The sequence below is a fragment of the Streptomyces spirodelae genome (assembly GCF_017676385.1).
GTDB lineage: Bacteria > Actinomycetota > Actinomycetes > Streptomycetales > Streptomycetaceae > Streptomyces > Streptomyces spirodelae.
The window spans coordinates 229,635-285,304 of record NZ_JAFFZN010000001.1 but is presented as its reverse complement, the minus strand read 5'-3'; the positions used below and the strand labels follow the sequence as shown (position 1 = coordinate 285,304).

The 55,670-nt window shown below is 70.6% G+C and carries 53 protein-coding genes and 4 pseudogenes (1 of these 57 only partly in view); 27 read left to right on the top strand and 30 right to left on the bottom strand.

What is annotated here, in order from left to right; all coding sequences use genetic code 11:
• Together JW592_RS01270 and JW592_RS01265 are read right to left on the bottom strand one after the other, a co-directional pair.
• A protein-coding gene (locus tag JW592_RS01270) for a hypothetical protein (protein WP_209262925.1) crosses the window boundary here: on the bottom strand, positions 1–100 show its beginning. It extends 272 nt beyond the left edge of the window; 100 of the gene's 372 nt are visible here — the first part of the coding sequence; the start codon lies at positions 98–100; its stop codon lies off the left edge, out of view.
• 141 nt (positions 101–241) lie between these two features.
• Positions 242–820: an NAD(P)H-dependent oxidoreductase gene (locus JW592_RS01265; protein WP_209262924.1), complete on the bottom strand. Its 579-nt coding sequence runs from the start codon at positions 818–820 to the stop codon at positions 242–244.
• Between the two features lie 419 nt (positions 821–1,239).
• Here JW592_RS01265 and JW592_RS01260 point away from each other — a divergent pair.
• From JW592_RS01260 to JW592_RS01240, 5 genes and pseudogenes are all read left to right on the top strand, one after another.
• Positions 1,240–1,444, top strand: a pseudogene (locus tag JW592_RS01260) (IS5/IS1182 family transposase); the annotation flags it as partial.
• Between the two features lie 482 nt (positions 1,445–1,926).
• On the top strand, positions 1,927–3,087 hold the full coding sequence (locus JW592_RS01255) for an ATP-grasp domain-containing protein (protein ID WP_209262923.1): 1,161 nt from the start codon (positions 1,927–1,929) through the stop codon (positions 3,085–3,087).
• A gap of 225 nt (positions 3,088–3,312) precedes the next feature.
• Positions 3,313–6,048, top strand: a complete 2,736-nt coding sequence (locus JW592_RS01250) for an alpha/beta fold hydrolase (RefSeq protein ID WP_209262922.1) — start codon at positions 3,313–3,315, stop codon at positions 6,046–6,048.
• Positions 6,049–6,083: 35 nt separating this feature from the next.
• Positions 6,084–7,040, top strand: coding sequence for an NAD-dependent epimerase/dehydratase family protein (locus JW592_RS01245; RefSeq protein ID WP_209262921.1), 957 nt, complete (start codon positions 6,084–6,086; stop codon positions 7,038–7,040).
• 22 nt (positions 7,041–7,062) lie between these two features.
• Positions 7,063–9,081, top strand: coding sequence for an aminotransferase class I/II-fold pyridoxal phosphate-dependent enzyme (locus JW592_RS01240; RefSeq protein ID WP_209262920.1), 2,019 nt, complete (start codon positions 7,063–7,065; stop codon positions 9,079–9,081).
• A gap of 96 nt (positions 9,082–9,177) precedes the next feature.
• On the opposite strand, the gene JW592_RS01235 is transcribed toward JW592_RS01240, so the two are convergent.
• The 3 genes from JW592_RS01235 to JW592_RS01225 form a co-directional block, all read right to left on the bottom strand.
• Positions 9,178–9,618, bottom strand: a complete 441-nt coding sequence (locus tag JW592_RS01235) for a cupin domain-containing protein (RefSeq protein WP_209262919.1) — start codon at positions 9,616–9,618, stop codon at positions 9,178–9,180.
• Positions 9,619–9,770: 152 nt separating this feature from the next.
• Positions 9,771–10,760: an AraC family transcriptional regulator gene (locus JW592_RS01230; protein WP_229374975.1), complete on the bottom strand. Its 990-nt coding sequence runs from the start codon at positions 10,758–10,760 to the stop codon at positions 9,771–9,773.
• A 297-nt stretch (positions 10,761–11,057) separates the two neighbouring features.
• Positions 11,058–11,900, bottom strand: coding sequence for an alpha/beta fold hydrolase (locus JW592_RS01225; protein WP_209262918.1), 843 nt, complete (start codon positions 11,898–11,900; stop codon positions 11,058–11,060).
• 353 nt (positions 11,901–12,253) lie between these two features.
• Between JW592_RS01225 and JW592_RS32405 the strand changes: the two are divergent.
• Positions 12,254–12,376: pseudogene (locus JW592_RS32405) on the top strand (class I SAM-dependent methyltransferase); the annotation flags it as partial.
• A gap of 265 nt (positions 12,377–12,641) precedes the next feature.
• Here the strand turns inward: JW592_RS32405 and JW592_RS01215 are convergent.
• From JW592_RS01215 to JW592_RS01205, 3 genes are all read right to left on the bottom strand, one after another.
• Positions 12,642–13,523 carry a potassium channel family protein gene (locus tag JW592_RS01215; protein ID WP_307805250.1) on the bottom strand — a complete coding sequence of 294 codons (882 nt, stop codon included), beginning with the start codon at positions 13,521–13,523 and terminating at the stop codon, positions 12,642–12,644.
• Between the two features lie 196 nt (positions 13,524–13,719).
• Positions 13,720–14,481, bottom strand: a complete 762-nt coding sequence (locus tag JW592_RS01210) for an LmeA family phospholipid-binding protein (protein WP_209262915.1) — start codon at positions 14,479–14,481, stop codon at positions 13,720–13,722.
• 418 nt (positions 14,482–14,899) lie between these two features.
• Positions 14,900–16,000 carry a winged helix DNA-binding domain-containing protein gene (locus tag JW592_RS01205; protein ID WP_209262914.1) on the bottom strand — a complete coding sequence of 367 codons (1,101 nt, stop codon included), beginning with the start codon at positions 15,998–16,000 and terminating at the stop codon, positions 14,900–14,902.
• Positions 16,001–16,271: 271 nt separating this feature from the next.
• Between JW592_RS01205 and JW592_RS01200 the strand changes: the two are divergent.
• Positions 16,272–17,312: pseudogene (locus JW592_RS01200) on the top strand (helix-turn-helix transcriptional regulator).
• A gap of 67 nt (positions 17,313–17,379) precedes the next feature.
• On the opposite strand, the gene leuE reads toward JW592_RS01200, so the two are convergent.
• From leuE to JW592_RS01185, 3 genes are all read right to left on the bottom strand, one after another.
• Positions 17,380–18,030, bottom strand: coding sequence for a leucine efflux protein LeuE (gene leuE, locus JW592_RS01195; protein WP_209262913.1), 651 nt, complete (start codon positions 18,028–18,030; stop codon positions 17,380–17,382).
• 299 nt (positions 18,031–18,329) lie between these two features.
• Positions 18,330–18,992: a DUF4360 domain-containing protein gene (locus tag JW592_RS01190; RefSeq protein ID WP_209262912.1), complete on the bottom strand. Its 663-nt coding sequence runs from the start codon at positions 18,990–18,992 to the stop codon at positions 18,330–18,332.
• Between the two features lie 206 nt (positions 18,993–19,198).
• Positions 19,199–20,026 (bottom strand): AraC family transcriptional regulator, encoded by an 828-nt coding sequence (locus JW592_RS01185; protein ID WP_209262911.1) that lies wholly within the window; start codon positions 20,024–20,026, stop codon positions 19,199–19,201.
• A gap of 49 nt (positions 20,027–20,075) precedes the next feature.
• Here JW592_RS01185 and JW592_RS01180 point away from each other — a divergent pair, with 49 nt between their 5' ends.
• Positions 20,076–20,555 carry a DUF2000 domain-containing protein gene (locus JW592_RS01180; protein WP_229374974.1) on the top strand — a complete coding sequence of 160 codons (480 nt, stop codon included), beginning with the start codon at positions 20,076–20,078 and terminating at the stop codon, positions 20,553–20,555.
• 56 nt (positions 20,556–20,611) lie between these two features.
• On the opposite strand, the gene JW592_RS01175 is transcribed toward JW592_RS01180, so the two are convergent.
• Positions 20,612–21,973, bottom strand: a complete 1,362-nt coding sequence (locus JW592_RS01175) for a dihydrolipoyl dehydrogenase family protein (RefSeq protein WP_209262909.1) — start codon at positions 21,971–21,973, stop codon at positions 20,612–20,614.
• Between the two features lie 250 nt (positions 21,974–22,223).
• Here JW592_RS01175 and JW592_RS01170 point away from each other — a divergent pair, with 250 nt between their 5' ends.
• Positions 22,224–22,685, top strand: a complete 462-nt coding sequence (locus JW592_RS01170) for a GNAT family N-acetyltransferase (protein ID WP_209263127.1) — start codon at positions 22,224–22,226, stop codon at positions 22,683–22,685.
• Positions 22,686–22,703: 18 nt separating this feature from the next.
• On the opposite strand, the gene JW592_RS01165 is transcribed toward JW592_RS01170, so the two are convergent.
• The 5 genes and pseudogenes from JW592_RS01165 to JW592_RS01145 all read right to left on the bottom strand — a co-directional run bounded on the left by JW592_RS01165 (position 22,704) and on the right by JW592_RS01145 (position 27,165).
• Positions 22,704–23,567 (bottom strand): SMI1/KNR4 family protein, encoded by an 864-nt coding sequence (locus tag JW592_RS01165; RefSeq protein WP_209262908.1) that lies wholly within the window; start codon positions 23,565–23,567, stop codon positions 22,704–22,706.
• Between the two features lie 151 nt (positions 23,568–23,718).
• Positions 23,719–24,309 carry a TetR/AcrR family transcriptional regulator gene (locus JW592_RS01160; protein ID WP_209262907.1) on the bottom strand — a complete coding sequence of 197 codons (591 nt, stop codon included), beginning with the start codon at positions 24,307–24,309 and terminating at the stop codon, positions 23,719–23,721.
• A gap of 206 nt (positions 24,310–24,515) precedes the next feature.
• Positions 24,516–25,139, bottom strand: coding sequence for a DUF1266 domain-containing protein (locus JW592_RS01155; RefSeq protein ID WP_209262906.1), 624 nt, complete (start codon positions 25,137–25,139; stop codon positions 24,516–24,518).
• An 11-nt stretch (positions 25,140–25,150) separates the two neighbouring features.
• Positions 25,151–25,345 (bottom strand): annotated as a pseudogene (locus JW592_RS01150) (PaaI family thioesterase); the annotation flags it as partial.
• A 185-nt stretch (positions 25,346–25,530) separates the two neighbouring features.
• Positions 25,531–27,165 carry a BCCT family transporter gene (locus tag JW592_RS01145; RefSeq protein WP_229374973.1) on the bottom strand — a complete coding sequence of 545 codons (1,635 nt, stop codon included), beginning with the start codon at positions 27,163–27,165 and terminating at the stop codon, positions 25,531–25,533.
• A 537-nt stretch (positions 27,166–27,702) separates the two neighbouring features.
• Between JW592_RS01145 and JW592_RS01140 the strand changes: the two genes are divergently transcribed.
• Positions 27,703–28,485, top strand: a complete 783-nt coding sequence (locus JW592_RS01140; protein WP_307805249.1) for a DUF8017 domain-containing protein — start codon at positions 27,703–27,705, stop codon at positions 28,483–28,485.
• 219 nt (positions 28,486–28,704) lie between these two features.
• On the opposite strand, the gene JW592_RS01135 is transcribed toward JW592_RS01140, so the two are convergent.
• Positions 28,705–29,565 (bottom strand): LysR family transcriptional regulator, encoded by an 861-nt coding sequence (locus JW592_RS01135; protein ID WP_209262905.1) that lies wholly within the window; start codon positions 29,563–29,565, stop codon positions 28,705–28,707.
• 68 nt (positions 29,566–29,633) lie between these two features.
• On the opposite strand from JW592_RS01135, the gene JW592_RS01130 reads away from it, so the two are divergent.
• Complete coding sequence (locus tag JW592_RS01130) at positions 29,634–30,593, top strand: EamA family transporter (protein WP_209262904.1); 960 nt, start codon at positions 29,634–29,636, stop codon at positions 30,591–30,593.
• A 161-nt stretch (positions 30,594–30,754) separates the two neighbouring features.
• Here JW592_RS01130 and JW592_RS01125 read toward each other — a convergent pair whose 3' ends face one another.
• The gene (locus JW592_RS01125; protein WP_209262903.1) at positions 30,755–31,564 is read right to left on the bottom strand and encodes a TioE family transcriptional regulator; all 810 of its coding nucleotides are present in this window, start codon (positions 31,562–31,564) and stop codon (positions 30,755–30,757) included.
• Between the two features lie 68 nt (positions 31,565–31,632).
• Here JW592_RS01125 and JW592_RS01120 point away from each other — a divergent pair, with 68 nt between their 5' ends.
• From JW592_RS01120 to JW592_RS01110, 3 genes are all read left to right on the top strand, one after another.
• Positions 31,633–32,844, top strand: coding sequence for an erythromycin esterase family protein (locus JW592_RS01120; protein ID WP_209262902.1), 1,212 nt, complete (start codon positions 31,633–31,635; stop codon positions 32,842–32,844).
• Between the two features lie 75 nt (positions 32,845–32,919).
• Positions 32,920–34,203 (top strand): hypothetical protein, encoded by a 1,284-nt coding sequence (locus JW592_RS01115; RefSeq protein WP_209262901.1) that lies wholly within the window; start codon positions 32,920–32,922, stop codon positions 34,201–34,203.
• Positions 34,204–34,300: 97 nt separating this feature from the next.
• Positions 34,301–34,516 (top strand): hypothetical protein, encoded by a 216-nt coding sequence (locus tag JW592_RS01110; protein WP_209262900.1) that lies wholly within the window; start codon positions 34,301–34,303, stop codon positions 34,514–34,516.
• 42 nt (positions 34,517–34,558) lie between these two features.
• Here the strand turns inward: JW592_RS01110 and JW592_RS01105 are convergent, their stop codons facing one another.
• The 3 genes from JW592_RS01105 to JW592_RS01095 all read right to left on the bottom strand — a co-directional run bounded on the left by JW592_RS01105 (position 34,559) and on the right by JW592_RS01095 (position 38,142).
• Positions 34,559–35,518: an alpha/beta hydrolase family protein gene (locus JW592_RS01105; RefSeq protein ID WP_209262899.1), complete on the bottom strand. Its 960-nt coding sequence runs from the start codon at positions 35,516–35,518 to the stop codon at positions 34,559–34,561.
• A 262-nt stretch (positions 35,519–35,780) separates the two neighbouring features.
• On the bottom strand, positions 35,781–36,710 hold the full coding sequence (locus JW592_RS01100; RefSeq protein ID WP_209262898.1) for a D-alanyl-D-alanine carboxypeptidase family protein: 930 nt from the start codon (positions 36,708–36,710) through the stop codon (positions 35,781–35,783).
• Positions 36,711–37,170: 460 nt separating this feature from the next.
• Positions 37,171–38,142 carry a helix-turn-helix transcriptional regulator gene (locus tag JW592_RS01095; RefSeq protein ID WP_209262897.1) on the bottom strand — a complete coding sequence of 324 codons (972 nt, stop codon included), beginning with the start codon at positions 38,140–38,142 and terminating at the stop codon, positions 37,171–37,173.
• A 127-nt stretch (positions 38,143–38,269) separates the two neighbouring features.
• Here JW592_RS01095 and JW592_RS01090 point away from each other — a divergent pair, with 127 nt between their 5' ends.
• Entirely contained in the window at positions 38,270–38,671 is a 402-nt protein-coding gene (locus tag JW592_RS01090) for a RidA family protein (protein WP_229374972.1), read from the top strand.
• 40 nt (positions 38,672–38,711) lie between these two features.
• Here the strand turns inward: JW592_RS01090 and JW592_RS01085 are convergent, their stop codons facing one another.
• Entirely contained in the window at positions 38,712–39,197 is a 486-nt protein-coding gene (locus tag JW592_RS01085; protein WP_209262896.1) for a MarR family winged helix-turn-helix transcriptional regulator, read from the bottom strand.
• Positions 39,198–39,273: 76 nt separating this feature from the next.
• Between JW592_RS01085 and JW592_RS01080 the strand changes: the two genes are divergently transcribed.
• Entirely contained in the window at positions 39,274–39,723 is a 450-nt protein-coding gene (locus tag JW592_RS01080) for a MarR family winged helix-turn-helix transcriptional regulator (protein ID WP_209262895.1), read from the top strand.
• Between the two features lie 30 nt (positions 39,724–39,753).
• On the opposite strand, the gene JW592_RS01075 is transcribed toward JW592_RS01080, so the two are convergent.
• Positions 39,754–40,524: a haloacid dehalogenase type II gene (locus JW592_RS01075; protein ID WP_209262894.1), complete on the bottom strand. Its 771-nt coding sequence runs from the start codon at positions 40,522–40,524 to the stop codon at positions 39,754–39,756.
• Between the two features lie 84 nt (positions 40,525–40,608).
• Here JW592_RS01075 and JW592_RS01070 point away from each other — a divergent pair, with 84 nt between their 5' ends.
• Together JW592_RS01070 and JW592_RS01065 are read left to right on the top strand one after the other, a co-directional pair.
• Positions 40,609–41,166: a CGNR zinc finger domain-containing protein gene (locus tag JW592_RS01070; protein WP_209262893.1), complete on the top strand. Its 558-nt coding sequence runs from the start codon at positions 40,609–40,611 to the stop codon at positions 41,164–41,166.
• Positions 41,167–41,785: 619 nt separating this feature from the next.
• On the top strand, positions 41,786–43,117 hold the full coding sequence (locus tag JW592_RS01065) for a glucarate dehydratase family protein (protein ID WP_209262892.1): 1,332 nt from the start codon (positions 41,786–41,788) through the stop codon (positions 43,115–43,117).
• 115 nt (positions 43,118–43,232) lie between these two features.
• On the opposite strand, the gene JW592_RS01060 is transcribed toward JW592_RS01065, so the two are convergent.
• Entirely contained in the window at positions 43,233–43,631 is a 399-nt protein-coding gene (locus tag JW592_RS01060) for a winged helix-turn-helix transcriptional regulator (RefSeq protein WP_209262891.1), read from the bottom strand.
• 166 nt (positions 43,632–43,797) lie between these two features.
• Between JW592_RS01060 and JW592_RS01055 the strand changes: the two genes are divergently transcribed.
• From JW592_RS01055 to JW592_RS33500, 3 genes are all read left to right on the top strand, one after another.
• Positions 43,798–44,526: an alpha/beta fold hydrolase gene (locus JW592_RS01055; protein ID WP_209262890.1), complete on the top strand. Its 729-nt coding sequence runs from the start codon at positions 43,798–43,800 to the stop codon at positions 44,524–44,526.
• A gap of 59 nt (positions 44,527–44,585) precedes the next feature.
• Positions 44,586–44,978 carry a VOC family protein gene (locus tag JW592_RS01050; RefSeq protein ID WP_209262889.1) on the top strand — a complete coding sequence of 131 codons (393 nt, stop codon included), beginning with the start codon at positions 44,586–44,588 and terminating at the stop codon, positions 44,976–44,978.
• An 89-nt stretch (positions 44,979–45,067) separates the two neighbouring features.
• Positions 45,068–45,370 carry a hypothetical protein gene (locus tag JW592_RS33500; protein WP_209262888.1) on the top strand — a complete coding sequence of 101 codons (303 nt, stop codon included), beginning with the start codon at positions 45,068–45,070 and terminating at the stop codon, positions 45,368–45,370.
• A gap of 205 nt (positions 45,371–45,575) precedes the next feature.
• Here the strand turns inward: JW592_RS33500 and JW592_RS33115 are convergent, their stop codons facing one another.
• The gene (locus JW592_RS33115) at positions 45,576–45,704 is read right to left on the bottom strand and encodes a hypothetical protein (RefSeq protein ID WP_267877943.1); all 129 of its coding nucleotides are present in this window, start codon (positions 45,702–45,704) and stop codon (positions 45,576–45,578) included.
• Between the two features lie 158 nt (positions 45,705–45,862).
• Positions 45,863–46,117: a hypothetical protein gene (locus JW592_RS01040; protein ID WP_209262887.1), complete on the bottom strand. Its 255-nt coding sequence runs from the start codon at positions 46,115–46,117 to the stop codon at positions 45,863–45,865.
• A 68-nt stretch (positions 46,118–46,185) separates the two neighbouring features.
• Here JW592_RS01040 and JW592_RS01035 point away from each other — a divergent pair, with 68 nt between their 5' ends.
• From JW592_RS01035 to JW592_RS01010, 6 genes are all read left to right on the top strand, one after another.
• Positions 46,186–46,812 (top strand): bifunctional 4-hydroxy-2-oxoglutarate aldolase/2-dehydro-3-deoxy-phosphogluconate aldolase, encoded by a 627-nt coding sequence (locus JW592_RS01035; protein WP_209262886.1) that lies wholly within the window; start codon positions 46,186–46,188, stop codon positions 46,810–46,812.
• Positions 46,813–47,016: 204 nt separating this feature from the next.
• Positions 47,017–47,436, top strand: a complete 420-nt coding sequence (locus JW592_RS01030; protein WP_209262885.1) for an acyl-CoA thioesterase — start codon at positions 47,017–47,019, stop codon at positions 47,434–47,436.
• Positions 47,437–47,675: 239 nt separating this feature from the next.
• The gene (locus tag JW592_RS01025; protein WP_307805248.1) at positions 47,676–49,187 is read left to right on the top strand and encodes a GntP family permease; all 1,512 of its coding nucleotides are present in this window, start codon (positions 47,676–47,678) and stop codon (positions 49,185–49,187) included.
• The gene (locus JW592_RS01020; RefSeq protein WP_307805247.1) at positions 49,184–50,596 is read left to right on the top strand and encodes a four-carbon acid sugar kinase family protein; all 1,413 of its coding nucleotides are present in this window, start codon (positions 49,184–49,186) and stop codon (positions 50,594–50,596) included. Before JW592_RS01025 ends, JW592_RS01020 begins: the two co-directional genes overlap by 4 nt.
• Positions 50,597–50,750: 154 nt before the next feature.
• Positions 50,751–51,788, top strand: coding sequence for a 4-hydroxythreonine-4-phosphate dehydrogenase PdxA (gene pdxA, locus JW592_RS01015; protein ID WP_209262884.1), 1,038 nt, complete (start codon positions 50,751–50,753; stop codon positions 51,786–51,788).
• Positions 51,781–52,578, top strand: coding sequence for a DeoR/GlpR family DNA-binding transcription regulator (locus JW592_RS01010; RefSeq protein ID WP_209262883.1), 798 nt, complete (start codon positions 51,781–51,783; stop codon positions 52,576–52,578). The genes pdxA and JW592_RS01010 overlap by 8 nt, the downstream gene beginning before the upstream one ends.
• A gap of 38 nt (positions 52,579–52,616) precedes the next feature.
• Here JW592_RS01010 and JW592_RS01005 read toward each other — a convergent pair whose 3' ends face one another.
• The 3 genes from JW592_RS01005 to JW592_RS00995 all read right to left on the bottom strand — a co-directional run bounded on the left by JW592_RS01005 (position 52,617) and on the right by JW592_RS00995 (position 55,459).
• Complete coding sequence (locus JW592_RS01005) at positions 52,617–53,207, bottom strand: PH domain-containing protein (protein ID WP_209262882.1); 591 nt, start codon at positions 53,205–53,207, stop codon at positions 52,617–52,619.
• Between the two features lie 132 nt (positions 53,208–53,339).
• Complete coding sequence (locus JW592_RS01000) at positions 53,340–54,047, bottom strand: flavin reductase family protein (RefSeq protein ID WP_209262881.1); 708 nt, start codon at positions 54,045–54,047, stop codon at positions 53,340–53,342.
• Positions 54,048–54,151: 104 nt separating this feature from the next.
• Positions 54,152–55,459: a hypothetical protein gene (locus JW592_RS00995; protein ID WP_209262880.1), complete on the bottom strand. Its 1,308-nt coding sequence runs from the start codon at positions 55,457–55,459 to the stop codon at positions 54,152–54,154.
• Between the last annotated feature and the right edge of the window lie 211 nt (positions 55,460–55,670).

Genomic DNA, 55,670 nt, shown 5'->3' with positions numbered 1-55,670 from the left:
ACTCCCCGTAGCCCGCGACGACGCCCCTGGTCGGGATCGCGTGCGAGACACCCCACAGCAGGACCAGTCCGGCGGCGACATATGCGAGAACCTCTGCCATACCGCCAGGGTTCGCCCGCGGCGCGGGCCGTGCAACTGCAATGAGGACAAAGGCGGGTCGACGGGCGCTGCACGGCCGCCCCGGTACACCTGTCCGCCCGGTCGGGCGGCCGGGTGCCGGCACGGGGAACCGGGCCGCCGGCTACGCCCCTTCGAGCCCCAAGCAGCGGACCTCTCGCAGCCACCGTTCACGTTGCTCCTGCGTCGCCGACCGCATATTGGCGAGCAGGGTGCGCCGGACCGGACGGAACCCGCAGTGGCGGAGAAAGGCCCTGCGCATGTTCCGCCAGAACAGATCCTCCCGTGCCAGGAACGCCACCAGCTGTGGGGAGTTCTGCGTGTAGATCACCCGCGCCGAGCGTCCTTTCAGGAGTTTGCGGATGTAGGGCGGCCACTTCAGGTAGTCCACCCCGACGCCTGGCAGGAAGAGCCGATCGATGAATCCCTTCAGCAGCGCCGGAACGTGCCACCACCAGCAGGGGGTCACGATCACGAGATGCTCGCACCAGCGGACGGCGGCCCGCGCCTCGACGAGATCCGGTTCCAACGGCTGGGGGTCGGTGAAACCGCCGTGGAGAATCGGATCGAACCGCATCTCTCTCACGGTCAGACGGCGGACCTCGTGGCCGCCCGCCGTGGCGCCGTCCCCGTAGGCGAGCGCCAGCGCGGCGCAGTAACTTCCGGCGTCTGGATGGCCGTCGATGACAAGAATGCGTCGCACTCGTGCTCCCGGTGAATGGACAGGTCACATGTACGGGTGTCTACCCGGGCGCCGACTCGCCGCCCGGGTTGACAGGCCAGATTCCCCCGTACAGTGGCACCACGGGCCCACACCTCCCTGAGAGCGGCGAGGTCCCGACTGGGGCGGCGGACGGTCGGCACATCGAGCCGTGCGGCGGTCGGCAGCGCGTTGCCCGGTCGCCGTTTCTCCGTCTGCTGCCGCCTGGGGGTCGTTTCCGGCGGGGCGGCGGTGACCGGCGTTCCGGGGGCTCGCCGTGCCCGGTCGGGGCGGCGTCGCTTAGTCCTCCAGTGAGTCTTTTCCAACCTGGTTCCGACGTCGGGCAGTTGGACTGAGAACGTGGTGAAGCCCCTGGTAGATGGGTTTTCGACCAAGAGAACCGTCTCCACCAGAGGCTTCACGTGCTCATCCCGTGCCGGGGACGGTGGGAGACCCTCTCCGCCAACAAGCGGTCAACCGATCCCACGCGAAGATCCGGGCCCTCGTCGAGAAGGCCGTCGCCACCCTCAAATCCTGGCGACTCCTCCTCAACTGCGATGCTCGACCACCCGGGTCACCAGCCCCGTCCAGGCCGTCCTCACCCTTCATCTGGCCAGCTCAGGGTGAGGATGGAAAGAGCTCACTGTCCCGCTTCCCCGTTCCCCCGGGGGCCTCCGACGGCCTCCATGGGTTTGCCGCACCGGTGCATTTGCAGTACACGCATCTGCTGTGACTATTTGTGCTCCGCGCTTCACGATCGGTTATCCGCTTATGGTCGGCGTGGTGGACGTTGCTCCGAGCGATACCTTGCGCGCAAATCCATGCACCTTTACTGCAAACATTCTCTGTGATCTATGTCACGTCGAATTCGCCAAAAGATCATGTACACGCATATCCACATCCTGGGATGCCGTGTGACACGATGTGACGGTGTCGGCCTTGAACGGGGATTACTGGTCGCCAGACATTCGACGGGGGTTCTGGGTGTGCGGAAACAATCTCTCAGGGAGTCACTTGTCCAGTGTGCGGGGCGCACGTCTGCGATCCGGGTGGCAGTGCGCCAAGTGACTTCCTGAAAGCTGTGACCGGCTGCAATACGGGGAGACGGAATGCCGACAATGATCGTCATCGGATACCGGCCTGATCTCGACCGGGCAATCCGGCGCAGAGACCTGGATCCGTACTACATCGTGCCGACGCCTGTGAGCGCGCTGGAAAAGCGGAGCTTCAGCTGCGTCGGTGATATGGAGAACGCTCAGGAAGTGTTACGGGCAGTGCTGGCCGCAGAACTGAAAGACGTGGCAGGGGCGCTCTCCGTTCACGAGATGGGCGTTTTCGGGGCTGCCTTTCTGCGGCAGCAGCTGAACCTTCCCGGGCATGCAGACCCAAGAAGGGTCCTCTCCTTCCGGGACAAGTACCTCCAAAAGAGCGGCCTTCCGCCGCAGGTAGAGCGAGCACGCTGCCGCTATGCGACGAAGGACACCGTCTACGCGGACCTCGTCGACGATCTGGGCGACGTCTTCGTCGTCAAGCCGGCGGCCGGGGCAGGCTCCCTGCGCACCAATATCGTCCGCTCACCCGAAGCGTACGCAAAGGCCCTGGACCAGCTCCCCGGGCAGTCGGATGTCGCAATCGTCGCCGAGTCCTTCGTGGCAGCGCCTGAGGTCTACCTGGACGGCATCTGGGCCGACGGCGGCCTTCAGTGGTCTTCCGTGTCCCGCTACCACGCCTCACCGGTCAGCGCCGCACAGGGCGGCATTCTGGCAGCGCACCTCGTGGACAAGAAGCGGCATGCCGCACTCTCCCAGCAGCTGGAGACCCTCGCCGGGCAGGTACTGGGACATCTGGAAGCGCCCGATTGCGTGTTCCACCTGGAAGCCTTCAGGGAGGAAACCGGCCTGACTTTCGGCGAGTGCGCGATCCGTCTTCCCGGCGGGCTCTCCCCGCAGGCCAATGAGCTGACCTACGGGGTGGACCTCTTCGATGTCGAAATCGGCCTTGCGCTCGGTGAGAAACCGGTCGGCCCGCTGGGTACGGCCTCCCCGGACCGCTACTACGGGTATGCGCTGCTGCGCCCGTCGAGTAGCGGGAGACTGACGCAAGAGGACTTCGAACAGCGCTTCTCGCTCGACGACATCAAATACGACGGATCGCCCGGCGCGCATCCCGGGCCGTACGGCAGCGTCGGTCATGCGCTCGTCTCCGACCAGGACGATCTCAAGCTCCAGAAGACCATCGAAGAAATCGTGCGCTTCAACGAGGACGGCTGAGGGCGACCGGGGGAACCGGGGCGGCAAAGTCCAGGGTCACACTCAGCACATCCGGCCGCCCACAGGAATCCGGAAGGCGTTCGCTTTCCCTCCGAACCATCCATGCCCAGGGGCAGCCCTGTGGAGTTCCAACCCTTCTGCGCTCTTCACCGGCGTGCGCGCTGTCCGACCGGACAGCTGTCCGCCACTGCTATCCGTCGTGCTCCGATCGGAGGTATTCGACTTATGCAGGACAAAAATTCCGCTCCGACACTCCCGCAGCTTCTGGAGAGCGTGGCCCATGACAGATCTCGTGGCGTCACATTCGTCGGCGGTTCCTTTCTGTCGTACGCGGATCTGTGGGAATCCGCGTGCCGGATCGCGCAAGGACTGCGCGGCTACGGCGCCGCTCCGGGCGACCGGGCGCTGCTCGCCGCCAACGATCCGGAGAGCTTCGTCCGTGCCTTCTGGGGCTGTGTGCTGAGCGGTGTCGTGCCGTGCCCGTTCACACCGCCGGCCGACTCTTCCCGGGCCTACGAACAGCTGGACCATTTGCGCACCCTGCTGGGGGAGCCGCTGGTGGTCGCCCCGAAGGCGGTCGGGGGAGAGCTGCCCGATGTCGGGCTGCGGACCGTGACCACGGAAGAACTGTCCCAGACCGCGGCCGAGCACGAGCAGCACCACAGGCCCGCGCCGGACGATCTGGCCCTGCTGATGCTCACCTCCGGGTCCACCGGGTCGAGCAAGGCGGTCAGGCTCACCCATGCCAACCTGCTGGCCGCCCAGGCGGGGAAAGCGGGAGCGCTGGATTTGGGGCCGGACGACACGACGATGAACTGGATCTCGGCCGATCACATCGCCGCGATCGAGGCGCACCTGCTGCCGATGGTCAACGGCGCGGACCAGGTGGTGGCAACGCCGGCGACGGTGCTGGCCGACCCGCTGGAATTCCTCCGCCTGCTGACGGCACATCGGGTGAGGCTGACCTTCACCCCCAACTTCCTCTTCGGGCAGATCAACCAAACCCTCGCCAAGGCACCGGCGCCGCACCGGGAGGTGGACCTCTCCCAGGTGCGGTACATCATCTCCGGCGGCGAGGCCACGGTGACCGCAACCGTGTGGGTCTTCCTGGACGCGCTCGCCCGCTACGGGCTGCGCGCCGACGTGATCGTGCCCGCGTTCGGGATGACCGAGACGTGCGCGGGAAGCGTCTTCAACCGCGAGTTCGCCGCCCGCGACATGGACACCGAGTTCCCCCCGCTCGGCCGCCCGGTGCGGGGCCTGCGCATCCGGATCGTCGACGGCGGCGGCAAGGTGCTCTCCTCCACCGACGAGCCCGGTGCGACCGACCCGGGGGAGGTGCAGCTGCGCGGCACGATGGTCACCGACGGGTACTTCGGCAACGACCGGGCCACCGCCGAGGCGTTCACCTCCGACGGGTGGTTCCGAACCGGCGATCTGGGCCGTCTCGACAGCGAAGGGCGGCTGTCGCTGGTAGGCCGCACCAAGGACTCCATCATCGTCAACGGGGTCAACTACTACAGCCACGATCTGGAAGCGGTCCTGGACGGGCTGGACGAGGTGCGGCGCGGGCAGGTCGCGGCCTTCCCGATCCGGCCGGACGGGGCCGATTCGGAGCAGCTCGCCATCGCCTTCACCCCGGCGGGAGACCTGGCCGACGACGTGACCGTCTACCGGGCGATCGTGGCGATCCGCAGCTCGACGGTGATGCACTGGGGCTTCCGTCCCCAGCTGATTCTCCCGCTTGCCGCGGAAGAGATCCCGCGCGGCAACCTCGGCAAGGTCCAGCGCTCCCGGCTGCGCGCGGCCGTCGAGGACGGCGGCCTGGGCGCCGCCGCGCGCAGGGCCGACGAGGTCAGCGCCCGGTTCCTCGGAGCCCATGTGGCGCCGGAGGGGGACGCCGAGACGACGCTGGCCGCCATCTACGCCCGCGTACTGAACGTCAGCAGGGTTCCCGCGACGGCCAGCTTCTTCGACCTGGGCGGAACGTCGCTGGACGTGCTGCGGCTCAAGTCGCAGATCCAGGCCGGGTTCGGCATGGACGACGTGCCCATGTCCACGCTTCTGCAGGCCCCCACCGTGCGGGCGCTGGCCGTTCGGCTGACCGCCGGGCGCGCCGAGGGGGACAGCGCCTACGACCCGCTGGTGCCGCTCCAGGTGACCGGGGAGGGAACGCCGCTGTTCTGCGTCCACCCGGGCCTGGGGGAGGTGCTGGTCTTCGTCAACCTCGCCAAATACTTCACCGGCGAGCGGCCGTTCTACGCGCTGCGGGCACGAGGCTTCGGACAGGGCGAGACCCACTTCGAGTCGTTCGCCGACATGGTCTCCACCTATGTGGCTGCGATCCGGCGGGCACAGCCGGAGGGGCCGTACGCGGTGGCCGGATACTCCTACGGCGGTGCGGTCGCGTTCGAGATCGCCAAGCGGCTGGAGGCCGAGGGCGACAGGGTCGATTTCGTCGGCGTCTTCAATCTGCCGCCGCGCATCTCCGACCGTATGAACGAGATCACCTTCACCGACGGCGCGATCAACCTCGCGCTGTTCCTGGAGCTGATCAACCACGCCGACATCGAGGAACTCACCGGCACGCTCCGCCCGCTGCCCGAGGCCGACCAGCTGGCGTACCTGATCGACCACGCCCCCGAACGGCGACTGACCGAGCTGGACCTCACCCTCGAGCGGTTCACCAACTGGGTGCACCTGGCGCAGAACATGGTGCATCTGGGCCGGACCTATGAACCTTCCGGATCGGTCGGACAGGTCCGGGTCTTCTACTGCACCCCGCTGCGCGGTTCGAAACAGGAGTGGCTCGACAACCAACTGCGCCACTGGGACGAGTTCACCCGGCACCCCAACGCCTATATCGAAGTCGACGGCGAGCACTACACCCTGATGAGCCCGCAGCACGTACAGACCTTCCAGGCGACACTGCGGCGCGAGCTGGCCCGCGCACTCGGCTGACCGGAAACCCGCCGACCTGATCAGGAGCCGCTGACATGCGAGGCAAGAAGATTCTCATCACGGGGGGAACCGGGCAGGTCGCCAGGCCCGTGGCCGAGGCGCTCACCGCTGGAAACGAGGTGTGGTGCCTGGGCCGGTTCGGCGACCTGCCAGCCCGCAAGGCCCTTGATGAACTGGGTGCCCACACCGTCACCTGGGACATGGCGACCGACGAACTCGACGGCGTGCCCGACGACTTCACGCACGTACTGCACTCCGCGGTGCACCGGGGCGACGGGACGGACTTCGAGGAGACCGCGCGCGGCAACGCCGTGGGCACGGCGCGGCTGATGACGCACTGCGCCAGAGCCGAATCGTTCCTGTACGTCTCGTCAGGGGTGGTCTACAACAGGGCCGACAGCACCCACCGCTACCGGGAGAGCGACCCGCTGGGCGGGGCCGCGCCCTGGCTGCCCACCTACCCCGTCGCCAAGATCACCGCGGAAGGGGTGGTGCGTGGCCTGTCCGAAGCCCTCGCGCTGCCCGCGGTGATCGCGCGGCTCAACATCGCCTACGGACCGTACGGTCATGGCGGCGTACCGGTGATCCTGTTCAACCAGCTGCGCGCCGGAGAGCCCTGCGCGGTGCCGCGCGAAGGGCAGAACTACTGCAACCTGCTGCACACCGACGATGTCGTGCGCCAGGTGCCGTTGCTGTGGCAGGCGGCGCAGTCGCCCGCCCGGGTCGTGAACTGGGGCGGTGACGAAGAGGTCGGGATCACCGACCTGCTGGAGTACATGTCCGCGCTCACCGGGGTTCCGGTCCACCTCGACCGAGGCGACCACAGCAGGGAGACGGCGATCTTCGACCACAGCAGCCGCCGCCGTCTCATCGGCGACTGCTCCGTCGGCTGGAAGGCCGGCATCGCCCGCACTCTGGCCGAACTGTTCGAGGAGTACCGCGACCGCATCGACGCGTACCTCGACGCGCACCCGGCTGGGACACCCAAGTGACGACGAGAAGTGGAGATCGAGCATGCGCAGGTCCGCAGATGTCGACGCACTTCAGCACGTGCTGTGCGCTGCCCTCCGGTCCCGCGCGCCGGTGTGCTCCATGGCCCGGCTGGGCCACAGCGTGGGAATCCGGCTGGACCGGGGCGACGGCGCAGGACCGGTCCGGGGCGCCGAGGCGTGGGAAGCCCTGGAACCGGCAGCACTTGAGCGTCCCACTCTGATCGGCGGTGGGGCCCCGTACGCGCCGACCAGCCCGGCCCCCAGCCCGGACGCCGTGGACGAGCTGGTCCGCCGTGCCGAAGCGCTGGACGTGCCGCAGATCCTGGTGCCTCGCGTACGCCGCAGCGACGACACCGGCGCGCTGCGGGCAGCCGGCTTCGTATCCGTCGCGGCCGGCAGCGAATGCGTCGTCCGGCTTCCCGGAGAGGTCGACGACGTCCTGCGGAACCGTGTCGGCGCGGGGCAGCTGCGCGACCTGCGCCGCCGCCATCGTGCGGTCTCCCGCGACCTCACCTGGGAGCGGATACCGCTCGGCGAGCTCGCTGGGAAGGCGTGGGCGCGAGACGCCTTCGTCAAGCTCCACCAGAGCCACGTCGAGCGCCAAGGTGGCTCTCACAGCCCGTACAACGCCGAAGCCCTCGACGCGCTGGCACACAGCGTGCCGGGGCGGCGCACCGAGATGTTCGTACGCCGCAGAGAGAACACCGTGGTGCAGGCCGGGCTCCTCACCACGTCCCACAACGGGCGGGGGATCTACCACCTCACTCAGGCGACCGATCACAACGACCCGGCCGCCCGGCGCAATCTGCACCTGGCGTCCCTGTACCAGCTCTACCTCCACGCCCGGCGCTCGGGGCTGGAATGGGTCCACCTCGGCAGCGGGGACGCCCCGCGCGCGCGGCGCCTCGGAGCCGATCTGTTCGTCCCCCTCGACCACTGGCTGCGCGCACCCGGCCTCGCGCATCCGGCGGAAGAGGGAGATGAGGAGCGCGAACTCTCGCCATTCGCGGCGCCTTCCGTGGCGACGGTGCCGATTCCCGGACCGGCCCGCTTCCGCCACCGGCCGCGGTTCGACCTTGTCGACCTGTCGGGCAACACCAACCCGTTCCTCGCCCCTGAGAGCCACTATCCCGAACTCGACACGGCAGAGCTCGCCAGGACCTGTCTCGCCACCCTCTCCGCGCTGCCCGGACACGACGGTCTCGATGCGCTCAGTCCGGACCATCTGCTGTTCACCAGCGGGGCGGTCGACGGCGTCATGCTGCTGCTGGCAGCCCTGGCCTCGCCCGGCGAGCGGGTCTGTGTCACCCCGCCCACCTTCGAGCTCTACGCGCACTTCGCACGCGTCCTGCGCCTGCCGGTCGTCGAGGTGCCGCTGCGCGGTGACGACCTGAACGAGCTCGACGCGGAACGGATACTGGCCGCCGACGCGCGGGTCACGGTGCTGTGCGACCCGAACAACCCCGTCGGGACGAGACTCGACCCCGAGCGGGTGCGCGACCTGGTGGCGCGCAGCAGCGGGCTGGTGGTGATCGACGAGGCTTACGTCGAGTTCAGTGAGAAGCCCTCGTACGCACCCTTGGTGGCCCGGCACGACAACCTCATCGTCCTCAGGACGCTTTCCAAGGCGTGGGGGCTCGCCGGTGCACGCTGCGGGATCGCGCTGGCCGACCCCGGCCTCATCGACGCGCTGCGGCGGGTCCAGGTGCCCTTCGGCTTCACCAACGCGTCACAGCACGCCGTGCGGGACCGGCTGACCAACACGCGTCGGCCGCTCGCCAGTATTCGGCTCATCCGGGCCGAACGGGACCGGATGGCCGCGGCTCTGGCCGCTCACCCCGCGGTGGAGCGGGTGTTCCCCTCGGACGCCAACTTCCTGCTGGTCCGCCTGCGCGAGCACCAGCGCGTCGTCGAGCGACTTCGCGGTGCGGGCATCCTCGTCGCCGACACCGGGCACCTGGTTCCCGCGACCTGCCGTATCTCCATCGGGAACCGGCGCGCGAACGCTGCGCTGCTCGAAGCACTCTCCGCTGCTTCGTGAGCGCTGCTTCGTGAGCGCTGCTCTGTGCGCTCTTCGATTTTCGCGACGGCGTCTCCGGCCGGGGTTCTGCCCGGCCGGAGACCGACGTGAATTCCGTTACCCGAGCCGGACGGGTTCGTTTTCTCCGTCCTTGGTCTCGACGACGAGAAATGACAGGACCTCGTCGCCGATGTTTCTCATGTCGTGCAGGTGGTGGCGGCCCTCGGAGATGTGGAAATGCTGGGTCTGTCCGCGAGTGTAGGAGATTTCCCGGGTGGTGCCGTCGCCGAAATGCTGGCGGACCCGGCCACCGGTGCGGGCTATCCAGAAGTAGTCCAGCACATGGCGGTGTACCGGAACGCGCTCGCCCGGCTGGAGTCGGGTCTCCCAGATCCGCAGCGAGTCGGTCTCTTTCAGCAGCTGCTGGCCGATCCGGCCGTTGTGCTCGTTGCTCTCGAACTCCTTCCGCAGTTCGGGGCTCCAGCGAGCGAATTCCTCGGCGACGACGGTGCCGACCAGAGGGGCATCGGAGTGCGCACCACTACCCACGAACCGCATCCTTTCGGTTTCGGCGTGCTTCGGAGTGCTTACGCGCGCTTACGCGTGCTCGGCGTTGCTTCGATGCGCCTCAGGTTATATTCGGCTGAATTGGAACGGCAAGTATCGCGCGGGTTCTCCATTCCGGCGCATACCGGCTGCCCGGTCATCGTTCACATCCGCAGGGTGAGGGAGGGCGCGTGCCCGTAGCGCCGGCGGTACCAGGTCGCGAAGCGGCCCAGGTTGGAGAACCCCCAGCGGAAAGCGATCTCTGCGACGGTGACCGGCCCGTCGGCGTCGGCCGCGACCAGGTCGTGGTGGGCCCGCTCCAGCCGCACCTCGCGGAGATAGGCCAGCGGCGTTCGGCCGCAGTACCGCTTGAACGCCTCCTGCAGCGCCCGGGGGCTGAGCCTCGCTGCCGCGGCGAGGTCGGAGAGGGTCAGGGGCTGGTCGCTGCTTTCCTCGATGAGCTGGATGGCCCTGCGGACGGCGGGGTGCGCCACACCGCCGATGCGCCGCACCGGCTCCGAGTCCGGCAGCAGCCGGTGGGTGGCCATCAGCGCCGCGGCGGCCGTCTGGGTCAGCTGCGCTGCGACCAGGGGGCTGGTGTGGGCGACGCCGCCGACCATCACCTCCCGGTGAATCGCCGCTGAGATCCCCGACCAGCTCTCCGCCGCTGCCGCCGAGACCGCACCGCCCAGGGCGAACCGCGCCCGCACCGGCTCCTCGCGCCCCAGCGCCTCGCCCGCCGCCCGGTCCACCACCTCACGGGAGAGCCGCAGCGTCGTCATCCGGGCCCCGGCGCTCCAGAAGACCTTGAACCGCCGGTGCGGATCGAGCACATAGGTGTCCCCGGTGTCGACGAACTGTTCCTCGCGCCCGGGCGACTCGACCCGCACCCGTCCCCGGTGGACCTGGCAGACCAGTAGATACGTGGTCAGCGGCTGGGGCGCCACCAGTGTCTCCGTGCCGTAGCTCAGCGCGGAGAGGGTGACTCCGGGGAAGCCGCCCTCGGCGTACCACGCGGAGAAGTCCTGGGGTCTGCTCAGCGCACGCAACTCGTAGGGGCTGTAGGCGGTACTGATCAGCTCTCGCGTCTCATCCAGATCGTCGCTGCGGACCAGCGTCCGCATCCGGCTCTCATCGGCAGCGGACGCGTCCATCGAAGCTTCCTCACTCACCGTCGCGTTATGCGGCCAGGGACCGCGTTCCGCGGCTAGCCTGCTTTTTCCACAGTGAGTAACGTTCTGAATCCCAGGAGTCAAATGCCGTTCGGCGCCACGGAGTTCACATGGGCCAGTATCGGCCAAGTCCTGGAGCCGTACCGCGCTCGGGGGTCGGGGGACCCCAGCGCTGTACGGCAGGGCCCCGAGCCGGATCTCCGGCTCGGGGCCCTGCTGCTGTATCGCTCTTGTGACCGTTGCTGCTGTACACGTTCGGGCCTGTACCCGTTCGGGGCGTCAGTCGCTGTCGGCGGTGTCGGCGGTGTCGGCGCTGTCGGCTGTGGCGGGTGAGGACGGACGGGATGCGGCCAGACGCCGGAGTATGGACCGCAGCAGCGCGTTGAACTCGGCGGGCTGTTCCACATGCGGCATGTGGCCCGACTCCCGCATGATGTGCGCCTCGCCGTGGGGGGCGAGCCCCGCCAGCGTCTCGGACACCTCGGCGGGGATCTCGGCGTCGAGCTTCCCGTGCACGAAGACAGCGGGGACGGCGAGTTCCCCGATGGTCTCGCGCGGGTTGTTGCGCACCGCGTCGGTGAGTATCTCGTCGATGCAGTCCGAGGACTCCAGGATCTGCTGGGCCGTCCACTCCGGCAGTGACGGGTCGGCCAGCGGCCCGTACCAGTCCACGACCCACTGCCGGACCGTCACAGCGCGGTCGGTGCGCAGCGCCTGCCGCAGCTCGACGAGCCGCTCCGCCTTCCGCTCGGCGGGCCAGTAGCCGGGCCCGTCCACGGCGACCACCGCTCGGACGGACTCGGGTGCCCGCTTGGCCGCTTCCAGGACGATCGCGGCCCCGGCCGAGCATCCGACGAGCACCGGCCCCTCCAGCCCGAGTGTCTTCGCGAGTGCCAGGACGTCCTCCGCGTTCTCGGCGATCGTGGTGCCGCCCGTCGGCCGTGCTGAGCGGCCGCACCCCCGCCAGTCCGGCGTGACGACCCGGTGGTCGCGGGTGAACTCCGCCTGCTGCGCGCTCCAGACCTGACCGCATGTGCCCCAGCCGTGCAGCAGGATCAGCGGCTGCCCGGCCCCGTGATCCTCGTAGTACAACTCGATCCCGTTGACGGTCGCGTAGGGCACTGATCCTCCTTGCGTGCGGCACAGGGCACGGAGCGGACACGTACAAGCAGGGCCCCGAGCCGGAGTGTCGGCTCGGGGCCTCGCCGCCCGGCGCTGGGATCCCCCGAATCCCCAGCCACGTGGCGGCCCCAGGCTGCCGCCGCCGACCGCTCCGCGCGCATCCCACCCGGTGAGAACTACACGGCACCGCACGGCTTCTGACGCCTGGTACCCGGAACGCTACTCACGGTGGGAAGGACGGGCTAGCCGAACAGCGCGGTCTTTGGCCGGATAACGCGGCCCTCCTCCGTTCGCTCTGCCGCGTCACGGACACGGACTCGCCGGCCACTGCTCGAAGGACAGTTCCGGCGACCATGGACCCGCACGCCACCGCATTGTTCCGGGCGGCCATCGTGGCCCGCGCCCGCCTCATCGAGGATCTGGTCACCGAGCAGGCCGACGGCGGCCTCACCCAGTACGCCATCCTGGGAGCCGGGCCCCGACTGGCTGTACCTGGTGCCGGTGGGGACGGGCGCGGTCTGGTCGGGGCCGCTGGTGCGCTGTCTTCCGGAGGGGTCGGCCCCGCCGTGCGGGCACCAGGTGCACCATCGGCCCCTCGCTCCACTGGCTGCGGAGGAGCAAGAATCGGCCCTTGGCGAATCCGGCGGTGCCGACGTCGCCGAAGAAGAGAGGACTTGACGATCAGACCCCATCAAGAGGGAACGTGACCTCCGACTGGCCAAAGCGGCGCTCCCCGTGGCGTCACCCGAGGCCGGGCCCGCTGGGGCCATGATCGTCCAGGAAAGCGCGGAAGACATCCGGCTCCGTCCGGCCGGTGCGGAGAAAGCGGCGGTCGAGGATGTCCGCAAGATCTTCAAGGGCTCTGGAGAGCACCGCGGCCGTCATTCTGACGTCGGGGTGCCGGGCGCGCCTTCCCTGGTCGGCGAGTTCGGCCGCGTGGTGAATGTTGACGGCGAGTGAGGTGCGGTCGTTGCCGTCGTGGAAGTAGTAGGACTCGGCGTACTGCGCGAAGTCCACGGAGACCCGTGACACATCGGCGGCCAGGCTCTCCAGCAGGGCCGCACCGGCGGCGCCTTCGAACTGCTGCGCGGAGATGCCGGACCTCCTCAGCTGCGAGAGCCGCAGCGCCAAGGCGCGTCGGCGGGTGAGCGCCGGGTAGATGCCGAGAATCCAGGAGACGGTCGCTGTCAGAAGAGCGAAACCCACCAGCGACTCGGCGGGACCGACGATGCGGAGCCAGCCGGCGCTCGGCGCGATGTCACCGAGGCCGAGCGTGGCCACGGTGACCATCGAAACGTAGAGGGCGTCCAGCAGCCCGGAATGCTTCTCGGGCTTCAGCCCGGCCGCGAACGAGAACGCCTCCGGCAAATGGGGCCAGTAGATCAGCGCCCACCCCAGGATGATGGTGAAGGCCCAGGTGCCCACCACTGTCACCATGGCCAGCGGCCCCACGATCCCGGCCGCCCGCCGATGCGATCCGAGCCGCGCGGAGAGCTCCCACAGCCCCCTCATGACGTATCTGCTCAGGCCCGCGTGCCGGGTGGGATGCCACAAGGTGTGGAAGACATCCCGCAGGGTGACGAGCACCATCAATGCCCCCGCAGACGTGACAAGCCACTGCACCCGGCGCCTCCCTACCGCTCGCACGCCTCTCAGCATGCAAGCACGACGAACTCCGACATGCGGGTCGCCCGGCCGGACGCCTTGATTCCCTTCTTGTCGCCCGGATTGCTCACCCGAACGGCGTCAGGCCCTTCCGCTCTCCGCCACCGCAGCGCGTTCACACCACGCACCGAGGTCCTCAGCGGACGCGAACGCCTCAGGCGTTGCCGCTCTCGGCCTCCCCGTTCTCACAGCCGGAGGAGGTGTCCGAGGTGTCGGAGTCGGACGAGCTCAGGAGGTCGGGGGAGAACTGGAAGCTGAGGGCGAGCCCCTTGTCCGTGGCCTTGGCGCCGGTGGTCCGTACCCCCTCGGGGAGCTGTCCGAGGCCGACGTTGCGGGGACCGAGCTGGTCGGCGAAGCGGTCCATGCCGGGCAGCGATGTCAGTGTGCTGAGCTTCACCTGCTGGCCCAGGACGCGGACGCTGTCGGGGGCGATGGTCAGCCCGTCGGGGTTCGCCGAGACCGTGTTCAGTACGGTCACGGGGATGCCGGTGCCGGCCACGGGGCCGGACAGCGTCAGATGCTCACCGTCCGTACCCGGCTTCATCCCCCGCACCTGCTTGGGAAGCCGCTTGGCGATCTCGTCGTAGCCCACCGTGACGGTGGCCGAGCCCGAGTCGGCGGTGCCGTCGGTGGACACCCCGTGCAGGGCGGCGTCGACGGCGAAAGTCGTTCCCTCGTGCTCGACCTTGTCCGCGCTGAGGTGCAGTGTGCCGACCCGGCCGGTGAGGGTCTTCAACCCGGCCAGCGGGTCCGTGAGCTCCGCCTCGACTCCGTCGGCCGAGCCCAGGCGGCACTGGACCTCCTCGGCCGCGCGTGCCTCGGCCTTGTGCTCGATCAGGGCGTTGGCGCCACCACCGGCCGCGACGACGGCAGCGAGCGCGGAGGTGGAGACGAGGACGGTACGGCGGGTGTTCATCGGGTGGTACTCCATGGGGGAGGGGGCGCCGGGCCATGGCGTCAGGGCATCGGCCCGGTCGGGGCAGGACCGCGGCGGTCGTGCGGATGGGCGCGGAAGTCGACGGAGCGGGAGATCAACTTGACGGACCGACTTCGGCGTCGGTGTCGGCATCCGGCGTCATGGGCGGAAACCGTCGCCGGGCGAGCCTGCGGCGTGCCCGGCGGGGTGCCGGAGCGCCGCGCCCACCGGGCCGACGCTGCACCTGTGCGCCGGCTTCCGGTCCCGAGCTGGTGACTCCCGGGCGGAAAGGGCGCTTTTTTGGAGTATGCCACGACACTCCGCCCGCACTCTGCGCGTTGTGTCACATGCCGCCCGGCGTTCCGGTGCGCCACTGACCGGCCACAGCACGTGGCGCCTGCCGGGCGGCCTGCGCCGGTCAGTGGGGTTCTGCGGCGATCCGCACCCGATGGGCGGTGTTGTCGGAGAGGAACAGCGCCAGCGCCTCCCCTTCCTCGGCGACGGCGGCGCGGTCGGCTCGGGACAGGCCGCGCAGCGGGGTGACCACCACGGTGCCGGCCTCGTCGGTCCAGGTGGCGGAGACCCGTCCGTCGACCAGGACGACACATGCGCCGGCGACCGAGAGGCCGCGGTCGGCGTCATCGATGATCCGGCCGCGGTCGTGGTAGCCGAGGAGCGCGTTGTCGAACGCCGGGAGGAACCGCACAGGCGCGGGTGTGCCGGGGTCGGGCCGGGGCGCGTCAGGAAGGTCCAGCAGCTCCCTGCCCCGCTCGTCGCGGAAGGCGACCAACTCCTCGCGTACCGCCGCGACCGCGGCCGGGAGCCCGGCGAGTCCGCACCAGGCGCGCAGGTCGGCCGATGCGGCGGGGCCGAAAGCAGCCAGGTAGCGGCGTACCAGGGCCGCACCGGCCGGATCGGAGCCGTCGCGGGCCGGTGGGTCGATCTCCCGCCCCAGCCAGGAGGTGAGCAGGGCGTTGCGCACTCCGCCCTTGGCGCGCCACAGGCCGCGCGGCGGCGTCTGCACCGCCGGAAGCAGAGCGGGGATCAGCATTTCGCCCAGTGCCCGTTTCCTGGGAGCCGGCCAGCGTTCGGCCAGTACGCGCACGAGCTCCGACGTCGTACGAGGCTCGCCGTCCGCCATCACCTGCCGCCCCGCCGCGGCGAGCTCGTCGAGATCCACTCCTTCGAAGTCGCGGCGGTACACCCCGAGCACCCGCTGACGCAGCATGGCGTCGTGACGGGCGCGCCAGGCCAGCGCGTCGTCGGCGGTGAGGAGGTGAACGGTGCGGCGCATCATATGGGTGCGCACCACGCGCCGCCGGACGAGCGAGTCCGAGAGGACCGACGGGTCGAAGCCGCGCAGTCGCGACCAGAGTCCGGTGAACGGCTCCTGGGGTTCCTGCGCCTGCAGCCCGCCGAGGTGTGCGACGGCGTCGGCTACAGGCATGTCGGCGCGGTCGAGGAGCAGTTGCCGGGCGAGAGTCGCGCGGTTGAGCGCCCGGTTGTCCAGCACAGTCACCACCTCACCGCCACGTGCTCGTCGACCGGCCGGAGGGGCGGTGCGGACGACCGACCGCCGTAACCGGTGTCCGCTCCGGGTGTGCCGATCGGTACGTACCTGGTCGGCAGCTCGCCCTCTCCTCGTCCGGGGTGGGGGATGAGTTCTCGCACAGTGTCGGGTTTCCGTTCGTCGGTCGGATGCCGGGGCGCCGGGTTTCGCCCCGCTCGGTGAGCACGGTGGCAGGAGAAGCGGTCAGCTTCTGACCGCTTCCCGGGGCAGGATGAGGCACATGCAGAAGACCTCAGCGCGCCTGCTGTCGTTGCTCTCGCTGCTGCAGGCACGCCGGGACTGGCCCGGTGCGCTGCTGGCCGAGCGGCTCCGGGTCAGTCCGCGCACCGTCCGGCGTGACGTCGACCGCCTGCGCGAGTTGGGCTACCCCATCGTGGCGACCAAGGGCCCCGACGGCGGCTACCGGCTCGACGCCGGGCGCGAACTGCCCCCGTTGCTGTTCGACGACGAATAGGCCGTGGCCCTCGCACTCGCACTGCAGAGCGCCGCGGCCGCGACGGGGGCCGGCGTCGAGGAGGCCGCGGCGCGCGCGTTGACGACCGTCCGGCAGGTCATGCCCGCCCGGTTGCGCCGCCGGATCGACACCTTTCGGGTGACCGCCGTCGAGCGCCCCGCGGCCGGGCGGGACCCACAGGTCCACAGCAGTGTGCTCATCGCCCTCAGCGCCGCTGTCCACGCCCGCGAAGTGCTGCGCTTCGACTACACCTCCGCACATCCGGGAGGGACAGGGCCGGACGGGAGCGGCGCTGAGACCACGCTGCGGCGGGCGGAGCCCCATCACCTCGTCACCTCGGGCGGGCGCTGGTATCTCCTCGCCTGGGACCTCGACCGCCAGGACTGGCGCACCTTCCGTGCGGACCGGATCGCGCCACGCACCCCCACGGGGCCCCGCTTCACGCCGCGCGAACTCCCAGGAGGAGGTGAGGTGGCCGCCTTCGTCGCCGGAAGGTTCCGGGGTGCGGACGGCCCCGGGGACTGGCCCTGCCGAGGCGAGGTGATCCTCGACCTGCCAGCGGCCGATGTGTCCCGCTACGCCCGTGACGGACTCGTCGAGGAGCTCGCCCCCGGCCGCTGCCGGCTCGTCCTGGGTTCGTGGTCGTGGCCCGGACTGGCCGCCACCATCGCCAGGTTCGACGCCGGCATCGAGGTCGTCGGGCCGCCCGAACTCAAGGACGCCTTCGCGCGGTTGGCCCGCCGCTGCGCCGAGGCCGCGTCCGGTACCACCACCACGGCCTCCCCGACGCGTGAGCAAACCGCATGAGCAGGCCGCGGGAGCCGGCTCGCGTGGGCAGACCACCTCGGCCTTCGGCGCGCGGTCCCGCGCTGTCTCAGCCCCCGGCCGTGGCGAGCTTCGCCGCGAAGCCGAAGAACAGGGCGCCCGCACCGGTGGTGAGGCCGGCCGACAGTCGCTTGCGCCGCCTGAACTGCGCGGACAAGTAGGTACCACCGAGGATCAGGGCCGTGATGTAGCAGACGCTGATCGACTGGTAGACCACCGCCAGCACCGCGAAGGACAACGCCGGATACGGGTAGGCAGGGTCCACGAACTGCACGAAGAAGGAGATGAAGAAGAGAATCGCCTTCGGGTTGAGCAACGTGATCAGTACGGACCGGCGGAACGGGCGCTCGACCGCCGGCTCCTCCGGGGTCTGCGGGCCGTCGGCGGGCTCCTTCCTGGTGCGCCACGTCTTCCAGGCCGCGCGGAGCATACCGAGGGCGATCCACCCGAGGTAACCGGCTCCCGCGTACCGCACCACGGCGAACGCCACCGGATTGGCCTGCAGCAGCGAGGCCACGCCCGCCGCCGCCAGCAGCATCAGAACCATCTCACCGAGGAAGACGCCCGCCCCGGCGCGGTAGCCCGTACGCACCCCGCGCCGTGCCGCCACCGACAGGGTGTAGAGCGAGCTCGGCCCCGGCAGCACAATAATCAGCAGAGTCCCCAGTGCGTAGGCGGGCAGGTTCGCCACTCCCAGCATCGGTATCCTCCGCTCCCCGGCGCTGTGGGTCCGGCCGCCGGCACCGCTGATCGCGTCAGAATACGATCTTCCGATTCGCCGCGCCTCCCGATTTCCAGCAGCCTTCCGCCCTGTTCGTCCAACGCCCGGCCGGGGCCGTTGCGCTCGCCCCTCGGTGAGCGATCGCGTCGACGGGTGCGCCTCAAGACGGTCCAGGGACCCGACCTCACGGGTACGTTCGGCCAACCGCGCTCGCATGGGCCCTGCCGCGGGCCTGCTCCGCGGTCAGCCGCGGAGCAGGCAGCATCGCCACTCGGACGTCAGGAAGTCGGGCAGGTCTTCCAGGCGAAGTGGTAGGTCGTCTTGATGTCCCCGTCGGTGGAGTCCATGGTCATGAAGCTCGTCTTGGCCGGGTCCGAGGTGCCGGAGTCGACCCGGATCTCCGTGTTGACGTTGAAGTTGCGCTGCTCGCCGCACGGCTTCCACACCAGCTGACCCCAGTCCGTGGAGTCGGTGGCCTGCCAGTTGCCGTCCCGCGGTCCGTTGAACGGGTGGCTCGTCGCCGCGGTGTCCGAGGACCCCTGGAAGTAGTACGAGGCTTTCTGCAGGCCGCTGGCCCCGGGCTGCAGGTATGCGTAGCCGCGGTAGTCCGCGCTGACGATCGCGTACGTGAACCCCTGCGGTACGTGCACGATGAGGTTGAGCTGGCAGTTCTTCCGGCGGTCGGTGGGCTTCGAGTTCGGCCCCACTTGGGCCAGGTAGTCGCTGTAGGTGACCGTGAAGGCCGTGTTGTCCTCGGCGACAGCGACCTTGGCGGTTCCCTCGGGGCAGCCGGAGCCGTTGACCGTGGCGACATCGATGACGATCTTGTCCGGCGGCGGGTCCGTGATCATGCTGGGCGCGCCCTGAGCGGGTTGGGCGGAGAACGCGGCGGCGAACAGCGTTGCCGTCACCACCGTGGCCTTGAGGGATCTTCGAGCCATGACTGTCTCCTTCGAGCGGGGGTGTCCAGTCCGCGTACGAGGGCCAGGGGGCCGCGGCCCGAGCGCTGGTGCCCGGCGCGCTGATGCCGCTCCTGGGACCCATTTGGTATGTACCTGGCAGGTCCGCCGCTGGAAAGGCCGGTTTTCGGACGCGCTCACCGGCAGCCGCCGCAGGGAAGTGGGAGAGACGCCGGGAAGAAGAGGCGTCAGTGTCGGCGCGCGCCGCCCGGCCGAGGCGCTCCCGTACGGGCGTAGCGGCCGGGCGCGACACCCAGGACGCGCTTGAAATGCCTGGTGAGATGGGACTGGTCGTAGAAGCCGGCCGCGGTCGCCACCTCGCTCGGCGGCTGTCCTTCGAGGAGCAGCCGACGGGCCAGATCGACGCGGCGTGAGGTCACATACTGGTGGGGCGCGATGCCGAACGTGGCGCTGAAGGCCCGTACGAGGTGGGCGGGGTGGGCGTGGAGCACGCGTGCGGCCTCTTCCAGCGTGGTGCCCTCGCGGAGCCGCTCGTCGAGGAGGTCGCGCAGCCCCTGGGCGACGCCACGGTCGGGCACCGGGCTGCCGGTAACGGCCAGCCTGGGACGCAGGAGCTCGTGCAGGCGCCGGCTGATGAGGGCCAGTCGGCTCTCCGCCTCGAGTTCGTCGCCCGGGCCGGCGAGGGCGGTGTGCAGCTGTCCGATACGTCTGCGCAGGACGGGGTCGGTGAAGTCGGGACCGTCGACGGCCGGGCCGATGAGACTCTCGTCAAGCTGCGAGGTGTCCAGGTACAGCACACGCTTGCGGAAGCCTTGGGAAGTGGCAGGCGAGCCGTTGTGCGGAACCTGCGGAGGCAACAGGCTGACGGTGTCGTTCGGGGTGCCTCGCTCATGGCGGTCCAGGTTGTAGCGGACCGCACCGTCGTCGACGATCAGCAGTGTCCAGGCGTCGTGGACGTGCATGGGGTAGGAGTGCTCGGTGTAGTGGGCGTGGAAGACCTCACTGACGCCCGGGACCGTCGGGCGCCAGGCGGAGATCTCCTGCCGGTGCGCCATGCAAAGAACGTACAAGACGGCGCCCGGGTACGGCCTGCAGTCTCACAGCATGAGAACGAGCAATGAGACCGGGGTCGGAGTTACGGCCGGTCCCGTCGCGGGAGCCGGGAACGCGCCAGTCCGTTTCGACACGAAGATCGCCGTACTGCTGCGCGACGACCTCGAGCCCTGGCAGCGGCTGAATGTGGCCTCCTTTCTCGTCAGCGGGTTCGGCACGGTGTCGCCCGAGGTGATCGGCGAGCCGTACGAGGACGCCGACGGCGTCGCCTATCTGCCGATGTTCCGCCAGCCCGTGCTGGTCTTCGAGGCCACGAAGGAGATGCTCACCACGGCACACGGCCGTGCGCTGTCCCGGGCGCTGCCGAGAGCCGTCTTCACCTCCGATCTGTTCGGCACGGGCAACGACCGGGACAACCGGGCGGCCGTACGGGCGGTGGGCACCGACCAGCTCGACCTGGTGGGCGTGGCCGTCCACGGCCCTCGCAACGCGGTGGACAAGGTCGTCAAGGGAGCGCGGATGCACCCCTGAGCGGAGTCGCGGAGGGGCGCCCCTGAGCGGCACCGGTGCGGCTCAGGGGACCGTCCTCACTCCCGGATGTCGGCGAGGGCGCTCTCCACCGCGCGGTGGAAGGTGGGATAGGCGTACATCATGTGGCGCAGCCGGTCGACGGGGACCTCCGCTTGGACCGCGACCTGGAGGCCGTAGAGCACCTCGCCACCGGCGGGACCGACGGAGGTGGCCCCGACCAGGACCCCGCGGTCGACGTCCTCGACCAGTTTGATCAGCCCCTCGTTGCCCGTCTTGTGGATCCAGCCCCGCGAGGAGGAGGGCACCTGCGCGGTGCCGGTACGGACCCGTAGGCCGCTCTCCCGGGCCTGCGCCTCGGTCATCCCCACCCCGCCGACCTCCGGGTCGGTGAACGTGACCCGGGGAACGGCCCGGTAGTCGGCGCCCGGCCCGGGCTCCCCCAGGATCGCCCGCGCGGCGATCTCGGCCTGGTACATGGCGACATGCGTGAACAGCGCCCGGCCGGTGACATCCCCGACTCCCCAGAGCCCGGGGCCGGCCCGCAGTTGCTCGTCCACCTCCAGCGTCCGGGCCTCCGGGTCGACCCCTACCGTCTCCAGGCCGAGACCCGACAGGTTGGCCCGTCGGCCGGTGGCCATCAGCAGCTGTTCGGCATGGAGTGTCTCGCCGCCGTCGAGAGTCAGCGCGAAGCCGTCCGGGCCGTGGCGGGCTTCGGTGGCCCGCGCCCCTGTGCGCACGGTGACGCCGGCACGGCCGAGCACGTCGGCGAGCAGCGCTCCGGCTTCCGGCTCTTCCTTCGACAGCAGCCGGTCCGACGCTTCGACGACGGTCACCCGGCTGCCGAACCGGGTGAAGACCTGGGCCAGCTCCAGCCCGACGGCGCCGCCGCCCAGCACCAGCAGCGAGGCGGGCGGCCGGGTCGCGGAGATCGCGTCGCGGTTGGTCCAGTACGGCACCTGGTCAAGACCCGGCACCGGCGCGGCCTGCGGACGGCTTCCGGTGGCCAGTACCACGCCACGCCGGGCGGTGAATCCCTGCCCGTCCACCTCGACCTTCCCCGGCCCGGCCAGCCGGGCGCGGCCGCGCACGAAGCGGCCGCCCTTACCGGTGTAGCGGTCCACGGCGATCTTGTCGTCCCAGTCCGAGGTGGCCTCGTCCCTGATCCGGTCGGCCACCGGCGCGAAGTCCGGGGCGACCTGTGTGTCCCCGGCCATACCGGGCACGCGCCGGGCCTCGGCCAGCAGATCTCCGGCCCTGATCATCATTTTGCTGGGGATGCACGCCCAGTACGGGCACTCGCCGCCGACCAGCTCCGCCTCGGCGGCGACCACCTCCAGGCCCGCTTCCGCCAGTCGGCCGGCGACGTGCTCACCTCCCACGCCCATGCCGATCACCACCACATCGACGTCCTGCGCCATCCTGCGGCCCTCCGTCCTTGTGTGCCCGATGTGCCGCGTGTGCCGGAAAACCCGGCCCGCGGCCCAAGGCTTCCATGCACGGGCCGGGCCGGGTGGGGGAGTCCGGTGCTGGCGCGTCGTCGTCAGCCGGGTACCGGGTGCCTAAGCTGCCTCCGTGGACGAGAGGGACGAGACGAACGAGACAGCCGGGACGCCGGCCGGCATACGGATCAGACCCGGCAGTCCGGCCGACGCACCGGCCATCCTGGACATGCTCGACTCCGCTGTCGCCTGGATGAACGAGCGCGGCAACACCGAGCAGTGGGGCACGACACCGTATTCGCACAAGTCCGGCGGAGTGGCACGGGTCCAGCGATACACCACCGAACTCTCGCCGTACATCGCGGAGTTGAGCGGCACCGCTGTCGGAGCGCTCGTACTCGACAGCGGCCCCAGCCCGCGGATGCCGATCCCGCCGGCCGCGGAACCCGAGCGGTACGTCAGGCTGCTGGTTTCCCACCGGCGCTACGCGGGGCGGGGCGTCGGCGCCGCGCTGCTGGTCCATGCCGCCGAGGAGACCCGGCGGGCAGGCGTGGAGCTGCTGCGAGTGGACTGCTGGGCGGGTGGCGGAGGAGAGTTGGTCGCCTTCTACGAGCGCAACGGCTTCGCGCCCACCGACCGCTTCATGGTCGGGTCCTGGCCCGGGCAGGTGCTGGCCAGGCGGCTCGGGTGACGGCGCGCGCGGCCCGGGTCAGGGCCGGACTTCCGAGCCCGGCTCCCAGGACGAGGTGCCGTGGACGGTGGAGACGGACTCCACCGGGCACCCCATGAGGCCGACGGCGGCCATGACCGCCTCACGGGCCGCCTCGCTGTCGGCGGGCGGGAAAGCCACGCGGAGTTGATGCCCGTAAGCCGTCTCATACGTCAGTTGCCAGCCGGTTCCGGTGACGGCGAAGTGGTCTTGGCGGTTGCCCTGGTACGCGTAGCTGCCGCGGTCCGAGGTCGGCGCGAGGGCGTCACGCAGGATTCGCAGGCGCTCGGGGTAGGGGAGGGGGCCCTCGCCGAGGCGGACGTAGACGTGGTCGCGGTCGATCGCCGCGTCGAACCAGGGGGCGAGACCGTCCTCGCGAGGCAGGAGCTCCGAGGTGATACGGCCGCTGACCCACCGGTCCAGGAACGCGGCGGCTGAGCAGTCGTACCGTTCGTAGTCGTTGTCGCGCGACCAGATCACCACCGGCCAGGACTCGGGAGCCCCCTCGGTCAGCCAGCACAACTGCGCCGCGCTCTCGGTCACCGCCCAGGTCAGCAGCCCGCCCGGTTCCGGGAAGAGCGGGTAGGGGTGCTGCTCGGGGAACAGCTCGCGCGAGGGACCGAAGTCCTCCAGGAGATTCCCTTCCAGCCGGACCGGGTTGTCGTCGCCGAACGGGGTGCGCAGGCACAGCGCCCCCCAGAAGTCGCCACGGCCGTAGGTCTCCACCAGCCGCTGGTAGTCGTCAGGCAGCCGGGTGCCCAACTCCTGCTCCACGACGGCCCAGTTGCCGTTCCCGTCGACTGCCTCAGCGGGCGGCGGTACCCGCTCGGTGATGCGGGGCAGCGGATTGTGCGCTTCGATCATGTACACACCTTCGCACTCCGGCACCCCGCCCCGCCCCGCGCGTCGGCCATCAGGCGATGGATGGACGGGGGCGGCGGCTTGGAAATCGCCGCCGGCGCCGTACGAAGCGAGCCGCCCCAGCTTGGTGCCAACAAAGGCGCGCCTGTCGCTGTCACTGTGTTCGGCGCAGTCCAGCGACGAGGACCTCGACCAGCCGCCGTGCGTCGTAGCGGGGGTCGTGCTCGGCGCCCACGCAGAGGTTGCCGACGCCGCGCATGAACTCGTAGGCATCCAGGTCCGACCGGATCTCACCGGAGTCGGCCGCGGCGTCGAGCAGTTGGGCGCACACGGGCAGGAGACGGTCGAGGAAGTAGGCGTGCAGCGCGTCGAATCCGGTGTTGTCGGACTGCAGTACGGCGGCGAGCCCATGCTTGGTGACCAGGAAATCGATGAACAGGTCGATCCAGCGGCCCAGTGCCTCGTACGGCGTCGCGCAGCTTTCGAGCAGCGCGGGACCGGCCTCGGCGCACGCCTCGATCTGGTGCCGGTAGACGGCGATGATCAGGTCGGCGCGGGTCGGGAAGTGGCGGTAGATCGTGCCCGTACCGACGCCGGCCTCGGCGGCGATGTCGCGTACCGGCGCTTCTACGCCCGAGGTGACGAACACCGCTGCGGCCGCGTCGAGCAGGCTCTTCTCGTTGCGCCGCGCGTCTGCCCGTTTGGACCGGGCCGCGCGTGCCGCGCCCTCGCCGCTGCCGCTCACCTGGCCGCTCCCTCCGCCACCGAACCGCCCGGCGGAACGTGGGCCGGGACACCTCCGGAACGTTGTTCCGGTTGCTTATGATGCCAGAGCGGAGGTCTGTCGACCAAGCCGCCATGTCCCTGGACCACTGCCGGCCGGATCACCCTCGCGGCGTACGACGACCTGCCGGGACGGTTCCCGACCAGCCGACCGCACAGGTCACCGGCTCACAGGGGCCGGTCGGGCAGGCTGATCACATGCCAAGGCGCGCGGTTCCAGGGGCTGGCGTGCTGCGCGGGGTCCAGCAGGGCACGGAGGTGGGCGTCCGAGACGGCCTGCGGCGCCGGGAAGTCCTCGTCCGCCCTCCCGCGCAGGCCCTCCATCCACACCTTGCGCACCAGCAGGTAGTCAGTCGCGAACTCGTGCCACGAGTCGTACGCGGCGACCGTGGGCATGACGGTGGCGCGCAGCAGGTTCCAGGCGGTCGGCGCGTCCAAGTGACCGGCGGCGTAGCCCTTGCGGACGACGTCGGTATAGAGGGCGATGTCCCACGCCAACGGATCTCTCCCGGTCTGCTCGCGCAGCGGCGCCCGGTAGCCGTCCTCCAGCAGACCTGCCAGCCTGTGCAGTAGTTCGTCGCGGTCGGGAATCTCCCACTGCTCGCGCAGCCACCGCTCGGCCGCCGCGTCGTCGCGGGAGCGGAAGGGGTACAGCGTGGTGCGTGAGGCTTCGGGGCTGCGATTCACGGGAGCGGCCAGGGAGACCAGCCACAGCTGGTGGGTGGACAGCGGCGGCTCGTACGGCGGTGGGGCGGGGCGCTGACGGCGGAGGCGCTCGAAGAGTCCGGACATGGGGCCGCACCCTACTGGGACGCACGGTCTCCCAGGCAGATCAGGGTCTGCTGACCTGTGGCGACGAGTTTCCGCCGGCCGTCCTGGACACCGAACACCTCAAGACGGCACACGGTCAGCGTCCGCCCGGACTTCAGAACCGTCCCTTCGGCCTCCAGGCGGTCACCGACGGCCGGTGCGAGAAGGTTGATCTTGTACTCCGTCGAGTGGGGCCGGCCTCGGTACGGCCGGCCCCACTGACTCCGCGCGTTGCTTCAGGTCTTACGTCGGCGCACAGCCGCGTGCTGGATGCCGGAGCTGAACGCCGCCCGACGCGCGCGGGGTTCGGATGGCCGCAGGCTTCCGGCCCGGCACCGGCACCGGCACCGGCATCGGCACCCGGAACGTGCCTTCAACCGACCGGGTCCACCACCGACCCCGGGACCTCGTCCGCGGGCTCGGCCGGTTTGGCCTTCGCCTCCGCCGGCTGCTTGGCCAGCGGGTCGCGGCCCAGATCGGGGAAGTCCGTCTTCAGCGCCCGGAGCAGCGAGAACATCATCACGAAGGCGATCACGAAGAACGGCAGTCCGATGACGGTGATGACCTGCTGCAAGGCGTCCAGGCCGCTCTTTCCGGTGGCAGCCAGCAGGGTGCCACCGACCACCCCTTGGGTGATGGCCCAGAAGACCCGCTGCCGGGTCGGGCTGGCCAGCGTCTCGTCCACCCGCTCACAGAGCATGTCGACCACCATGGAAGCGGAGTCGGCCGAGGTGGTGAAGAAGATGACCACGATCAGCACGGAGAGCGCCGAGACAAGGGTGGCCGCCGGGTAGTTCTCCAGGAAGGTGAAGAGCGCTCCGGGGACATCCCCCTCGTCGACGACCGCCTTGACCAGCCCGCCCGAGCCGTTCATCTCGATGTCGAACGAGCCCATGCCGAAGATGCTGAACCAGATCACCGTGAAGGCGGTGGGCAGCGCCAGCACACCCAGCACGAACTCGCGGATCGTCCGCCCCTTGGAGATCCGGGCGATGAAGATCCCGACAAACGGCGACCAGGTGATGGTCCAGGCCCAGTAGAAGACCGTCCAATTGCCCTGCCAGCCGGTGTCGGCGAAGGTGTCGTTCCAGAACGACAGCGGCACCACAGAGCTCAGATAGGTCCCGGTCGTCTCGACGATGCCCTTGGCCATGAAGAGCGTGGGCCCGGCGAGCAGGACGAAGATCAGCAGTCCGACGGCCATCAGGATGTTGACGTTGGACAGGATCTTGATGCCCTTGTCCAGGCCGCTCACCACCGAGATGGTGGCGATGGTCGTGACCACGGCGATCAGGACCACCTGGACGAGCTTGTTCTCCGGGACGCCGAAGAGCTCGTTCAGACCGCTGTTGATCTGCAGGGTGCCCAGCCCGACGGAGACGGAGACACCGAAGAGCGTGCCCACCACGGCCGTGACGTCGACGGTCTTGCCGATCGGGCCGTTGATGCGGTCACCCAGCAGCGGGTGCAGGACCGAGCTCAGCCGGAACGGCAGCTTGCGCTGGTAGACGAAGTAGGCGAAGGCCAGCGCCGGAAGGCAGAAGATCGCCCAGGTGTGCAGTCCGAAGTGGTAGAGCGCGAAGGCCATCGCCCGCTCGGCGGCGTGCGCCGACCCCGGCTTGACGCCCTGCTCGGGTGGGTCGGCGAAGTGGCTGATCGGCTCGGCGACCCCCCAGAACATCAGGATGGTGCCGATCCCGGCCGCGAAGAGCATCGCGAACCACGCGCCGTTGCTGTATTCCGGGCGGGTGTCCTGGCCGCCCAGCCGGACATGCCCGTAGCGGCTGAGCGCGATCCAGACCAGAAAGAGGACGAACGAGGTGACACCGAGGATGTAGAACCAGCCCAGGTTCTTGAGAATCCAGTCCGAAGCCGTGGTGAAGACGCTGTCGACCTGGTCGGTCAGCGCGATGGTGGTCACGACGAAGAGGAACGTCAGCGCCGCGGAAGCGAAGAAGATGACCGAGTCGGTACGGAGTCCCAGTCGTTGTTGCAACTTGTCCAGCATTGAATAGTCCCAAGAGGTTGGGGAGGGGAGTCACGCAGTGCTCCGGGACCGGCGGACGTCAGGAAATGTGCGGTCGCCAATGATCGTCCCGGCCGCGTTGAGCGTCGATGGTGGCACTACCGATCAAGCCACCGCACCCCGTGGCCGGTTCTGTTGCACATTCGTGATCCGGGGGGCAACTACCCCGAGAAGGTGCGGTGTTGGCGGTGCTGTATACGGTCGGGCGGCTTGTGGGCGTCAGCTCAAAAGCTCATATTTCCGCTCCGGGCCGGGCTCCGTCCGGATCGTCCTCCAGACCTGGGAAGCGAGAAGGACCGCAAACAGGTGCAAAGGGTCGAGGGGTGGCGTGCCACGGTCCACGCGGTGGCATTTCGCGCGCCGCGTGCAGGAACTCCGGGTGTTCTGTCACAGGCAGGTATCCGTCTCGTAGGGGACCTGCACCTGGTCAAGGGGGAGAAGCCCAGTTCACATAGGGTACCGATCATGTTCCAGTCAAAGATCGCCCAGCGTATTGCTCACCACCCAAGTTCCCCCGCGGTGCCACCTCGCCGAACGAAGAAGGCCGCCGTCGCGGCCGTCGGTATCGGCCTGGTCGTCGCTCTGAGCGGATGCAACGAGGACGTGGGCAAGTCCAAGGACAAGGACGCCGATGCCGCGAAGTCGGAGAAGCCATCCGCGGAGTCGTCCGACTCCGCGGCGCCGGCGGGCCCCTCGGGTGACAAGCCGTCGATCGCCGGCTGGCAGACGCAGACCTCGCAGAAGCACCAGTTCCGCTACGACGTGCCCGGCAAGGCCAAGAAGTGGAAGGTCCTCAAGGAGGACGTGGCGCTCTCCTACACCGACAAGAACGGCAAGCCGATCGTCGTCATGACCGCGGCCGCCAACTACCGTGAGGGCGGCTGCTCGTCGAGCCCCAACCCCAAGGCTTTCGGCCAGGCGGGCAAGGGCCAGCTCGCCACCGTCGGCACCACCGGCGGCGGCAAGCAGGGCAGCCTCCAGGAGAACGCTCGCAACTGGGCGGGCAACTGGGGCTTCGCCGCGTACGGCGGTGAGGACCACAAGCCCAAGATCAAGGTGAGCGAGGCCAAGCCGTGGAAGCAGGGCGGTATCAACGGTTACACCGCGACCGCCGAGGTCACCGTCACCCACCGGCCGAGCCCGTGCGTCCCGCCCAAGGCCGTGGTGCACAGCATCGCGCAGAAACTCCCGGACGGCACCATGCACGGCTGGGTGATCTACGCGGACCAGGGAGTTCCGAAGGCGCTGACAAAGGCCGAGATCAAGAAGATCATGAGCACCGTCCGACCCACGGAGGGCTGACGCCCCTTCAGCCCCCACTCCGGCGCCACGGTGTGCGGCGGCTCTGCCCCGCCCCGGCGGAGTCCGGCGGTCGGCGTACCGCCCGCTCTCCCGAGTCCGCCGGGGCCGCACCGTCCGGCCAGGACCACCGGTACAGCTCGGTGCCGCCACCCTGCGCCGGACCGGCGCGTGCTGAGTGCCTGAGTGGCCTGAGCGCCGTGAGCCCCCCTGAGCGCCCCGTCAGTCTTCCGCCACCAGCTGTCGGGCCAGCGCCACCAGGGCCGGGATCGCGGGGTGGGTCGGGGTGCCGCTGCGCCAGGCGAGGAGCAGCGGGACCGGTGGCGCGTCGGTCAGCGGACGGTAGGCGATCGACGGGTGTGAGTGCAGGCCGGGGGTCGCCGACGTCGAGACGCCCACGGCCCGGCCGACGGCGATGGCCGTCAGCCACTCGTCGGTGTTGGTGACCTCGATCGTCTCCCTGGGGCGCGCCGAGGCGGGCCACAGCTCCGGAGTGGTGGTGCCGGCCACCGTGTTCAAGGCGACCGGCCACGCGGCGAGATCTGCCAGAGCCAGGGCGCTCCGGCTGGCCAGCTCGCTGTCCGCGGGCACCACCGCGATCCGCTCCTCGTGCCGCAGCAGCTCCGTGACCAGCCCCGGCGCCCGGACCTCGCCGCGCAGCAGCGCGACATCCACCTTCCCTTGGGCGAGCCCCGCCGTACGGTCGTCGATGCGGCGCAACTCCAGTGGAACCTCGGGGTGTTCCTCGTCCCAGCGGCGCAGCAGCGGGATGGTACGGCCGCCCAGGGCGGCCCAGGGGTGCCCGAGGCGGAGCGGCAGGGCCGTCAGCGGGCGCGGGTCGAGGGCCGCGTCCACGGCGGCCAGTGCGGCGGTGGCCTTCTCGCGGAACCTGCGGCCCGCCGTTGTGAGCTCCAGATGGTGCGTGGAGCGGTCGACCAGGCGCACGCCCAGATGGCTCTCGAGCTGGCGCAGCGTGCGCGACAGGGCGGGCTGCCCGATGTGCAGCCGGGCTGCGGCACGGGTGATGGTGCCCTCCTCGGCGATGGCGAGGAAGGCCCGCAGATGGCGCAGCTCGATGGTCATACCCAGCAAGCATAACCACGGCTCAATAGGCATTTCCCAGCGCGTGCGCGGCTCCGTAGCGTGATGGCATGACACAGACGAGCGCGCGAACAGACCCCGCTGGTGAGACGCCCCCGGCGTCCCCGGGAGCGGGCACGACACCGGCCGGCCGCGTCCGTACGGTGACGGCCCCCGCCGGCGTCGGCAGCCTCGGCGGCATCGGACTGGTGCTGGCCGGCGCCGTCTCGGTGCAGTTCGGCTCCGCCGTCGCCGCCCTGCTCTTCCCCCGTGCAGGTGCTCTCGGTGTGGTGGCTTTGCGGGTGACGATCGCGGCCGTGCTGCTGCTGGCCGTCTGCCGCCCCCGGCTGCGCGGGTACAGCCGCGCCGACTGGGCCGTCGTCGGCGCCTTCGGTCTGGCGCTCGGCGGTATGAACATCCTCTTCTACCAGGCGATCGACCGAATACCGCTCGGCCCCGCGGTGACCTTGGAAGTTCTCGGGCCGCTCGTGCTGTCCATCGCGGCAGCACGCCGCGCTGTGAGCCTGGTATGGGCCGGCGCCGCGCTCGTGGGCGTCTTCCTCCTGGGACAGGACGGCTTCGGCCGGCTCGACCTCGCGGGCGCCGCCTTCGCGCTGGGCGCGGGAGCCATGTGGGCGGCGTACATCGTCTTCAACTCCCGGACCGGCGCCCGCTTTCCGCGGCTGGACGGACTCGCCCTGGCGATGGCCGTGGCCGCGCTGATGAGCCTGCCGCTGGGCATCGGCTCCGCCGGCGCCACGCTGCTCCAGCCGGGCGTGCTCGGCCTGGGCCTGGCCGTGGCACTGCTGTCCTCCGGGCTGCCGTACACCCTGGAACTGCTGGCCCTGCGCCGCCTCCCCGCGCCGACCTTCGCCGTGCTGATGAGCCTGGCACCGGCGATCGCGGCACTGGCCGGATTCCTGGTCCTGGGACAGGAGCTCTCGCCCCTGCAGTGCCTGGCGATCGCACTGGTGGTGGGGGCCAGCGCGGGGGCGGTGCGCACGGGCCGAACGACGCGGGGAAAGCTGTAGGCACGTCCGAAACCGGCTCGCTGGGAAAGCCCGCCGGGCCCGCTCAGCGCGCCGGCAGCGCCCTGGTGCTGCTCGCCCCGTGTACGGCAGGCATCTGCGGCTGGGCGCTGCCACCCCTGCTGTTCCTGGTGCCGGGGCCGCCGGCGCTGGCCGATGTCGAGCTACGCGTACCCTGATCCGTCGACCCGCCGCCGATCACGGAGGTACGCCTCCAGCTCCGCGGCCCCGGCCAGCAGGGCGCGCCCGCGTGCCGACAGCCGGCCGCGCCAGTCCCGCAGTGCGCCCTCCAGCGGCTCCAGCCCGCCGGCCGCCCGTACCTGGGCGATCAGCGGGGCGATCCGCTCCAGTGGGTAGCCGCCCCGCCTGAGCTGGTGGGCCAGTCGGGCGTCCCGTACATCGGCGTCGTCGTAGACGCGGTACCCGGTCAGCGGGTCGCGGCGCGGGCGCACCAGCCCGGCGCGCTCCCATTTGCGCAACGTCGCGGGCCGGATGCCGAGCTTGCCCGCCAGCGGCCCGATGAATGTGCCGCCGGGCCCGGACGTCCCGGCCGGCTGGGACCGCGCGGCGGGCGCGGACCCCGCAGCAGGCTCGGACTCCGTGGCGGGCGCGGCCGCTGTGGTGTGCTCCAGGTCGCGGAGGGCGCTCTCCACCGCCTGCAGGGTCCGGCGGTCGTCGAGGAGTTGGGCGTGGCTCTCGTCGATGAGGCGGAACGCCTCCTCGTACGCGCCCCGGTTCACGGCGCGCATGATCGACGCCGCCGCCTGGTGGCCGTGGCCGGGCACCAGGGCGAGGAACGCGCGCAGGGCTCCGGCGTGCAGTGCGGTGTAGGTGCGGTAGCCATGGGCCGTGCGACCGGCGGCCGGAAGGATGCCGGCCTCCTCGTAGTTCCTGACCGCCTGCGTGGACAGCCCGTGCTCGCGTGCCAGGTCGACCGGCCTCAGCCGCTCCCCGGTTTGAAGCTTTCGTGGCATGAGGCAGAGGCTATCGCGGTAGAGCGATGAAAAGTTTCCACCGAAGGTTCAACGATACGGTTGAATCCATGGCTATTGACACGAAGGACGCCGTCCATGCCGTCGACGCCGCCGCCGTCATGGGGCTGCTCCCGACCCGGCCCCGGCTGCTCGCCCTGGGCGAGCCCACCCACGGCGAGGACCCTCTGCTCGACCTGCGCAACGAGCTCTTCCGGCAGCTCGTCGAGCAGGAGGGCTACCGGACGATCACCATCGAGAGCGACTGCCTGAAGGGCCTGCTCGTGGACGAGTACGTCACCTCGGGCAAGGGCTCGCTCGACCACGTCATGGAACACGGGTTCAGCCACGGGTTCGGCACCTCCGCGGCCAACCGCGAACTCGTGCGCTGGATGCGCGCCTACAACGACGGCAGGCCCGCGTCCGGGCAACTCCGCTTCGCCGGGTTCGACGGCCCGTTGGAGATCACCCACGCCGAAAGCCCCCGGCACTCCCTCACCGCACTCCACGACTACCTCGCAGCCCAGGTGGAAGCAGAACTGCTGCCATGTACCCGGGAGACCCTCGACCGCCTGCTCGGCGACGACCGCCGGTGGACCGATCCGGCCGCGATGATGGACCCGGACCGGTCCATAGGGCGGTCGGCCGAGGCCGCGGAACTGCGGCTGCTCGCCGACGATCTGGCGGCGCTGCTCGACACGCAGACGCCGTACCTGATCGCCGAGACCTCGCGGGACGACTGGCACCGGGCCCGCTTGTACGGGCGCACCGCCACCGGCCTGCTGGGCTACCACTACTGGATGGCCGGCACCTCGCCGTCCCGCATGGCCCGGCTGTTGGGGCTGCGGGACCGCATGATGGCCGAGAACCTCCTCGCCGCCGCCGAACGGGGCCCGGCACTCGTCCACGCCCACAACGCCCATCTCCAGCGGGACAAGAGCTCGATGCGGCTGGGTGAGCTGCCGCTGGAGTGGTGGAGCGCCGGGGCGCTGCTGAGCGCGCAGCTGGGCGAGGAGTACGCCGTCGTGGCCACGGCCCTGGGCACGCTCCGCCACCAGGGGGTGGACGCGCCGCCGCCGGACACCGTCGAAGGGCTCCTGTACGCGCTGCCGGAGGACCGTTGCGTTGTCGACACCGCCCGGCTGACCGCCGGTTTCACCGGCACACCGCCCACGCGTCGCGTGTCCCCGTACTACGGATACGCCGCACTCGACCCGGCCCATCTGGACGGATACGACGGGCTGGTCTTCGTCAAGGACATCCCGCAGAGCCAGGGGCATTGATCTCCAGCAGGCTACGGCTCGGCCGTGGGCAACTCCCCGAGGGCGCGGGCGTCTTGCCGTATACACTCGCCCACCATGCGTGAACAGCGGCGTCATCTACACCTTGCGGCCCTCGTCCTCGCCGTCACAGTTCCGCTCGCCGGCTGCGGCGGCGAGGGCGGGGCGCCGCGGAACGGGGAGAGCCCGGACGGCGGCGGTGAGAAGGGCAAGCGGTCCCGGCAGAGCGGCCCGTCGCGCGGCGACGGTGCGATCCCGGCCAAGGGAGTCCTCGTCAAAGCCTGGTGCACCGTCCCGGCGAACAACCCGGCCGAGGTGACTGTCGAGGCATGGAATCCGACATCCTGGAAGCAGGTCGGCAGCACGACGTTCACGCTCCCCGCACAGACGGTCCTGACGGACGACGACGCCAAGACACCGTTGAGTGAACTGTGTGACGACGGCATGATCGAACCGGGCGAGACGGACGACGAGGAAGACGGCCCCAACGGCCTCGCCGAGCCGCGTCTGCGACAGCTGTTCAACGACGACTTCTCCAAGTTGGCCGTCGTCCTCAGGGACTCCGGGACGGGCGGGACGCGCGCCGCGGTGGTGACCCCCGACGGCCGGAAGACGATGCTCACCAAGGGCGGCGAATCGGACTTCGCGGACGCCCCGACCGAACAGCACCCGGTGTTCGCACCGGGCAGCGGCGGGACCGAGGTCTGGTACATGACCAAGGGCAAGGAGGACGAGACCCCGCGCATCTTCAGTACCAAGCTGTCCGGAGGCAAGGCGGGAACACCCACAGCGCGCGGTTCGGGTGATCGCCTCACATGGCAGCGGCCGGGCTTCACCCTGGCCGGCCGCCCGGCGAGTGCCATCACGGCGAGCGTTCTGCGGGTCAGCCCCAACGGCCGTAAGGCAGCGGGCTTTCACGAACTCCAGGGCATGAACGTGGTGGACGTGCCCCGCCGCGCCACCACCCAGCGCGACGACGACGCGCCGCTCTACCCCCTCCCCGGCGCCTGCCGACCGTGGGCCTGGACGGACAACAGCACCGTCCTGTGCGGCCCGCGTGAGCTGACGGAGGACGACCCGGCCAGGAAGAACAACTTCTGGACCGTGGACACCACCCGCCTCCGCAAGGAAGAGACCGCGTCCGAAGGCGTGATGGGCAAACCGATCCTCCCAACGACCAGCCGGAAGAACACCCTGCGCGCGCTGTCCCCCGACGGCCGGCAAATGATCATCACCTCCCGGCAGGGCCCCCGGGAAGAGCACTTCCGCGTCGCCACCGAGCCGGGTTCGACCCCGAAGAAGATCGAGCCGGCGGGTGCGGACCAGGCGCTGCGCTCCGGCTTCGTCCTGGAGTGGCGCTGAGCCGACACGGGACGGACTCGTACAGCGCGACGGGGCCTGCGTGGGAGACCGGCGTCATTCCGGACAAAGACGAGGAAGGTGGGCCCGGCTGGAAACCGTGGTCTTCGCCGTCGGTGCCACTGGGGCCTTCTTGCTGGTCAACCTGAGCTTTCTCGGCCGGTTCGCACGCGGTCGGCTGAGCGAGAGCCAGCAGATGCTCGGGCTGAAGAGGAGTGTCGACCTGACGGGAGGGTTGGATGTGGTCGTCGCGCAGTTCCTGGCGCGGCACACCTCCGTCGGCCGCTCCCAGGAAGAAGCGGACGAGGAGGGGTGAGGTGGCCGGACGGGTTCCTGCGTCGATCGGGCGGAAGGGCTCCTACTTCGACTCGACGCGTCCGAGCGGTTCGGGGCCGGACAGCAGCGCGTCACACGCCGCCTTCCAGGCGGAATTCCCGGGGTTGAACGCGGTGCGCAGATAGGCGCTGGTGAGCCGCTGGACCGCGGATACCCGGCCGGGATTCTCGTCCGTGGTCTCGGCGACGTCGTATCCGGACACTCCGCCGAGCCCGTGTTCGGCGCCGAACAGAGTGAGCAGGGACTTGGGGCCGGGGGAGAGGAAGTACGGATCGGCGTGCCAGTCCGGCCCACGGACCGTCAGATGGGCGGAGTCGTCCCGGTCGCCCGCGACGACGAGCGTGGGAGTCGTCATCTTGGAGAAGTCCGTGGTCCGGAAGAAGGGCCAGTTCTCGGCCACGAACTCGGTGAGGGCTTCGCCGCCCCGGCCGGGCGCGGCCAGCAGTATCCCCGCCGTGATCCGGGGGTCGGCCAGGTTCACCTCCGTTCCGTCGTCCGGGTCGGTGAGCCGGGCGCCCAGCAGCAGTCCGGCGGTGTGACCGCCCATCGAGTGTCCGGCCACGGCGACCTTGCTCCGGTCCAGCCGCCCGAGCAGCTGCGGTACGGCGGCCTCGATGACGTCGAGCTGGTCGAGGACGCGGGTCATGTCCTCGGCCCGTGACCGCCAGAACAAGGGAGCCCCGGGGGTGTCGGGGTCCAGGCTCAGCGACGCGGAGCTCAAGTGGGTCGGCTGGATGACGACGAAGCCGTGCGCCGCCCAGAAGTTGGCGAGCGGCGCGTAGCCGTTCAGTGAGGAGAGGTGGTTCGAGTAGCCCTGGCCGTGCGAGAGCAGCACCACCGGCAGGTCGCTCCCGGTGACGGGCGCGGACACGCGGACCTCGAGGTCCACGGCCCGCCCGGGGGCCGGCAGCACCACCGGGCTGACCGACAGCACCGGGGCCGGCGAGTCGAAGGTGTCTGCCGGGTAGGTCGGTTCACTCATGTGCGTACGTCCCTTCAAGGGCCTGCGCCGTCGGTCGTGTTCGGTGGCGGCGGTGAGGCGGTCGGAAGCCTCCGGCTTCGGTCGTACTGAAGCGGAGCGCTGTTCCGTTTAGTATGCGGAACGTTGTTTCGTTTTGTCAACGGCCGTCGAGCGGGAGCGGGTGTACGCGGACGCCCCTGCCCGGCCGCGTCACGCGGCCGGCGTGTTCGGGCGTGGCCAGGCGCGCTCAGGCGCCTTCGGGTTCAGACACGGCCAGACGCCTTCAGTCGCGCTGGGTGTCGGGCGGCGGCTCGGGGAGCTTCAGGTCCTTCGCGTCGTCCGAGCCGAAGCCGTGGTCGAGCAGCTTCGCCGCGTCGGTGTACCGGTCCTCGCTGTCGAGCACGCTGCCGACCAGCGTCCTGCCGCCGCGGCTCGCCGCGAAGACCAGGCATGCGCCGGCCTTCTGTGTGGTCCCGGTCTTGACGCCGATGACCCCGTCGTAGGCACCGAGCAGCAGGTTGGTGTTGGTCCAGGTGTAGTAACGGGTGCGGCCGTTGGCAGCGGGCGCCTCGCCCTTGTACTTCTTGGTCTCGACGACCTTCCTGAACACCTGGTTCTGCAGAGCGTGCCGGGTCAGCTCGACCAGCTCGGCCGGTGTGCTGGTGTCGTCGCCCGTGCCGTCGAAGGTGTGGAACCGGGTGCTGCTCAGGTGGAGCTGACGCGCCTTCGCGTTCATCTTGCCGACGAACGACCTGGTCCGCTCCGCGACGCTGTCCCCGGTGCCGAAGGTGTCGGCCAGGGCCTTGGCGGCGTCAGCACCGGAGGGCAGCAAGGAGGCGTAGAGAAGCTGGCGGACGGTGACCTTGTCGCCGGTCTGCAGATCCGCCGTGCTGGCGTGGTGCGCGGCGACGTAGTCGCGGTACTGCTCCCGCACGGTGACCTCGCGCTCCAGGTCGAGGTTCCGCTGGTCGAGGACGGTGTAGGCAGCCATGATCTTCGCGGTGCTGGCCATGGGAAGCGGAGTGTCGGCTCTCTTGCCGTAGAGCGACTTCCCGCTCTCGCCGTCCACCAGCGTGGCTCCCTCGGCCCCGACGGTCGGCGGTGCCGGTTCCCCGGCCGTGCCGGACCGGGCGACCAGAGGGAAGGCGGCGATCAGCGCGCCGGAGACGGCGATGATGGTGATCTTGCGTGCTGTCAGGAACCTGGTGGTCATGAAGAGGAAGCTCCGCGTCTGCGGTCGGTGTCGGTGGACCACGGCGCATCGGCGCCGGCCCGGGTCCACCGCGTGATCGGGTCGGACACCGGAGTTCGATGAAGCACCGGGTGGAAAAGTTCACGGCGACCGGTCGCCGATCCCGGCCGCTCGTCGGGGGACTCCACCTCGCTCGCGTCCCCCGGGTGGTCGACTGTGACCACCGTCCAGCCGTGCGAGGCCAGTTCCACCGCGCGGGCGCTGCCCATCATCCGGGCGTCACCGCCGCCGGGCTGTAGAGCAGGACGGGGCGGCGGCCGGGCAGACGCGGGGCTCCGGTGCGGGCGTGAGTGAGGCCGGCATCCCAGTCGACCCCGGTCTCGGGTAGCTGCGGGTGGATCAGCGGACCGATGACAGTGAAGAGCGCGGCGGCGCCCGTGGCGGAGCTCCTGCTCTCCGGCGAGCAGACCTCGGCCCTACCTCAGGGCCGGTCTCCGTAGCGGGCGGCGAGCGCGGCGGCACGGTCGCGCAGGGAGGTGCGCAGCGGCTCCGGGGCCAGGGCTTCCGCGTCCGTGCCGAGCTGCCACAGTGCCCACTCGGCGTGGCGCAGATCCTGGAACGTCACCTCCAGCCGCACCCAGCCGTCCGCGTCGGGTTCCACGGCGCGGACGGCCACCGCGGTGCTCAGCAGCTCCTCCCGCCGCTTCGGGTCCACCCGTACCAGCGCGGCGATATGGCCGCTGGACAGAAACCGCGCGCAGCGTTCTCGCCAGATCCGGTTCAGGTCGACCCGGTTCGGTCGCTGTGCCGGCTCGGTCAGTGCCTCGGCGGCCAGCACCCGCGACAGCCGGTAGGTGCGGTCCGCGCCGGCTCTCGTGGCCAGCAAGTAGCTCCGGTCGCGCACGGTGACCAGTCCGATCGGGTCCACCGTGCGCCACTGCGCCGGCTGGTCCGTGGCCGCGTAGTGGATGCGCAGTTTGTGCCCGGCGAGCACCGCGCGCCGGACCTCGATCATCGTCGTGCCGGGCACCTCCTCGGTGACCAGCCGACGGGAGAGCAGGTCGGTCTCCGGCTCGACGAGGAACCGCTGGGCCGCGTCGCTCGCGGTGGTCCGGTGGTCTTCCGGCAGCGCGTCGACCACCTTGCGCATGGCCGAGGCGAGTGCCGACCCGAGGCCGAACACCTGCTCGCCGCGGCCTGATCCGGCGGTCAGCAAGGCGAGGGCCTCTTCGTGGTTCAGCCCGGTGAGTTCGGTTCGGAAGCCGGGCAACAGCGCGAACCCGCCGTGTCGGCCGCGTTCGGCGTATACCGGGACGCCGGCTGCGGAGAGCGCCTCGATGTCGCGCAGCACGGTGCGGGTGGACACCTCGAGTTCGCGGGCCAGCGTGTCAGCGGTCAGCCGACCGCGCTGACGCAGCAGCAGCACCAGCGAGACCAGCCGATCGGCGCGCATGGGGGGACCTTATCGAATACATGACCAAGGATGTCGTGCTTTGTTGCGAGGCTCATGAGCACCGACGTCGGCAGGGCGGCTACCGCACAGCTGGACGTACGTACTCGATGAATCCAACGGAGCTGATATGGCAGTGGAACGAACGGCAGTCAACCCGGTGACGTGGTCGGTGGAGATGGGGTTCAACCAGGGCGAGATCGTCTCCGGGCACACCCGGACCCTGTACTGCTCGGGTCAGACCGCGATGAGCGGCGACGGCAAGCCCCAGCACGAGGGTGACATGGCCGCACAGTTGGCGCTGAGCCTCGACAATCTGGAGGGCGTGCTCGGCGAGGCCGGAATGACCCTCGCGAACCTCGTCCGGCTCAACGTCTACACCACCGACGTCGATCTGCTGTTCCCGCACTACGGCGTGCTGGCGTCGCGGTTGGGCGCCGCCGGGGTGGCGCCTACCACCACGATGCTCGGGGTGACACGGCTGGCGCTGCCGGGCCAGCTGGTCGAGCTGGAGGGGACCGCCGTGGCGTGACGCCGGCCCGCCCACGCGGAGCCGGCTCCGAACTGGTGGCTCAAGAGCCCGTCACCGCGCAGAAGTCCCGGACGAAACGGGCGAGGAGGCGGGCGAGTTCACCGCGCTCCTCGTCGGGCCAGTCGCCCACGGCCTCGGCGATGACGCGGCGTCGGAAGTCGCGTACGCGGTCGAGCACCGCCTGCCCCTCCGGGGTGAGGGCCAGGAGCGAGCGCCGTCCGTCCCGCTGATCCGCCCGGCGGCACAGCAGCCCGGCGTCCAGGGCCTGCGCGGTGAGTCTGCTGGCGCGCGGCTGGTCGACGCCGAGGGCCGCGGCCGCTCGCGTGACGGTGAGCGCATCACCCCGCGCCGCCTCTGCGGCGATCGTGTCGAGCAACTCCACGACCGCGTCCGGCAGGTCGGCGTAGGGGCTGATGCGCTCACCGCGTCGCTCCGACAGCCGGGCCAGCGCTCGGCGCTTCTGGCTCCGGCGCAGCGCGACGACCGCGGCCTCCAGCGCCGCGACATCCGTATCCGGGGTGTCCACCGGGTCTCCCAATCTCCATAAGGAACAGCAAGTACATGTTAAAGTACATGCAATACCGGACGGCGGGAGACTCGGGATGGACGCGCCCAAGCCCATCGGCTACTGGCTCATGCACCTGCACCACCTGCTGGAGCGGCAGTTCGACGTCACGCTCGGAGACCTCGGACTCGCCCGGCGGCACTGGCAGGTTCTTCACACGCTCAGCCGGGGCGCCGCGCCCCGCGGGGAACTGGCCGACGCAGTCGCTCCGTTCCTGTGCGAGGGCGAGCCGGGGCTGGCGGAGTTGCTGGACGGTCCTGACGGCCTCACCGCCCGGGGGTGGACGCGCGCCGACGGGCACACCGTGGAGCTCACCGCCTCCGGGCGTGCGGTGCATGCTCAGGCCGCGGACCGGATCGCCCGCTCCCGCGCCGTGGTTCTCGGGGAGCTCACGCCTGAGCAGTACCAGCAGACGGTGCGGAACCTCTCCGTCATGGCGGCGAACGTGGAAGCCGATCTCGCGGCGGGAGCGGACGCCGTTCGCTGAATCCGGACGGGCTCGTTCGCGTAGGACCGGCTACTTCGCTGTCAGGGTGCTGACCAACTCTTGCAGCCCGTCGAATCGCCAGTCGAAGGTGTCGGAGTCCGTCGGCGGGTCACCGACCGGTCGCCGGACGTAGGCGGTCCGCATCCCCAGCGCCTGGGCTCCGCGCAGGTCCCAGGCGTGGGCGGCGACCATGAGGACGCGTTCCGGCGGGCATCCGGCGGTGTCGAGGGCGAGTTGGTAGACCTCCGGCGCCGGCTTGTAGGCCGATACGGCTTCGGCGGACAGGGCTTGGTGCCAGCGCAGCCCGGCATATGCGTTGAGCTGCAGGAGCGCGGTGCGGGCGGCGTTGGACAGTCCGATGACGGGGAAGTGCCGGGCGAGGTGTGCGAGACCGGCGACGGAGTCGTCCCAAGGGGGCAGACGACGGCCGGCTGTGGCAAGGCGGGCGATGGTCGCCGGGTCGGTGACCCCGGCACGGTCGGTCACTCGCCGGGCCGCCTCTCGGTCGATGGTCTCGGTGTCGGCGTAGGCGCGGTGGCCTTCCGTGATCCGCTGCTGCTCGCGCTCGCAGTGCTGCTGCCAGATGGTGAGCAGTTCCTCGACAAGTGCGTCGTCGGACCCTGGCACCGCGTCGCGGATTTCCGTTCGGAGCCCGCCCGGTTCGTCGACCAGGGTCCCGAGCACGTCGAAGACGACGACGTCGAGGCCGACGTCCGTGCCGATGGTGGCACTGGCGTCAGTACCGGCCTCGGTGTCGGTGGCGGTGTCACTGCTGGTGTCGGCGTCCTGGATCTCGGCCATGCTCTCTCCCGTCTTTCGCCGGCGTCACCGGTTCAACAGGTGACGAGTCTTGCCTCCGGGCGCGTCACTGGTCAAGATGGTGACGTGGAATTCGCTTTTGTGAGCGGCAACCCCGCCCTCGATCTGGCCGGTACCGTGGGTTCTCGCCGAGGGGAGCCCGTCGATCTCCTGAGCGTGCCCGCCGACTTGGAGCGGTGGGTGGCCCAGTGCGACGAGCTCCCCGCTCATGTGACTGTCGAGACCGCGGGCTTCGAAGCGGCGCTGGCGCTGCGGGAGGCGGTCTACCGGCTCGCCCTCGACCGCCTGCTCGGCCGCTCCTTCGCCCCGGGCGACCTCGAGATCGTCAACGCTGCGGCGGCCGGGCCGGTGCCCAAGGTCGAGCTCGGCCACGCGGGGCTGCGTATCTCGGGCGACCTGCCGTCGGTCCTGTCACACCTGGCCAGAAGCGGTATCGCCGCACTCGCCGACCCCGCTGCCTGCCTCAAGGAGTGCGGTCGCCCCGACTGCACGCGCCTCTACCTCGACCGCTCACGCGGCGCCCGGCGCACCTGGTGCGGGATGGACGAGTGCGGCAACCGCGTCAAGGCCGCTGCCTACCGGGCGCGCAGACGAGCTTCGGCCACGGCCGACGGGCACGGATGAGGGGCACACCGGCCGACGGGGCTGGGTGAGTGCTACACCCGCGCGGCTCCGCACAGCCGAGGGCGACGACCGCGACTTTCGGACGTCGTGTATGACCGGGGGAAGTGCGGGACATGCTGCGGATCGGCTTCGGCGCGGACGCCCTCAACCGGCTGCGGCTGGTGGGGGACAGACACCTGCGTCAGTTGCGCCCGGTGTCGATGACGCGAAGCGGTTGCCCTCCGGATCGGCGAGCACGACGAAGTCGGCGTCGTCCGGATACAGGGCCTACAGCCAGAAAGCGGCCGCACGCGGCACATCCGAGACGCCCAGCACCACGGATCCGACTCGCACCATGGGCCGATTCTGCCGTTCCCTTCGTCTGCCGCGGGCCTATTGACGTCAGTCGTTCACCTACTTAACGTCCATTCGTATACATGGACGGGATCTCTATGGGGGACGACAGCCGGTGGTGCGCGAAACGGTCGCTGCCGCCTCGGCGGCGGGTCGGACCCTTGCGTGCTCCGCTCTCGTCGACCTGGGCCGGGCGACTCGCTCCGGGCCGGACGGGCTCGCCGGCTTCAGGCACCAGGCACCAGGCACCACTGACCATCGGATTCGACCTCGTGAGGGCCGCATCATGCCGCAGAACCCGCAGGAGTCCCGCACATCGCCGGCGCCCCAGTCGCTCGTGATCAGCCAGGTGCGGCTCACTCCACTCCTGGTCGCGGATCCGCCGCTGTTGAACACCCAGGGCGTCCACCAGCCGTACACCCCACGCCTGATCGTGGAGGTGGTCACGGCCGACGGTGTGACCGGCGTCGGCGAGACGTACGGCGACAGCAAGTACCTCGAACTCGCTCGCCCGCTGGCGGACAAACTCGTCGGGCACAGCGTCACGGATCTGAACGGACTCTTCACCTTGGCCGATGGGATCACCGTGCACGCCTCGCGGGTCGAGAGCTCCGTGGACGTCGGCGGTCTGCGCGGCGTGCAGACCGCCGACAAGCTGCGCCTCTCGGTGATCTCCGGCTTCGAGGTCGCCTGCCTGGACGCCTGGGGCAAGGCGGCGGGCCTCCCGGTGCACGCCCTGCTGGGCGGCAAGGTGCGCGACCGCGTCGAGTACAGCGCCTACCTCTTCTACCGCTGGGGCCGGCATCCGCAAGGCACGGGCGGCGAGATTGACGACTGGGGCGCGGCAGTCGATCCGGCCGGTGTGGTGGCCCAGGCCGAACGCTTCGCCGAGACGTTCGGATTCACCTCGTTCAAGCTCAAGGGCGGTGTCTTCCCGCCGGACCAGGAGATCGCCGCGGTCCGGGCGCTGGCCGGGCGCTTCCCGGGCCGGCCGCTGCGGCTGGACCCCAACGGCGCCTGGTCCGTGCCCACCTCGCTCCATGTGGCGGAGGAACTGCGCGACGTCCTGGAGTATCTGGAGGACCCGACGAGCGGCACCAGCGGGATGGCCGAGGTCGCCGCCAAGACCCCGGTCCCGCTGGCGACCAATATGTGCGTCACCACCTTCGGCGAGATCCGTGAGGCATTCGTCAAGGACGCCGTGCAGGTTGTCCTCTCCGACCACCACTACTGGGGCGGGTTGCGCAACACCCGTGAACTGGCGGCCATCTGCCGCACCTTCGGTGTCGGCCTGTCCATGCACTCCAACACCCATCTGGGCATCAGCCTCGCCGCCATGACCCAGGTCGCAGCGACTGTGCCGAACCTCGACCACGCCTGCGACAGCCACTACCCCTGGCAGACCGAGGACGTCATCACCGAACGGCTCACCTTCCGCGAAGGTGCCCTGGATGTCAGCGAAGCGCCAGGGCTCGGAGTCGAACTCGACCGGGAGAAGCTCGCGGTGTTCCACCAGCGCTGGCTGGACGACGACGGCACGCTGCGCGACCGGGACGACGCATCCGCCATGCGCGTTGCCGACCCTGACTGGACCACCCCGCGCCTCCCGCGCTGGTAGCCCCAGCCCGTGCGGTGCCGGGCTCGCCACCCGGGGACCGGCACTGCCCAGGGTGGCCCACCGAACGCCCTGCCGCACGCGTCGCGCAGCAGCTCCGGCGCCCACCGTGTGCGGGTCAGGACCGCCCGGTCGGAGAGCCGGTGCGGGTGTCGTATTCCGCGCGGGCGGCGTCGATGTGCGGCAGGTACGCATGGCTCCATTCGAGCAGCGGCGCGGTGGCCTCCTGGAGGGTCCTGCCCATCGGGGTGAGCTCGTAGCTGACGTGGGGCGGCATGACGTTGCGCACGGTGCGCGTCAGGATTCCGTCCCGTTCGAGGCTGCGCAGGGTTACGGTGAGCATGCGCTGGCTGATGCCGTCGATGGCCCGCTTGAGCTCGGTGAAGCGGCGCGGCCCCTCCTGGAGGGTGCGGACGACCAGCAGCGACCACTTGTCCCCGACGATGTCGAGCACTTCGCGGGTCCGGCACGGGTCGTGCTGCCGGGTCGGCGCCGCTTCGTCGTCCCTCGCGGTCATGGTTACCTCCAGAGAACCGGGGCACCGAAATGTGCCTTATTGCCCCATACGTTGAGCCGCATCACGATGGTTGTGGTTCTCAAAGAGTACCGAGGCGCAAAAGGGAACTGCGCGGAAACGGCCTGTCTCCGCGCGCCTCCACGCCCCGAGGAAGTTGGGTTCACTCATGTCGACATTTCTGCTGGTCCACGGCGCCTGGCACAGCGGCCGGTGTTGGGAGCGGGTGGTACCGCTGCTGGAGTCGGCCGGGCACCGGGTGCTCGCGCCGTCGCTGACCGGCTACGGCGACAAGGCGCACCTGTTGAGCCCCGAGGTCGGACTCGACACCCACGTCGCGGACATCGTCGAGCTGATCGGCGATCAGCAACTCAGCGACGTGGTGCTCGTCGGACACAGCTACGCGGGGCTGGTCATCTCCTCCGCGGCCAACCAGGTCCCGGAACGGATCGCGCACTTGGTCTACCTCGATGCGATGGTTCCCGAAGACGGCGAGACCGCGGTCGATGTCCAACCGGTGACCCAGAACCTGATCGACCTCGCGGCGCGAAGCGACAGCGGCTGGCGGATTCCCCCGCTGCCGGAGCAACCGGCACCCTTCGGCCTGTTCGGAGTCACAGATCCCGTCGACGCCGCCTGGCTGCGATCGATGCTCTCGGACCAACCGGTGCGTTGCCTCCAGCAACCGGTCCGGCTGGACAACCCGGCCGTGAACGGAATACCGCGCACGCACATCCACTGCGTCGGCGCCCGGCCGGAAGGCATCACCCGGCGCCCCGTCCCACCAGTACAGCCCAACGGTTCTCCGGCTCAGGTGTGGGAACTGCCGACCGGCCACGACTGCATGATCACCATGCCCGCGGAACTCGCCGGTCTCCTGCTCAAGGCCACCTCCTGACGGCGTTCCGCAGGCGCAGCCGCCGCGTGCGGGAGGTGGCGGGTGGGAAGGGAAGGTGCATGGCTGAGGAGGAGCGGACCGTTCGCCGGGACATCGCGTTCGTGCTGGACTGCGCCGACAACGACCGGCTGGCCGAGTTCTGGTGCGCCGTGCTCGGGTACCGGAGGGTCCGCGCCGTGCCGCCGTACGTGAGTCTCGCGCCGGCGGACGGCGGCGGTCCTGAGCTGCTGCTCCAGCAGGTTCCCGAGCCCAAGCGGGGCAAGAACCGGATGCATCTCGACCTGCGTGTGTCCACGCTGGAGCCGGAGCTGTCCCGCCTCCGCGCGCGCGGCGCCACACTCCTCACCGGCCCGTTCGACGACAACGGGGTGCTGACCACGGTGCTCGCCGACCCCGAGGGCAACGAGTTCTGCCTGCTGGTGTGGCCCGATCCGGGACCGGCACTCGGCTGACTCCGTCGGTGCGCCCGGCACCGTTGGCGCGGGTCATCGCACGCGCTGCGCTCGCAGGACGACGTCGTGGGTGTGGTGGGTTCCGGCTGGTGCCGGAGCTGCTCGGGGGCGGGTCTGACAAGATTCTTTGCCGGAACTGCAGTTCCGAGACGGACGACGAACTCGATGCCGTGCTCAGCGCGGTCGCCGCGGCTTCGCCAGTCGCGTCACCGCAGCGGGGTGACCCTGACCGCCCTCTCGGAGCGCACCGGCATTTCGTTGAGGTCGCCGAATTCGATGCCCGCTTACCCTACTGGTTCGGGAACGCCGACAAACGACCGGCCGAATACCTGAGCATCCTCGATCCCCAGGGCGAGCGGCTCCATATAAGAGCCCGCTACCGGCGGCCCTGAATCCCGCACACGGACCGGCCCGGGTGCTCCGTGGGCAACCGGTCGCCCCAGCCGCGTGCTTCGCACCCGGTCCGCGAGTTACCGCTCGGCGGAATCGAGGCGGAATCCGGGTGCGGCCAGGCCCGTCGAACCTGGCCGCACCCAGCGGTCACTCGGCCGGGGAGCCCGCCCTACCAGGGAGAACTCCCCTCCCGTTCTCCTCGGTTCACCGGGCCGACGCACCGCTTTGGCCGTTCGACGCGGGAGCGATACCGTGCTTGATCCGGTTCCCCGTGTCGATTCCGTACAGCACTTCGCGGATCATTCGCATCGTTCCACGGGCGAAGGTGCGCATACGGCTTCCTCCTCGGTGACGCAGAAATCGTTGCCTCTGGTCTCCGTCCGACTATCGGCCGAGCAGGGCAGGAGTGATCGCCGGGGCAGTATCAGCCCCTGGCTGATAACAGCTTATTTCCCTGTTCCGCGTGGCGCATCTCGGATCGAGCGGCCTGCTCAGCGCACCGCGTCCGGCGCGGCAGGTGCGGGCCCGACCACCGGTCCGCGTTCGATCAGATGTTTGATGCCGAAGGTGACGACGACCGCCACCGCCATGCCGGCGATCCACGGGTAGCGGGAGCCGCTGCGGTCGGCGAGCCTGGGCACCACGTACGGCCCGGCCGCGACGAAGATGTACGGGATCGCGGTGACGGCACGACGCTCCCCGGCGGCTCCACCAACGCCGTGGGTCCACCTGCTGTCCCTTACCATCCACTTCCCCCGTCCCGTCCCTCCCCGCCCTCCCGTCATCCCCGTCCCACCCCTCGCAGGAGCCCCCCATGTCCCCGTACCGATGGGAAACCGTCCAGGCCGTCACCGCTCAGCGCGCGTTCGGCATCGTCCGCAGCTCCACCCCTGAAGACGCCGTGAGCGCGGGCGAAGCCGTACTCGACGCCGGCCTCCACGCCGTCGAGGTGGCCCTGACCACCCCCCGCGCCCTGACCGCTGTCGAGCGCTTGGCGGAGTCCCGGCCCGGCGCTCTCATCGGCGCAGGCACGGTCCTCGACGGGGCCGCGGCCCGCGCGGCGGTGGCGGCGGGCGCGCGCTTCCTCGTCTCGCCCGACCTCGATCCGGAGGTGATCCACACCGGGCACCGCCACGGTGTCCCCGTCTTCCCGGGTGTCGCGACACCGACGGAGATGGTCCGCGCCCTGGAGCACGGCGCCGACGCACTCAAGCTGTTCCCCGCCTCCGCCCTCTCCCCGTCCTGGCTGGGCGATGTGTGCGCCGCCCTTCCACAGGCGCCCCTGATACCCACCGGAGGTGTGACACTCGACAATGCACCGGAGTGGATCGCGGCCGGGGCTGTGGCCTGCGGCATGGGATCGGCGCTGACCTCGGGCGGCGCCACGGAGGCAGGTGAGCGGATCACCGCCCTGCTCAAGCGCCTCGCCGACGCACGCTGACCGCTGGGTCAGAGCACCGGGCCGAGGCGGGGAGAGAGCAAGCGTGGAACTGCCGGGGCTGCACGGCCAGGTCGTCGACCGGATCGGTGAGTCGATGGCCCCGGGCGAGATCCGGGCAGGCGAAGTCCTGCGCCTGTAGGCCGTCCAGACCCCCTACGGCGTCTCCCGGGAGGAAGCCGCCTGCACGCGCCTATGATCCCGCTCATGACGCGACTCTTCACGCACCGACTGCGGGTGCGCTACAGCGAGTGTGACCAGCAGGGTGTGGTGTTCAACGGCCACTATCTCTTCTACTACGACGTGGCGTTGACAGAGCTGTGGCGGGAAGTCGCGGGCGGCTACGCGTCCCTGGTCGAAGGCGGCACCGAACTGGTCGTGGCGGAAGCACGGATCGTCTACCGCCAGGGAGCGCGCTTCGACGAGCTGCTCGACATCGAGATGCCCCTCACCCGTCTCGGAACGACGAGCATGATCGTGGCCCCGAGGTTCAAGGTGGGTGAACGGCTCATGGCCGAGGGCGAAGTGCGGCACGTCTTCACCGACAGCGGGACCGGTACGAAGAAGCCGATGCCCGACACCATACGGGCGGCCTTCCAACCCTATGACGCCACAGCGGGGGCATAACGGCCATCCCATGGTCGGCGGATCGTCGTGACGGTACTCCAGCCGGACGTTCGCGTAGCGGGGCTGAACCGCTGCCGGGCGCCCCCGTCGATGAAACTGATCAGTCCGCGCAATTTCTTGACTCCAACTGCTTGTTTCGGTCAGGTTGTGGCGTGCATGATGCGGCAATCGTTCATCGCGAGGGCCGTCATCGCTCGCATGGGCCCGTTCTCGCGCAGCAGTCGTCGGAGGGGATCAGCGTGGATCTTCAGCTCTTGGCGGCGCTCGTCCTGGGGATCGCCACGATCGTCGTCATCGTGCTGCGGACCAGGCTCGACGCCTTCTTCGCCCTGCTTGTCGCGGCGCTGGTGACGGGATTCGTCGCCGGAGCCCCCGCGTCGAAGGTGATCGATTCGATCACCAAAGGCTTCGGGAACACCCTGGGCTCCATCGGCATCGTCATCGGACTCGGCGTCGGACTCGGGAAGATCCTGGAGGTCTCCGGAGCCGCCGACGCTCTGGCCCGGGCCTTCGTACGGGCCCTCGGTATCGGCCGTGAGCCCTGGGCGATGGGCGCGACCGGCGCACTGGTGTCCATCCCGGTCTTCTGCGACTCCGGGTACGTCATCATGAACCCGCTCGCCCGGTCCATCGCACGCCGTAAGCGCGCCGGTTACGTCACGCTCGCCCTTGCCCTCGGCTGTGGCATGACGCTGACCCACCATCTCGTCCCGCCGACGCCGGGCCCGCTGGGCGTCGCGGGCATCCTGGGCGCCGACCTCGGCGGGCTGGTGCTGTCCGGGCTCGCCTTCGCGGTTCTCCTGCTGCCCGTTGTGGTGCTGTACGCGCGCTGGATCGGTCCCCGGCTGGAGGACTCGCTGCTGCCGGAGGTGCGCGAGGCCGTCTACGGCCGCGCCGTGGCCGCGGGACCGGGCGCGGCGCTCGCGGGGCCGACTGCCGATGGGACGACAGCCGGTGGCGGCGTGGCTGAAGGTGCTGCCGGTGCAACGGCAGCGGACGAGCCGGAGGACGACCCGGCCCGCGAGCTGGGCACCCCGCCGGACGGCGCGAAGCCGCACCGCGTGGGCGCGCTGCGGGCCCTGCTCCCGTTGCTGGTTCCCCTCGTACTCATCATCGCCAACACCGTGGCCACCGCCATCGATCAGAACGCCCAGGGCACGCTCGACGGCGAGGGCTACGACCCCTCGCCGATACCCGCGGCCCTGGCCTTCGTCGGCAACCCCGTCGTGGCGCTGCTGGTCGGCCTGGTTCTGGCCGTGTACGGCCTGCTGCCGCGTTGGACGCCCCGCAGTCAGGTCGGCGGCTGGCTGGCCCAGGCCGCCGCGTCCGCCGGGCTGATCATCCTGATCACCGGCGCCGGCGGTGCGCTCGGTGAGGTGCTGCGCGCCACCGGAGTCGGCGACGAGATGGCGAAGACCATCGCCTCCTGGAGCCTGCCCGGAGTGCTGGTGCCGTTCCTGATCGCCAGCCTGGTGCGGATCGCGCAGGGCTCCGGCACCGTCGCGATGATCACCGCCGCGTCCGTTTCGGCGCCGCTGGTCCACGGGCTCGGCATCTCCCCGTTGCTCGCCGCGCTCGGCTGCTGTGCCGGGTCGATGGTCTTCAGCTACTTCAACGACTCCTATTTCTGGGTCGTCACCCGCTTCGCCGGCCTCGACGGCACGGCCGCGCTGCGCGGCTGGTCCGGCATCACCACCGCCGTCTGGCTCGGCTCGCTGCCGCTGCTCTTGCTCGCGGGCGTGGTGCTGTGAGCGCCCGAGCCAACACCCCCGAGGCCGTCCGCGGCAGGGCCCCCGTCGTCGGACCCGCCGTGCTGATCGTCGCCGACGACCTCACCGGCGCCAACGCGACCGCGGCCGGGTTCGCCCGTACGGGCATGCGCGCGGTGACTGTCGGCGCGCACCAGGACCCGGCCACGGCGGCCAGGTTCGGCGCCCGCTTCGATGCGGTGGTGGTCAGTACCGACAGCCGACACTGCCCGCCTGAGGAGGCCGCCGAGCGGGTCCGGGCGGTCATCCGGCAAACGGGCGGTGCCGCGCTGGTCTCCCACCGCGTCGACTCCACCCTGCGCGGCAACCTCGGAGCCTCCACGCAGGCAGCGCTGCGGGCCGTGGGCGAGCAGACCGGCCGCCGCGCCGTCGCCCTGTGCGCGCCCGCCCACCCCGAGGCGGGCCGGCAGACGGTGCAGGGCACCCAACTGTGGGACGGCGCACGGCTGGAGGACACCGAGGTGGCGCGGGACCCGCGCTCTCCGTTGCCCACCTCACAGGTGGCGGATCTCCTGCATCTGCAGGCCCCCGGCCTGCAGGTCGCCCAACTGCCGCTGTCAGCGGTCACCGGTTCGGAGCCTGCCCTCCGTGCGCTGGTCGAGAAGCGGCTGGCGGACGGTGTGGACGTCCTGGTTGCCGACGCTCTGACCACCTCCCACCTGGACAGGGTCGCGGACGCCGCCGTGCGCGCGGCCCCGGTGGGGGCCGGCGAGGTGGTATGGGTGGGCATCGACCCCGGGCCCTCCTCGCTCGCGCTGGCCACCGCGATGGGCCTGACCGGCAGCACCGGTGGCGCCCCGGTCCTCGCCGTCTCCGGCTCGACCACCCGTCTCACCCGCACTCAGCTCTCCCGGCTGCGCGCCGAGCACCCGGTCGTCGTCGTACGCCCGTGCCTCGAGCGGGAGTCGAGCGTGCCCGACGTGACCGCCACGGCCGAGGCCCTCGGCCAGGCACTCGCCACAGCCGGTCCCGCGGAGGTGGTGCTGCTCGCGACGGTGCTGGACGAGGCGGACATCGCCGCGGACTGCGGTGCCGAGGACGCCGAACGGCTTCCCGGAGCCCTGGCCCGGGCCGTGCGCCGGGCACTGGAACGCCACGACGTGCCGGGAGTGGAGGGGCTCTTCTCCACCGGCGGTGACGTCTCGGCTGCGCTCTTCGCCGAGTTGCGGACGCACGGCCTGGACGTCGCGGAAGAGCTGGTTCCGCTGGCGGTGGCCGGTACATTCGTCGGCGGGCCGTGGGCCGGGCTGCCGGTTGTGACCAAGGGCGGGCTCGTCGGCGACGCCGGTACGACGTCCCACTGCGTCACATACCTGCGCCGGGCGGCTGCGGCGGCCCGCCGTCAGGTGCCGGCCGCCGCCGACGCGACGGACCCGCCGCCTCCGCCGTGAGCCGAGCACTCGAACACCGGAGCCGCGGAACACCGGAGCCGCGGAGTACCGGAGCGCCGAAGCCGCAGAGCTCCTGAGCAGTCCGCGACAAGACCCTGACAGACAGACAGCCCACCACAGCACCCGTGACCAGCCAGACACCTGGAGGAAACCAGTGGCCCGTCCCGTCCTCGCCGTGACCCTCGGCGACCCCGTCGGTATCGGACCGGAGATCACCGCCCGCACCCTCGCGGCCGTCGCAGGAGAGGACGGCCACCACGGGGTGGCCGTGGGCGACACGGAGGCGCTCCGTCGTGGCGCGCGCGCCGCCGGTGTGGACGCCGAGGTCCGGGAGGTCACCGACTTCTCGGTCGAGCCCGCCGGGCCCGGCGTCATCGACGTACTCGACACCGGAGTGCTCGGCACCGACCTGCCGGCCTGGGGAACCGTCGACGGCCGTGCGGGACGTGCCGCCGTCACCGCGATCGAGACCGCCACCCGTGCGGCCATGGCGGGTGAGGTCGCCGGTGTCGTCACCGGGCCGATCAACAAGGAGGCGATCTGGGAAGCAGGGTCGAAGCACCTCGGGCACACCGAGATGCTGGGCGAGCTGACCGGCGTCACCCGCCAGGACACCATGTTCGTCGTCCGCAACACGGCAGTCGCCGGGCACCATCTGCGTATCTTCTTCACCACCCGGCACGTGGCGCTGCGCAAGGCCCTCGACCAACTGACCGCGGAGCGGGTACGCAACTCCATCGACGAGGCTCTGACGGCGCTGCGGGTCTTCGGCACCGACCGGCCCCGCCTCGCCGTGGCCGCCGTCAACCCGCACGGTGGTGAGAACGGTGCCTTCGGCGACGAGGAGATCGAGCACATCGCACCCGCCTGCGAGGCCGCCCGCGCCGACGGACTGGACGTGACAGGTCCGGTACCCGCCGACTCCGTCTTCCACCAGGGCCTCACCGGCCGCTACGACGGAGTGCTCTCCCACTTCCACGACCAGGGTCATATCCCGGCCAAGACCTACGACTTCGACGGCACCATCTCCGTCACCGTGGGGCTGCCGATCCTGCGGACCTCCGTCGACCACGGCACCGCCTTCGACATCGCGGGTTCGGGACGGGCCGACCACGCCACCATGCTCTCCGCCTACCGCGCCGCGGTGGACTACAGCCCGTACGCCCCGGCCATCCGAGCCACCTATGGCTGAGCCGTCCGCCGCGCGCAGCGGCACCCGCGCCCGGCACAAGGCGCTGCTGGAACTGCTGCGCGAGGGAACCACGCACGTGGAAGACCTCGCCGCCGCGCTGGAGGTGTCCGCCTCGACCGTCCGCCGCGACCTGCGACGGCTCACCGTGGACCAGCAGGTGGCCCGGACCTACGGCGGCGCGGTCGTACCGGAGGCTTTCCACGAGCGTCCGGTCGCCGAGAGCGCCCGACTCCGGCTACGCGCCAAGGCGGCGATCGCGGACGCGGCCGGGCCGCTGGTGCCCGCGACCGGCGCGGTCTTCGTGGACGCGGGGACGACCTGCGCCGCGCTGGCCCGGCGTCTGGCCGAGGAGTGGTCCGACCCGAGCGACCACCAGGCGCTGGTGGTCACCCGCGGCCTGGAGACCGCACAGGTTCTCGCTGACGCGCCCGGCGTCGAGGTGGTGATGCTGGGCGGCAGTGTCCGGCCACTGAGTCACGGCCTCGTCGGACCGCTGGCCGACCTCGCGCTGGAACGGCTGTCGTTCGAGGTGGCCTTCCTGGGAGCCGACGCGGTCGATCCGCGCCGTGGCGTGGGGGAGCCGACCCTTGCGGAGACGGCCGTCAAGGAGCGGGTCGCGGCGCGGGCCCACCGCGTCGTGGTGCTCGCGGACGCGACCAAACTGGAGGTCCATGACGCGCCTGCCTGGGCCCGGCTGTCCGACGGCTGGACCCTGGTGACGGACGGGGACGCACCTGCGGAGCTGGCCGAACGCTGCGAGGCCGCCGGGGTCACGCTGGTGCGGGGCTGAGGGGGCTGAGGGGGCGCCAAGGGGGAGCCGGGCCGCGTTCAAGGCCCGTCCCCTGCCGTCGCAGCCCCCTCGACCGGGCCGTTGCCGAAGCCGGTTGACAGCCAGTATCCGCGCAACTCCCGATGCAGCCGCACCATTTCGGCCGGGGCGTCGTCGGGAGGGTTCGCGGAGTCGGTGTGCACCCTGCCGTACCGGCTGCGGTCACCGGGGCCGAACTCGGGCTCGCCCCGGTACATGCTGCCGGTGAGGAAGCCCGGCGCCCACCGGCGCGTGCCGTCGTGGAGCAGCAGGGCGATCCGCCAGCGCCCCTGCGGCCCGGCGCCGGTCATGCGGTGCGCCAGCTCCACCTCCGCCACCTGCGGCCACTCCACCCGGCGTACGCGTACAACGCCGACCAGCACCACGCCTTCCGGGCCCAGTACGACCCGGCGCCCCGTGAAGCGCCAGCACACCGTCAACAGGACGACCCACACCGCAAGGTCGCCCGCCAGTTTCCAGGGCCCCGGCCGGTCCATGGTCAGCTCGGCCCAGCCGCTGACCCCCGCCGTCACCGCGATCCCCGTCGACGCCAGGGACCACAACGCACACCTCGCCCGGTGCCGCAGCACCACCTTCGGCAGCACCGCCACCCCCCGTCTTGCCGTGTCGGTCCGCCCGCATCCTACGAGGAGCGGTGACGTCCCGCCGAAGACCGCCGGGTGGCGGCAGGCCCGGGCCCGGCGTCGTCGCACAGCCCGGCGACGGGGCCGCGCCCACAGCCCTCATCGGTTTCCGGGATCGAGAGCACCGACTGCCGGCTCTGCTGCGAAACCTTCCCGGCTGCGAGGTGTCCGGGTGCGGTACGAGTGGCCGAGTTCCGGGCCGAGTCCGAAATAGTGGCGGAAGTTGTAGACGAGGGGACTCCAGGCGGCCGGGTCGATATGGTCGGTGCCGGGAACGACAATGCCGGGGTCGGCGTGGACCTTGCACACCACGGCCTCGACGATGACGAATCCGCCGGCGACGTCCGGCCGCACTCGCTCGGCGCGGGCCTCCAGCTGGAGTGGGCACTCCGCGACGCGCGGTGGCCGGACCAGCTGAGACGGTTCGCCGGTCAGCCCGGCCGCGGCGAACTTGTCCGGCTCGAAGCGGCAGCCCTCGGGCTTGGTCGCGGGCACCGGGTGCCGTCCGGTCAGCGGTGCCAGCCGCTCCACCGCCGGCCACTGGGCGGGGGCCGGCAGATTGATCACCAGCTCGGGCCGGGTGCCGAGGTTGTACGCGGTCTGCCCCTCCCGGCCCAGTCCGAGGACGACCGTCTGCCCGAGAGCCCACGCGGAGGATATCGGGGCGAGGTTGAACGAGCCGTCCTCGTTCTCCGTCGAGAGAAGCACCACTGGCGTACCGAAGTACAGGATGCTGGGCTCGATCTCCACATGGGTGTGGGCGACGGCTGTTCGCGCAGGCAGGTGGCTGGGCGGTGCTGGGTTCATGGCGGGCAGCCTAGAATCCGCTCGTTTCGGCGCACGCCGAAACGACTCGGGCGAGAGGGGACCGGAAGACCCTCGCACTCGACACCCGCGCACCCGGGCCCGGCCTACTGCAGGATCCAGTGGAGAAAGCGCGCCAGCGAAGGGCCGAGGACAGGGGCCGCATGGTCGATCTCGGCAGTGAGACGGGCGCGTTCACCGGCGGGCAGAGCGGCGGCGAGGGCCGCGGAGTCCGGTGGCGCCCAGCGGGTCACCAGGGCGCGGGCCCGTGTACGTACGTCCTGGTCCCGGTCGCCCACCAAGGTGAGCCCGGCCCGGAGCGGGGCCAGGCCACGGTGGATCGCGAGCAGGCGAATGGCGGCCAGGCGGATGTGGCGGGGGCGGTCCGGGGCCAGCCGGGCCCGCAGCGCCTCCGGGGACAGGGTTTCGGCGTCGGAGAGGAGCGCATCGCAGACGCGTCGTACGACGCGCGGTGACGGGTCGTCCAGCAGAGGTGCGACGCGCTCAGGCGAGGCGGCCCCGAGCATCCGCAGCGCACCGACCGCCGCCGCACGCACGCCCGGCCGCGCGTCGGACAGATACGGCAGCACCAGCGCGACCTCTCCGGGTCCGCCGCACTCGCCGAGCCCCGCGACAACCGAGGGCCCCGCGCGGCCAGTGGCTTCGGCGGCGGCCCCGCGGTAGTGCGCGAGGGGATCGCCGCCTCCCTGGCGTACGGCCCACTGCGCACATGCTCGTACGCTCGATGACCGGTCGGTCAGCCAGTCGACAGCCCGCAGTGGCTGCCCCAGCCGTCGCAGCGCGGTGACGGCGATGGCCCGGACACTCGCGCTGCGCGCGCCCAGCAGCACATCGAGGACCTCGGCCCCCTCCGGAGCCGGAGGGGTGCGGAGTGCCGCTTTTGCGCAGCGCGCCTGGACGACGACATCCGGATCGCGCACAGCCCGGTGAGCGAGCTGTTCGGGCGGCAGCCAACCGTGTTCCACAGCCCGTCCGTACGCCCAGCGCCGCACCTCGTGTCTCGGGTGACCGAACGCGCACTCCCGCAGCTCCGTGTCACCTTCGGCCAACCGCGCCTCCAGCAGGCGCAGCGCGGCTTCACCGCGCTTGCGGCCGGCGGCGTGGAGCACGACGGGCGCCGCGCGCACCAGGGCCTCCGGCCGGGCCCCGGTAAGCACTCGCCGAGCCGCCTCCCGTACCGGCCCTGCCCAGTCGGCGCAGCGCAGCACCACCAGGGGCAGCAGTTCATCGGGCACCCCGGCGCACAACACCGCCTCGCGCACGCGGCCGTCACCGTGGCAGAGCGCCACCGCGAGATCCGAAGCCCGTTCCCCGCGTGCGGCCAGGTCGTACGCCACCCACTCCCGCGCGGGCGCCTGCGGTCCGGGCAGGTCGGGGAGAGGTCTGCTGCGCACCCCCGCAGTCTAGACGGGCTGAGGGTGGCCCCCGCCGGAGAGCTGCTGCCGGAAGCAGGAAGGCATCCGGCCCGCTCGGCACTCGGCCTGGCGGTCCTCGGCCGCTCCATGGGCTTGTCCATGACGGTTCCGGACACGCCGGAGCTGAAGGTGGTGGACCTCTCGGTGATCCATGAGGAGCCCGACGGGAAGTGCACGGTGGAGTGGACCG

Bases quoted from the DNA above. Each gene is read 5' to 3' on its own strand.
- JW592_RS01250 (WP_209262922.1), top strand. From the start codon at position 3,313: ATGCAGGACAAAAATTCCGCTCCGACACTCCCGCAGCTTCTGGAGAGC.
- JW592_RS01080 (WP_209262895.1), top strand. From the start codon at position 39,274: ATGGACGCGCCCAAGCCCATCGGCTACTGGCTCATGCACCTGCACCAC.
- JW592_RS01180 (WP_229374974.1), top strand. From the start codon at position 20,076: ATGAGAACGAGCAATGAGACCGGGGTCGGAGTTACGGCCGGTCCCGTC.
- JW592_RS01125 (WP_209262903.1), bottom strand. From the start codon at position 31,564: ATGCCACGAAAGCTTCAAACCGGGGAGCGGCTGAGGCCGGTCGACCTG.
- JW592_RS01010 (WP_209262883.1), top strand. From the start codon at position 51,781: ATGGCTGAGCCGTCCGCCGCGCGCAGCGGCACCCGCGCCCGGCACAAG.
- JW592_RS01170 (WP_209263127.1), top strand. From the start codon at position 22,224: ATGCTCGACTCCGCTGTCGCCTGGATGAACGAGCGCGGCAACACCGAG.
- JW592_RS01255 (WP_209262923.1), top strand. From the start codon at position 1,927: ATGCCGACAATGATCGTCATCGGATACCGGCCTGATCTCGACCGGGCA.
- JW592_RS01235 (WP_209262919.1), bottom strand. From the start codon at position 9,618: ATGCGGTTCGTGGGTAGTGGTGCGCACTCCGATGCCCCTCTGGTCGGC.
- JW592_RS01240 (WP_209262920.1), top strand. From the start codon at position 7,063: ATGCGCAGGTCCGCAGATGTCGACGCACTTCAGCACGTGCTGTGCGCT.
- JW592_RS01075 (WP_209262894.1), bottom strand. From the start codon at position 40,524: ATGGCCGAGATCCAGGACGCCGACACCAGCAGTGACACCGCCACCGAC.
- JW592_RS01190 (WP_209262912.1), bottom strand. From the start codon at position 18,992: ATGGCTCGAAGATCCCTCAAGGCCACGGTGGTGACGGCAACGCTGTTC.
- JW592_RS01230 (WP_229374975.1), bottom strand. From the start codon at position 10,760: ATGGACGCGTCCGCTGCCGATGAGAGCCGGATGCGGACGCTGGTCCGC.
- JW592_RS01050 (WP_209262889.1), top strand. From the start codon at position 44,586: ATGGCTGAGGAGGAGCGGACCGTTCGCCGGGACATCGCGTTCGTGCTG.
- JW592_RS01065 (WP_209262892.1), top strand. From the start codon at position 41,786: ATGCCGCAGAACCCGCAGGAGTCCCGCACATCGCCGGCGCCCCAGTCG.
- JW592_RS01130 (WP_209262904.1), top strand. From the start codon at position 29,634: ATGACACAGACGAGCGCGCGAACAGACCCCGCTGGTGAGACGCCCCCG.
- JW592_RS01090 (WP_229374972.1), top strand. From the start codon at position 38,270: ATGGCAGTGGAACGAACGGCAGTCAACCCGGTGACGTGGTCGGTGGAG.
- JW592_RS01000 (WP_209262881.1), bottom strand. From the start codon at position 54,047: ATGAACCCAGCACCGCCCAGCCACCTGCCTGCGCGAACAGCCGTCGCC.
- JW592_RS01030 (WP_209262885.1), top strand. From the start codon at position 47,017: ATGACGCGACTCTTCACGCACCGACTGCGGGTGCGCTACAGCGAGTGT.
- JW592_RS01210 (WP_209262915.1), bottom strand. From the start codon at position 14,481: ATGAACACCCGCCGTACCGTCCTCGTCTCCACCTCCGCGCTCGCTGCC.
- JW592_RS01155 (WP_209262906.1), bottom strand. From the start codon at position 25,139: ATGTCCGGACTCTTCGAGCGCCTCCGCCGTCAGCGCCCCGCCCCACCG.
- JW592_RS01135 (WP_209262905.1), bottom strand. From the start codon at position 29,565: ATGACCATCGAGCTGCGCCATCTGCGGGCCTTCCTCGCCATCGCCGAG.
- JW592_RS01105 (WP_209262899.1), bottom strand. From the start codon at position 35,518: ATGAGTGAACCGACCTACCCGGCAGACACCTTCGACTCGCCGGCCCCG.
- JW592_RS01095 (WP_209262897.1), bottom strand. From the start codon at position 38,142: ATGCGCGCCGATCGGCTGGTCTCGCTGGTGCTGCTGCTGCGTCAGCGC.
- JW592_RS01100 (WP_209262898.1), bottom strand. From the start codon at position 36,710: ATGACCACCAGGTTCCTGACAGCACGCAAGATCACCATCATCGCCGTC.
- JW592_RS01115 (WP_209262901.1), top strand. From the start codon at position 32,920: ATGCGTGAACAGCGGCGTCATCTACACCTTGCGGCCCTCGTCCTCGCC.
- JW592_RS01120 (WP_209262902.1), top strand. From the start codon at position 31,633: ATGGCTATTGACACGAAGGACGCCGTCCATGCCGTCGACGCCGCCGCC.
- JW592_RS01035 (WP_209262886.1), top strand. From the start codon at position 46,186: ATGTCCCCGTACCGATGGGAAACCGTCCAGGCCGTCACCGCTCAGCGC.
- JW592_RS33115 (WP_267877943.1), bottom strand. From the start codon at position 45,704: ATGCGCACCTTCGCCCGTGGAACGATGCGAATGATCCGCGAAGTGCTG.
- JW592_RS01040 (WP_209262887.1), bottom strand. From the start codon at position 46,117: ATGGTAAGGGACAGCAGGTGGACCCACGGCGTTGGTGGAGCCGCCGGG.
- JW592_RS01055 (WP_209262890.1), top strand. From the start codon at position 43,798: ATGTCGACATTTCTGCTGGTCCACGGCGCCTGGCACAGCGGCCGGTGT.
- JW592_RS01145 (WP_229374973.1), bottom strand. From the start codon at position 27,165: ATGCTGGACAAGTTGCAACAACGACTGGGACTCCGTACCGACTCGGTC.
- JW592_RS01185 (WP_209262911.1), bottom strand. From the start codon at position 20,026: ATGGCGCACCGGCAGGAGATCTCCGCCTGGCGCCCGACGGTCCCGGGC.
- leuE (WP_209262913.1), bottom strand. From the start codon at position 18,030: ATGCTGGGAGTGGCGAACCTGCCCGCCTACGCACTGGGGACTCTGCTG.
- JW592_RS01060 (WP_209262891.1), bottom strand. From the start codon at position 43,631: ATGACCGCGAGGGACGACGAAGCGGCGCCGACCCGGCAGCACGACCCG.
- JW592_RS01175 (WP_209262909.1), bottom strand. From the start codon at position 21,973: ATGGCGCAGGACGTCGATGTGGTGGTGATCGGCATGGGCGTGGGAGGT.
- JW592_RS01245 (WP_209262921.1), top strand. From the start codon at position 6,084: ATGCGAGGCAAGAAGATTCTCATCACGGGGGGAACCGGGCAGGTCGCC.
- JW592_RS01165 (WP_209262908.1), bottom strand. From the start codon at position 23,567: ATGATCGAAGCGCACAATCCGCTGCCCCGCATCACCGAGCGGGTACCG.